48 protein-coding genes and 1 pseudogene (1 of these 49 only partly in view) are annotated in these 57,296 nt (G+C 41.2%); 1 reads left to right on the top strand and 48 read right to left on the bottom strand.

What is annotated here, in order from left to right; genetic code table 11:
* The 16 genes from HMPREF9189_RS04795 to miaA form a co-directional block, all read right to left on the bottom strand.
* On the bottom strand, positions 1-1,255 hold a 1,255-nt coding region (locus tag HMPREF9189_RS04795; protein WP_000357896.1), incomplete at its 3' end, for an Ig-like domain-containing protein.
* A gap of 526 nt (positions 1,256-1,781) precedes the next feature.
* Complete coding sequence (gene bgaA / locus HMPREF9189_RS04790) at positions 1,782-9,020, bottom strand: LPXTG-anchored adhesin/beta-galactosidase BgaA (protein ID WP_000427299.1); 7,239 nt, start codon at positions 9,018-9,020, stop codon at positions 1,782-1,784.
* A gap of 278 nt (positions 9,021-9,298) precedes the next feature.
* Positions 9,299-9,856 carry an SMI1/KNR4 family protein gene (locus tag HMPREF9189_RS04780; RefSeq protein WP_001185405.1) on the bottom strand — a complete coding sequence of 186 codons (558 nt, stop codon included), beginning with the start codon at positions 9,854-9,856 and terminating at the stop codon, positions 9,299-9,301.
* 14 nt (positions 9,857-9,870) lie between these two features.
* Positions 9,871-11,619: a glycoside hydrolase family 13 protein gene (locus HMPREF9189_RS04775; protein WP_000423961.1), complete on the bottom strand. Its 1,749-nt coding sequence runs from the start codon at positions 11,617-11,619 to the stop codon at positions 9,871-9,873.
* 196 nt (positions 11,620-11,815) lie between these two features.
* Positions 11,816-12,772, bottom strand: a complete 957-nt coding sequence (locus HMPREF9189_RS04770; RefSeq protein WP_000517235.1) for a hypothetical protein — start codon at positions 12,770-12,772, stop codon at positions 11,816-11,818.
* Positions 12,773-12,790: 18 nt separating this feature from the next.
* The gene (locus tag HMPREF9189_RS04765) at positions 12,791-13,540 is read right to left on the bottom strand and encodes a hypothetical protein (RefSeq protein WP_001014341.1); all 750 of its coding nucleotides are present in this window, start codon (positions 13,538-13,540) and stop codon (positions 12,791-12,793) included.
* On the bottom strand, positions 13,537-14,124 hold the full coding sequence (locus tag HMPREF9189_RS04760; RefSeq protein WP_001175980.1) for an SMI1/KNR4 family protein: 588 nt from the start codon (positions 14,122-14,124) through the stop codon (positions 13,537-13,539). The genes HMPREF9189_RS04765 and HMPREF9189_RS04760 overlap by 4 nt, the downstream gene beginning before the upstream one ends.
* A 44-nt stretch (positions 14,125-14,168) precedes the next feature.
* Positions 14,169-15,233 carry an ankyrin repeat domain-containing protein gene (locus HMPREF9189_RS04755; protein WP_001085623.1) on the bottom strand — a complete coding sequence of 355 codons (1,065 nt, stop codon included), beginning with the start codon at positions 15,231-15,233 and terminating at the stop codon, positions 14,169-14,171.
* Between the two features lie 2 nt (positions 15,234-15,235).
* Complete coding sequence (locus HMPREF9189_RS04750; protein WP_000394427.1) at positions 15,236-15,673, bottom strand: hypothetical protein; 438 nt, start codon at positions 15,671-15,673, stop codon at positions 15,236-15,238.
* Positions 15,674-15,691: 18 nt separating this feature from the next.
* Complete coding sequence (locus tag HMPREF9189_RS12515) at positions 15,692-15,916, bottom strand: hypothetical protein (protein WP_009755280.1); 225 nt, start codon at positions 15,914-15,916, stop codon at positions 15,692-15,694.
* Positions 15,917-15,948: 32 nt separating this feature from the next.
* Positions 15,949-16,266 carry a hypothetical protein gene (locus tag HMPREF9189_RS12510; RefSeq protein ID WP_009755279.1) on the bottom strand — a complete coding sequence of 106 codons (318 nt, stop codon included), beginning with the start codon at positions 16,264-16,266 and terminating at the stop codon, positions 15,949-15,951.
* A gap of 202 nt (positions 16,267-16,468) precedes the next feature.
* Positions 16,469-17,224, bottom strand: a complete 756-nt coding sequence (locus HMPREF9189_RS04740; RefSeq protein ID WP_001259186.1) for an SDR family oxidoreductase — start codon at positions 17,222-17,224, stop codon at positions 16,469-16,471.
* 20 nt (positions 17,225-17,244) lie between these two features.
* Positions 17,245-18,174, bottom strand: coding sequence for a ribonuclease Z (rnz, locus tag HMPREF9189_RS04735; protein WP_000354325.1), 930 nt, complete (start codon positions 18,172-18,174; stop codon positions 17,245-17,247).
* 14 nt (positions 18,175-18,188) lie between these two features.
* Positions 18,189-18,812 carry a hypothetical protein gene (locus HMPREF9189_RS04730; protein ID WP_000129705.1) on the bottom strand — a complete coding sequence of 208 codons (624 nt, stop codon included), beginning with the start codon at positions 18,810-18,812 and terminating at the stop codon, positions 18,189-18,191.
* Positions 18,805-20,043 carry a GTPase HflX gene (gene hflX, locus HMPREF9189_RS04725; protein WP_000573163.1) on the bottom strand — a complete coding sequence of 413 codons (1,239 nt, stop codon included), beginning with the start codon at positions 20,041-20,043 and terminating at the stop codon, positions 18,805-18,807. The genes HMPREF9189_RS04730 and hflX overlap by 8 nt, the downstream gene beginning before the upstream one ends.
* Positions 20,036-20,920: a tRNA (adenosine(37)-N6)-dimethylallyltransferase MiaA gene (gene miaA, locus HMPREF9189_RS04720; protein ID WP_000850168.1), complete on the bottom strand. Its 885-nt coding sequence runs from the start codon at positions 20,918-20,920 to the stop codon at positions 20,036-20,038. Before miaA ends, hflX begins: the two co-directional genes overlap by 8 nt.
* A 120-nt stretch (positions 20,921-21,040) precedes the next feature.
* Between miaA and HMPREF9189_RS04715 the strand changes: the two genes are divergently transcribed.
* On the top strand, positions 21,041-21,211 hold the full coding sequence (locus tag HMPREF9189_RS04715; protein WP_001051782.1) for a DUF3042 family protein: 171 nt from the start codon (positions 21,041-21,043) through the stop codon (positions 21,209-21,211).
* A 41-nt stretch (positions 21,212-21,252) separates the two neighbouring features.
* Here the strand turns inward: HMPREF9189_RS04715 and HMPREF9189_RS04710 are convergent, their stop codons facing one another.
* The 32 genes and pseudogenes from HMPREF9189_RS04710 to HMPREF9189_RS04555 form a co-directional block, all read right to left on the bottom strand.
* Positions 21,253-22,092, bottom strand: coding sequence for a thymidylate synthase (locus HMPREF9189_RS04710; protein WP_000158633.1), 840 nt, complete (start codon positions 22,090-22,092; stop codon positions 21,253-21,255).
* Between the two features lie 51 nt (positions 22,093-22,143).
* Positions 22,144-22,578: an HD domain-containing protein gene (locus HMPREF9189_RS04705; RefSeq protein ID WP_001097948.1), complete on the bottom strand. Its 435-nt coding sequence runs from the start codon at positions 22,576-22,578 to the stop codon at positions 22,144-22,146.
* A gap of 94 nt (positions 22,579-22,672) precedes the next feature.
* The gene (locus HMPREF9189_RS04700; RefSeq protein ID WP_000078554.1) at positions 22,673-23,632 is read right to left on the bottom strand and encodes an ROK family glucokinase; all 960 of its coding nucleotides are present in this window, start codon (positions 23,630-23,632) and stop codon (positions 22,673-22,675) included.
* A 100-nt stretch (positions 23,633-23,732) separates the two neighbouring features.
* Positions 23,733-24,518, bottom strand: a complete 786-nt coding sequence (locus tag HMPREF9189_RS04695) for an excalibur calcium-binding domain-containing protein (protein ID WP_009755276.1) — start codon at positions 24,516-24,518, stop codon at positions 23,733-23,735.
* Positions 24,519-24,578: 60 nt separating this feature from the next.
* The gene (locus HMPREF9189_RS04690) at positions 24,579-25,196 is read right to left on the bottom strand and encodes an alpha/beta fold hydrolase (protein ID WP_000766588.1); all 618 of its coding nucleotides are present in this window, start codon (positions 25,194-25,196) and stop codon (positions 24,579-24,581) included.
* On the bottom strand, positions 25,197-26,918 hold the full coding sequence (pabB, locus tag HMPREF9189_RS04685) for an aminodeoxychorismate synthase component I (protein ID WP_009755275.1): 1,722 nt from the start codon (positions 26,916-26,918) through the stop codon (positions 25,197-25,199).
* 74 nt (positions 26,919-26,992) lie between these two features.
* Positions 26,993-32,926, bottom strand: coding sequence for a ZmpA/ZmpB/ZmpC family metallo-endopeptidase (locus HMPREF9189_RS04680; RefSeq protein ID WP_001232692.1), 5,934 nt, complete (start codon positions 32,924-32,926; stop codon positions 26,993-26,995).
* 2 nt (positions 32,927-32,928) lie between these two features.
* The gene (locus tag HMPREF9189_RS04675) at positions 32,929-33,492 is read right to left on the bottom strand and encodes a TIGR01440 family protein (RefSeq protein ID WP_000659503.1); all 564 of its coding nucleotides are present in this window, start codon (positions 33,490-33,492) and stop codon (positions 32,929-32,931) included.
* A 109-nt stretch (positions 33,493-33,601) separates the two neighbouring features.
* The gene (locus tag HMPREF9189_RS04670; protein WP_000831089.1) at positions 33,602-35,293 is read right to left on the bottom strand and encodes a sensor histidine kinase; all 1,692 of its coding nucleotides are present in this window, start codon (positions 35,291-35,293) and stop codon (positions 33,602-33,604) included.
* Positions 35,290-36,027: a response regulator transcription factor gene (locus HMPREF9189_RS04665; RefSeq protein WP_000222637.1), complete on the bottom strand. Its 738-nt coding sequence runs from the start codon at positions 36,025-36,027 to the stop codon at positions 35,290-35,292. Before HMPREF9189_RS04665 ends, HMPREF9189_RS04670 begins: the two co-directional genes overlap by 4 nt.
* Before the next feature lie 262 nt (positions 36,028-36,289).
* Positions 36,290-37,402: a peptide-methionine (R)-S-oxide reductase MsrB gene (msrB, locus tag HMPREF9189_RS04660; RefSeq protein ID WP_000998577.1), complete on the bottom strand. Its 1,113-nt coding sequence runs from the start codon at positions 37,400-37,402 to the stop codon at positions 36,290-36,292.
* A 9-nt stretch (positions 37,403-37,411) separates the two neighbouring features.
* The gene (locus HMPREF9189_RS04655; RefSeq protein WP_000759258.1) at positions 37,412-37,975 is read right to left on the bottom strand and encodes a redoxin family protein; all 564 of its coding nucleotides are present in this window, start codon (positions 37,973-37,975) and stop codon (positions 37,412-37,414) included.
* A 13-nt stretch (positions 37,976-37,988) separates the two neighbouring features.
* Complete coding sequence (gene ccdA2, locus HMPREF9189_RS04650; RefSeq protein WP_000370909.1) at positions 37,989-38,699, bottom strand: thiol-disulfide oxidoreductase-associated membrane protein CcdA2; 711 nt, start codon at positions 38,697-38,699, stop codon at positions 37,989-37,991.
* 163 nt (positions 38,700-38,862) lie between these two features.
* Positions 38,863-39,414, bottom strand: coding sequence for a GNAT family N-acetyltransferase (locus tag HMPREF9189_RS04645; protein WP_000643826.1), 552 nt, complete (start codon positions 39,412-39,414; stop codon positions 38,863-38,865).
* Positions 39,415-39,569: 155 nt separating this feature from the next.
* Entirely contained in the window at positions 39,570-40,394 is an 825-nt protein-coding gene (gene nadE / locus HMPREF9189_RS04640) for an ammonia-dependent NAD(+) synthetase (RefSeq protein WP_000058068.1), read from the bottom strand.
* A gap of 2 nt (positions 40,395-40,396) precedes the next feature.
* On the bottom strand, positions 40,397-41,851 hold the full coding sequence (locus HMPREF9189_RS04635; RefSeq protein ID WP_000283153.1) for a nicotinate phosphoribosyltransferase: 1,455 nt from the start codon (positions 41,849-41,851) through the stop codon (positions 40,397-40,399).
* Positions 41,852-41,968: 117 nt separating this feature from the next.
* On the bottom strand, positions 41,969-42,457 hold the full coding sequence (locus HMPREF9189_RS04630; RefSeq protein ID WP_000797154.1) for a DUF6773 family protein: 489 nt from the start codon (positions 42,455-42,457) through the stop codon (positions 41,969-41,971).
* Positions 42,447-42,920, bottom strand: a complete 474-nt coding sequence (locus tag HMPREF9189_RS04625) for a DUF6773 family protein (RefSeq protein WP_000797306.1) — start codon at positions 42,918-42,920, stop codon at positions 42,447-42,449. The genes HMPREF9189_RS04630 and HMPREF9189_RS04625 overlap by 11 nt, the downstream gene beginning before the upstream one ends.
* Positions 42,910-43,119: a helix-turn-helix transcriptional regulator gene (locus HMPREF9189_RS04620; RefSeq protein ID WP_001107502.1), complete on the bottom strand. Its 210-nt coding sequence runs from the start codon at positions 43,117-43,119 to the stop codon at positions 42,910-42,912. The genes HMPREF9189_RS04625 and HMPREF9189_RS04620 overlap by 11 nt, the downstream gene beginning before the upstream one ends.
* 146 nt (positions 43,120-43,265) lie before the next feature.
* Positions 43,266-43,862, bottom strand: coding sequence for an HAD family phosphatase (locus tag HMPREF9189_RS04615; protein ID WP_000351391.1), 597 nt, complete (start codon positions 43,860-43,862; stop codon positions 43,266-43,268).
* Positions 43,863-43,921: 59 nt separating this feature from the next.
* Positions 43,922-44,332 (bottom strand): GNAT family N-acetyltransferase, encoded by a 411-nt coding sequence (locus tag HMPREF9189_RS04610; RefSeq protein WP_000545390.1) that lies wholly within the window; start codon positions 44,330-44,332, stop codon positions 43,922-43,924.
* A 100-nt stretch (positions 44,333-44,432) separates the two neighbouring features.
* Positions 44,433-45,797, bottom strand: coding sequence for an amino acid permease (locus HMPREF9189_RS04605; RefSeq protein ID WP_000097712.1), 1,365 nt, complete (start codon positions 45,795-45,797; stop codon positions 44,433-44,435).
* 76 nt (positions 45,798-45,873) lie between these two features.
* On the bottom strand, positions 45,874-46,356 hold the full coding sequence (gene greA / locus HMPREF9189_RS04600; RefSeq protein WP_000818770.1) for a transcription elongation factor GreA: 483 nt from the start codon (positions 46,354-46,356) through the stop codon (positions 45,874-45,876).
* A gap of 61 nt (positions 46,357-46,417) precedes the next feature.
* Entirely contained in the window at positions 46,418-48,169 is a 1,752-nt protein-coding gene (mltG, locus tag HMPREF9189_RS04595) for an endolytic transglycosylase MltG (RefSeq protein WP_000927550.1), read from the bottom strand.
* Between the two features lie 74 nt (positions 48,170-48,243).
* The gene (locus HMPREF9189_RS04590; RefSeq protein WP_000702411.1) at positions 48,244-48,747 is read right to left on the bottom strand and encodes a GNAT family N-acetyltransferase; all 504 of its coding nucleotides are present in this window, start codon (positions 48,745-48,747) and stop codon (positions 48,244-48,246) included.
* Positions 48,744-49,210, bottom strand: a pseudogene (locus HMPREF9189_RS04585) (GNAT family N-acetyltransferase). Before HMPREF9189_RS04585 ends, HMPREF9189_RS04590 begins: the two are co-directional and overlap by 4 nt.
* Before the next feature lie 9 nt (positions 49,211-49,219).
* The gene (murC, locus tag HMPREF9189_RS04580) at positions 49,220-50,554 is read right to left on the bottom strand and encodes a UDP-N-acetylmuramate--L-alanine ligase (protein WP_000048098.1); all 1,335 of its coding nucleotides are present in this window, start codon (positions 50,552-50,554) and stop codon (positions 49,220-49,222) included.
* 11 nt (positions 50,555-50,565) lie between these two features.
* Positions 50,566-51,177, bottom strand: coding sequence for a hypothetical protein (locus tag HMPREF9189_RS04575; RefSeq protein ID WP_000806753.1), 612 nt, complete (start codon positions 51,175-51,177; stop codon positions 50,566-50,568).
* 47 nt (positions 51,178-51,224) lie between these two features.
* Positions 51,225-54,320 (bottom strand): DEAD/DEAH box helicase, encoded by a 3,096-nt coding sequence (locus HMPREF9189_RS04570; RefSeq protein ID WP_001096264.1) that lies wholly within the window; start codon positions 54,318-54,320, stop codon positions 51,225-51,227.
* Positions 54,321-54,412: 92 nt separating this feature from the next.
* On the bottom strand, positions 54,413-55,579 hold the full coding sequence (locus HMPREF9189_RS04565; protein ID WP_000521344.1) for a MalY/PatB family protein: 1,167 nt from the start codon (positions 55,577-55,579) through the stop codon (positions 54,413-54,415).
* A gap of 7 nt (positions 55,580-55,586) precedes the next feature.
* A complete protein-coding gene (locus tag HMPREF9189_RS04560) occupies positions 55,587-56,681 on the bottom strand; it encodes a cystathionine gamma-synthase (protein ID WP_000032483.1) in 1,095 nt (364 codons plus the stop codon).
* A 145-nt stretch (positions 56,682-56,826) separates the two neighbouring features.
* Positions 56,827-57,296 carry the end of a peptide ABC transporter substrate-binding protein gene (locus HMPREF9189_RS04555; RefSeq protein WP_000748549.1) on the bottom strand. Its footprint extends 1,489 nt past the window's final position, so only the last 470 of its 1,959 coding nucleotides appear in the window; its start codon lies beyond the right edge, outside the window; its stop codon occupies positions 56,827-56,829.

Genomic DNA, 57,296 nt, shown 5'->3' with positions numbered 1-57,296 from the left:
TACCATTATTGAGAGCTTTTGAGACAGCTATCCCATCCGCATCTGTTGTAACGGTATCAACCAAATTATTAGTGGTTTTCTCACGGATTTCAAAGACAACGCCTGCCAACTTAACAGTTGCATCCGCTTCATCGTATTTTGTGATTTTGATCTTACCAGCAATATCAGCTGTGACTGATGCACCTACAGATTTGACCGTCTTTAAATTAAACGTTGCTTCTGTTCTGGTTCCAATACTACCTCCGTATTGTTCCCAAATAAGTTGTGGTTGGTTATCAATCAAGTACTGCGCTGAGTTACTTATCGTTGAAGTATCTGCTGGTGAGGACGTATCATACGTTAAGAAAAAGCTCTTTGTTCCCATATTGGTCGGCATGAGCAACTCAAATCCTCGTTTCCCGTTGACAAAGGTCAACAAAGCTTTTTTATCTGAGTTAGCCTTGTATACCTCCGGATCGGTTGTGATTTCGTATTCATCACCTAAACGTTTAAGAGCAGATGAATTCGTATTCGTCGTTTCGAATTCCGCTTCATGCATATAGAAAGTACCTTCCACATAGTTAGCAAAGGCTCCCTTTGAAACGTCATCTGTAATCTTCACCACATGTCCAGTCATATCTTTCTTAGCGCGATTAATCTTCATCTGAAAATGTGCTCTCGCCTTATTGTTATCGTTATAACCGTACTTTGTAATGGTTTCTCCTATCACGTCAGTCTGTTGATATTTATTCACTTTATACGTGATGGTCTGTGTTTTACCATCTGGCAAAACATAAGTAACCGTTTTCCCCTCTTTTTGGAGTGTTTCAGTTGCTTCTGCGACAAAGTCCCCACGGATATTCTGCTTGTCCTTCACCTTGTCATTGAAGGTAAATACCAGCCGATGGTTAGCATTCTCCACTCGGACAGTCCCCATTTTGATATTTGACGTCGAATCAATCAAATCCAGACTACCATCCGTCAAACTCAAGTTATCTGGAGCCTTTACGATGAAGTAATCCCCATCCTTGATTTCATTAGCTGCCACATTGGGAAATGAGAATTTACCTGAATATTTCAATTTCATCGAAGTATCATTTGAACCATGAATTCCTTCAGTCTCGCTTCCTGTAGATGCTATAGTAATCTTCAAGTCATCTATTTTGACTTTACTCGTGATATCAGTTGCCGCATGTGCTTCACCCGCCGGGAAAAACATCATCAAGAATAAAAGAGGGAATACCAGAAAACCGAGATATTTTTTTATCTTATCCATTATGACCAACCTTTCTATTTGTATATCGATAAAAAATTAAGTATTCAATTCTACGTACGCAACACCTCCACAATATAGTGACGTATCCATAATAACACCATGCTCTATTCTTGATAAAATTATATTCACTTACAGCACATGATATAATAGAACTTATCAAGTTTATTATAACATATATATTTTAATTGATTTATTTCATTACTAAAGAATTTATTTACGAAATGTCAACTTTAAAGAATTCATTCCTTTGATATTTCTACTATCCTTCAATAAATAATGTCCCTTTATTCCTAAAACTAAATATAACCAATTTATTAATCTATATACTGTTATAAGATTTAATATAGTAGAAATATATTAAAATAAAAGTTTAGAACATAACAAAAAGTGAACTAAACAGAATTCTGATTGTCCCAGAATAGTTTGGTTCACTTTTTATTTAATCTATTAGATTTTCAAAATTCATAATGAAGAGTTTTTAAAATATAAATCTATTTTGTCCCCATCTCTTCATATCGTAGAAATTCTAATCCTCTTTTTTGCCTTTAGTGGCCACTAGACCTGCACTCAAACCAAGAAGAGCTAGGCCTGCTACTAGGGCTGCTTGACTTTCTGCACTTCCTGTATTTGGTAACTGCTCTTTTTGAACCTGACCAGCTGTACTTGAAGCGATTTCTTTTGTATCTGCTTTTTCTGATACTTGTGGTTTTGTAGACTCTTGCGGTACTGGTTTAGTCGTTTCACCAGCCGTACCTACTTCTACGATGCGATCCTGAGCCACGACTTTATCATAGCTTTCTTTTTCAGTTCGCTTGCCATTTTCAACTTCAATCAAGTGAACACGGATACCTTTTTGTCCTTCTTGGAGAACACGGGTTTGACCTACTGGAAGCTTATCGTTCTTTTGTTCCTGAACCTTGAAATCAATTGTTTCTTCTTCGATTACAAGTTCTGGTCTGTTAAGGACAAGGTTCTTCACTTCATCCTCTGGAAGGGAGGTTCCTGGTTTAGTTCCAACTTCTACGATGCGATCCTGAGCTATAACTTTATCATAGCTTTCTTTTTCAGTCCGCTTACCATTTTCAACCTCGATCAAGTGAATGCGAATACCCTTTTGACCTTCTTGGAGGATACGAGTTTCACCTAGATACAACTTATCAGACTTACGTTCCTGAACCTTGAAGTCGATGGTTTCTTCTTCGATTACAAGTTCTGGTCTGTTAAGGACTAGGTTCTTCACTTCATCTTCTGGAAGGGCGGTTCCTGGTTTTGTTCCAACCAAGACGATGCGGTCTGTCGGAGCCTCTACCACTTCGCGAAGTTTTTCTTCCTTACTTCCACTAGGATTAACCGCTGTGAAGATCCGTTCTTTACCAACTTTTCCTTCTTGTTCTACACGAGTTTCACCTAGATACAGTGTTGAATCTTTTTTCTCAACTGTCTTGTAGGCCAAATCTTTTTCAACAAATTCGAGTTTTGGAAGTTCTTCTTGTACAGCAGCAACTGTCTTCTCAGAAACTGATTTTTCCTTAGTCAAGTGGATACGGTATTCCTTGACTTGTTTTCCACTTTCTGAAACAAGGCGAACAAGTACAGGAAGGCTATCGTCTCCGCTATCTACAACTGTTGAAGCCACTTGATTGCTTTCTTCAACTGAGATTTTTGGACGTTGACCTTTATAGGTGATTTGGTAGTCTTGACGATCTTCAGCGAAGTCTGGAAGTTCTTTTCCATCCACAAGAATCTTCGATTGCGTACTTTCTTGAGGCAATTCACTCGGTGCAAGGAAGGTCATCTCAATCATCGCAACACCACTCTTATCTGCCTTGCGCTCCATACGCCATCTCATGGCTTTGGCTTTGACAGCTTTAAATGTTACGTTGATTTCATCACCAGATACGATGTCTTTATCCGCACGATAAGGCACAGATTCCCAATTTTCTGGATTGTTAAATGGATGAGCTGCATCATAGGCTTGATAGTTAGAATAGTAGGTAGGCACTTCAAAATCTGGGCCAATATAACGTTCCAAAACGAGTTTAGATGGGGCATCCGTACCACTATCTGCAAAGAAATGAAGTTTGGCTTGCGCAACAGTCCGTTCTACAATCTTACCATTTTCACGGAAGATCACACCTGCTGATACTTCTGGATTAGAAGATGGTGTTGGAGACCAGTTTGTCCAACGACGATTTTCTGAATGATCTCCATCATTGATATAGTCTACACGGTCATGTGAACTTGGATCAATATCATTAGTTGCGGAAGCAAAGGCCTGGTTACTGTTTTCATCATAGTCTGGGTTATTTGAGAGAGCTTCGCCTAGTTTGTCTGTCACTCGTACAGTGAACTCAGCAACAAGATCACTACCAAGGATACGACCTCGAACAGTAAATTGACCTGCTTTTGTCAGATTTTCTGCTGGAACTTCTTCCCATTCAACTGCCAAGTCTTTTGTTTCGTAACCGTCTTTACCTGTGAAGTAAACAGGAACCTTAGTTGGCAATTCAAGCGGTTGCCCTACTTGTAGCAAGCGAGCTTGTTTGACCGCGGCAACTGGTTTACGAGAGAGCAAGTCTTTATTGCTTGTGAAGTGCAGACGGTATTCTCCTAAGATGTCGCCATTTTCAGCCTTCGCGATAACACGAACTGGCTCACCTTCACGAACACTTGGAACGACGGTAGCGAGACCATTGTTGCTAACACTTGCTGTTACTGCAGGAACTTTTCCATCTACAGACTTAAGGTAGTAGTCAGTCAAATCAGGGTTAAAGTTTGCTAAATCTTTGCCATCAACTTGGATTCTCGTTTGTCCTTGTTTGGCTGCCGCAACTTGTTTCGCAAAGATTTGTACTTCTGTGATAGATGTTCCTTTCTTGCTATCAAGTCGAACCATACGAATGCGAACCGCATAGGTCTCAACTTTATCAAAGCTGAAATGATTCATTTCTCCAGCCTTGAGTTGAGCTGGGGCTTTTAGATTAGTAACAGGTTTCCAGTTAGCTGGATCGTTAAAGACATGTTCTTCATTGCCTACAAAGCTAGGGTTTTTAGGTGCTGTTGGAACAGTCTTACCAACATAATACTCAATCACATAAGACTTCGGTACACCAACTCCATGGTCTTCGTGGAATCCGACACTTAAATTATCAACCGAACGTTTGCTCAAGATACCTGAATCTCCGAATAGGACACCAACTGAAGCTTCTGGATTACTACGATTCCAGTTTGTCCAACGGTTAGCTGGGCGGTCATTAAAGGAAATCAATTTATCGTTGACGTTTGAAACAGGATCAGTTGGATTTGAGTCTGAAGCAAAGGCAAGTGGCAATTCTGATCCGGTCCATTGGTCAGAAATATTTGCTCCCTTCTCAGTTTGAGCAGATACGCGAACATGAAGTTTAGTTGTTAATTGCGTACCTTCTAGGCGACCATTAACTGTAAAGACACCTTCCTTGGCGTATTGGTCTGGACGAATCGCGTCCCATGTAACCTTAGCTGATGAAACGTGACCATTTGAATCGTAGGTACGAACACTTTCTGGTAATTGCGGTGCTTCTGCAATTGAAGTTGTCACACTGACTTCTTCAACTGAAACGATGCCTTCTACAGAGACTTTTGCACGCGCCTCAAGGTCAAGACCTTCAACTTTACCTAGAACTTCAAAGGTTTGATAGTGGTCGAGTTTTTCTTTTGGAATGGCTTGCCAAGTGACTTTGTGGGCTTTAGGGAAACCTTTGTCGTACTCAACTGTTACTGTTGCTGGAAGACTTGGTTCCTGATGCAAGTCTGTTACTACGTTTACAGGACGGATATATTGCGCAACCTTCTTCTCAGTGTTGGCTTGGATAGTGAGTTCAACTTGGCCTGTAGCCCCCTCATATTCTGCTTTGAGAGTGACTGCTCCTGGCTTATGCAACTCAAGCATTCCTTTACGAACTGCAACTTCCCCTTCACCACTTGTAGAGAAGGTTACTTTATCTGCTGGTAAAACAGCTTGTGTTCCGTCTTGATAGTGTGCAAGGACAGACAATTTCACTGTTTGGTCTTCTTTGAGAGCATCAGCTTTCTCCACTTGTAGGCTCAAATGGTCAATTTTTGGTGCTTCTTCGAGGAATTGAATTGCATACATTTGAAGAGGGCCACCATCATTTGGTTGAACAAAGATGCTTGCACGCATACCGTTTGCTACGCTTGCTTGCACCACTGTAACAGCTGCATTTTCAGCACTTGCTGTGACTTTTGGCAACTCAGCTCCATAAGCAAGTGTGCGGTATTGCATTGGTTTTTGAGTAGTAAGACCTGTGACAGCTTCTCCACCAACCGTTACAGTTGGTACTACAGGTGCTGCAGGATTGCCTTCTTCTACCACAAGGGTAGCGTGAATAGTCTCACCACCCAGTTGGCCAGTCATTTGAATACGTGATCCTGCAACTGACAATTTAGCTTTATCTGCTTCCGCAATCTCCCACTTATCAACTTCGTATTCTTGGACGCTTCCATCCGTTACAGCGATAGAAACATATTTATCAACAGCACTCAAGTCTGTTCCTGGAGCAACACGTTTAACAGTTGGTAGTTCTTTCGCAATTGCTAGAATTTCGACACGGGCCTCAACTTCACGTCCGTCTGCCATACCTTTAACAGTCACAACTCCTGCTTGGCTCACATCAACTGAAGACCAAGTTACTGGACGTTTTTCACGACTGCCATCACTGTAGATAAAACCGACTGTCTTCGGCATTTTCGGTTCTTTCTCAATAACAGTACGTACTTTTGGTACCTCTGTTCCGAGAACTGTCTTTTCTTGGTCTTCTTTTTTACCAGTAAAGACAGTTACTTGACCAGATTTCAAGAGATCTGAATGAGCTGTTAGTGTGAATTTACCTGCTTGTTCAGTTGATTTAACAATGGCAACCCCTTTACCGTTAAAGGCTCTACGGATCCAAGAACCATCTGGTTGCGCCTTGTAGCGTTCACGGCTGGCTTGTTCCCCATTATCGACACCGACCAGTTGACCTTGTCCATGCAGTTGGAAACGAACCAAATTATTGGCAGTTGGTACCACATTTCCTTCACTGTCTACGATTTCGTAGTAGATGTAGGTCAAGTCTTTTCCATCTGCTGCGATTGCATGTTCTTCCTTGACGAGGCGAACACCTACTGGTTGGCCTGCAGTAGTGATCTTATCACGTGCAATTTCTTTTCCAGCTTCATCGCGAGCTACAGCTTCCAAAGTACCTGGTTGATAAGCAACCTTCCACTCAAGATAGAGTTCCTTAGCATTGGCACCTTCTTGGTAGGTACGGCCATCACTGGTTTGTTTTTTGTTGAACTTTTTAACACCGAGAGATTGACCGTTCAAGAACAATTCAACGCTTGCAGCGTTTGAGTAGGCACGAACTGGAATCTTACCTTCTGAATCAGCAACATTTGCTTTTAGACTAGGATCTTCCCAGTTCCAGTGAGGAAGGAGGTGCACCATTGGTTTCTTCTTGGCAGAAACCCATTGGCTTTGGTAGAGATAAAAGTCATTTTTTGGAATACCGGCTGTATCTACGATACCAAAGTAAGAGCTCTTAACGGGAGTTTGGTTTTGGTTGTGCCATGGTGTAGGCTCACCAATATAGTCCGTACCTGTCCAGATAAACTGTCCAGCATAGCCAGCATTGTCACGGTCAAAGGTCCATGAAGCGGTTGCCGTTTTACCCCAACCAACACGATCATTTCCATAATCTGACTGTTCATAGTTACGATAAGCTTGGTTGCTATGTACCAATTCTTGTTCAGGACGATAATAGCTACCGCGTGTACGGGTTGCTGAAGATGTTTCTGAACCATAAATCAACCAGTTTGGATGTTTCGCACGAAGTTTCTTGTAGTTGTCTTCTGAGTAGTTGAAACCAACCGCATCCAGTTCATTAGCAATCTTCTCATGACCACCGCTACCATCACCAAAGCGGAACTTATCTGCTCCCATAGTAACATAACGTGTAGTATCAACATCTTTAATCACTTTTACTAAGCGTTTAACCGTTGCAAGAGAGTGAGCCTTTCCATCTGCTTCACCAATTTCATTCCCGATAGACCACATGAATACAGCTGGGTTATTTTTATCTCTTTCGACCATGGTACGAAGATCGTAGTCAGACCATTTTTCACCTTTTCTAGCTTCTGGGTGAGTAGCATCTTTTTCAAAGAAACGTCCGTAGTCATAAGGTTTCTTGCCACCATACCAAGTATCAAAGGCCTCTTCCTGAACCAGCAAACCAAGTTCTGCTGCGATTTGCAAGGTCTGTGGACTTGCAGGGTTATGAGTTGTACGGATGGCGTTAACGCCCATCTCCTTCATTTGTTTGAGACGACGGTATTCTGCCTTATAATTTTCTTCTGCTCCAAGCGCTCCGTGGTCATGGTGCAAGGAAACACCATGGAATTTAATGCGTTCACCATTCAAAGAGAAACCTTCATTTGGAGTCCAATGATAGTAACGGTAACCAAACAAATCTTTCTTAGCATCCACCAATTGACCGTCACGGTAAACACGCGTAATCAATTCGTACAAGGCAGGTTTATCATTTAAAACTGTCCAGAGTTTTGGTTGTTCAACTTCTAAAATCGCATCAAGACTTGTTGACTCATGTGCTTTCAAGGTACGGTTAGCTGTACGAACCAAGCCTGTTACAGCCTGACCACCACGTTCAACGATTTGATACTCTGCCACCAATTCATGGTCTTTATCATCTGTATTGACGATTTTGCTGGCTACATGAGTTTCAACCTTGCCATGTTGCTGTTCTTCAAGTTTTGGTGTTAAGATAGTTGTCCCATTCTTCTCAACATGAACCTTATCTGTCACTTGCAAGGTCACATCACGGTAAATACCGCTACCTGAGTACCAACGGCTACTTGGTTGTTTGTTGACTGCATGGACAGCAATCACATTCTCACGACCATCTTTGTGAAGATACTTTGTGATATCGTATGAGAACTGGTTATAACCATTTGGATAATGTCCCACTAACTGGCCATTGACATAGACTTGAGAATCCATGTAGACACCATCAAAGGTCAAACGAACATTCTTCTTGAGATCTTTTTCATCAAGTTTAAAGGTCTTACGATACCAAGCCTCACCACCATTGAGCTGTCCACCTTCGTTTTGGGCAGGTGATTGATGGTCAAAATCGTTAAAGATACTCCAGTCATGTGGAAGATCCAATTTTTGCCATGTTGATACATCAGCATCAGGTTTCACAGCTTCTTTAGAGTTCGCATTGAGTTTGAAGTGCCAATTTTGATTAAAATTCACTTTTCTGTCTTCAATCATTTGATTTACTTCTTCATTTGTCGCAGCTTTCAAATCTTCCTTAACAGGCTTTTCTTGACTTGAAGCTTGTGATTCTACCTTTGGATCATTTTCTTCAGGTTTAGAAGATGCTTTTTCCTCTTTCGGAGTTATAGCTTCATCTTCTTTCACCTCTGGTTTACTTGCTTCAATGGCAGCAGCTTGGCTTTGTTCTACACTTGCAGCCTCGTTCTTCTCTGATACTGCTTGATCCTGTTTTTCCTCCACTGCTGGACTTTCCTCTTTTACTTGTTCTACAGTGTGTGTAACAGGAGTTTCATCCGCAAAAACTGGTGATGCTCCAACAACACTTCCTCCAAATAGAACAGCGCAGGTTCCAATCATGACAGAGCAAGCTCCTACAGCAAACTTACGAATACTGTAGACTCTTTTACGATTCCAAAAGCCATTTTCCATAAAATCCTCCTTTAGTAATCGCTTCCATTTCTTTGTAAGCGCATTACTTTTTCATAGCCTTTTATCCTTATTTTATAAAATAATATAGGAAATTTCAATACCCTAAACAAAAAACTCATATTTTTGATTGTTTTTTCTAAAATTTGTAGAAGATTCAAAAAATGTGAATGTAGATTTAGGATTTTTTTACTAAAAAAGATAAAAAGTTTCATGATAAAAAGCTGTCCCCTTTATAGAAACAGCTATTATTAAAAATCAATCCTGAATTTTCCCTTCAATCACTGACTAGTTTTTCCTTTTGCCAGTAGCTTGACCATCTCATTTTTTCGTTCTTCTAGATCGGCAATTTGATGGAGTAAAAGTCCTGAAAAATCACATTCAAGCTCTTCAGTTTCGCCACTATTATACCAATCTAGAGCTACTATATGATTGTCCTTATCAAAGCAAAAAATCACATCTCCATCCCCGATGATAGACAGAAATGGAATATAATCCACAAAGCCCAAAGCGTGTAATTCCTTGGTTTTAAGACGAATGTCTAAGAAGTCTGGGATGCCATTTGCAATTCCCAAGACCTTAATACCTCGACAGAAGGTCCAAAATGGTGCTACATCGTAAGCCTTGGCTCTTGGCCATAGCTCTTCTCTGACTTCCATAAAGAGACCTCCCAGAGATGACATGGTGAATTCCCTGAAATCTTCTGGCAGACGAATGCCGTATTGATTTTCAAAATCCTGAACATCTTCTTCCGATGGTTCATTACCCATGCAGGCGACAACCTGATAAGTTTCCTTATCATAGTGACGAAAATACTCATAAACTTCCTTGAGTGCCATTATTTTAATCCTTTTTACTCAGAAATAATAACTACAAATCCATCTGGTAAGATAACCTCTTGCTCATCTTTAAGATGGCAATGACTCGCTAAATCAACAGAGTCTCTTTCTAAAACAAAATTCTCTTCAGACTGATTAAAGATTGCCTGAACTTCTTTTCCTTGGTAGTTCCAGCTCAAGGCAAGAACATCTGGTTTCACTTCTTGCAAGCAATATGAACCATGCTGAATCATACTTGCCACTTCCTTACGGACCTTGATTAATTTCTTCATGAAATTCAGCATATCATTGTCCTCAGACACACGGTCCCAAGGCATGACACGACGGCAGTCGGGATCTGGTCCACCTATTAATGCAAGCTCTGTTCCGTAATAGATACAAGGAGTCCCTTTTTGAAGGTAGAGGAAGGTTAAAGCAGCCTTGACATGTTGCACATTGCCTTTGGCAGTTGTGAGGATACGCTCTGTATCGTGAGAATCCAGAAGGTTAAACATCACTTCTGAGATTTGTTGCTTGTAGTACATTGACTGGCTATTGATTTCTGAAATAAACTGCTCTGTCTTTTTATGCTGACGCAAGAAATAATCCTTGATACTTTCAGAGAGCGGGTAGTTCATGACAGCATGGAACTCATCCCCTTTTAGCCAAGGTTGAGACGTATGCCAGATTTCACCTAAAATATACAAATCAGGCTTTTTAGCGAGAACTGCCTTTCTAAAATCTTTCCAGAACTGATGGTCAATTTCATTGGCAACGTCCAAACGCCAAGCATCGATATCAAAATTCTCAATCCAGTAGGTCGCAACACTTAAAAGATAGTCTTTGACTTCAGGATTTGCTGTATTTAACTTAGGCATATAGCTAGCAAAGGCAAAGGTATGATAAGGTAGTTCTCTCGCGTTTTTCAGTTTATCCTCTGTAATTGGGAATTCTTGAATATGGAACCAATCTTTATAAGGTGACTTTTCTCCATTTTTTAGAACATCCTGCCATTGGGCAGACTGGTCGCCAATATGATTAAATACCGCATCTAGCATGATCTTGATACCACGTTTGTGAGCTTCCTCGACTAGAGTAGCAAAGACTTCCTTGTCTCCAAAGTGACGGTCGATTTCAAAATAATCCGTCGTATCGTACTTATGATTGGTTGTAGCTTCAAAAATCGGACATAGATAAAGTCCAGTGATTCCCAAATCTTTTAGATAGTCCAGATGGTCGATAATCCCTTGCAAGTCTCCACCAAAAAAATCATCCCTGTTAGGCGCAATGGCAGCATCCCACTCTCGAGCTCCATCAGGAGTTAGATTAGGATTTCCATTAGAAAAGCGTTCTGGGAAAATCTGATACCAAACGGTATTTGAAACCCAGCTAGGAACCTGACATCCGTCTATTTCGTGAATATAGGGAAGCTTAAAGCCATTTCCTTCAGCATCCAAGTTTTCTAGAGTATGTTCTACACAACCCTTATCACCGTAGAAAACACCCTGACTCTCCTCATCAAGGAGTTCAAAGAGATACTGAATCCGTGCAAAATCAACAGAGACCGTAACCTGCCAATAATCAAACAAGGCGTCTGAAGTTACTTTAGTCATTTCTTTCTTGGCTTCATACTTATCCTCGATGAAGATAAAGGGATCTCCATAATGTAAAATGACCTGCTGGACATCATTTTTCTTGGTTCTAATTCGGATATGTAGCTGACCTTCTTTGTACAGATAAGCATACTCTGATTCTGGTCTATGATAAATGGCTGTCAATTCCATATTTTGTCTCCTAAATAATCATCATCAACAAAAACGCAAACGTTTTCATAATTGCTATTTCTAGTATACTATTTTAAGATTCGATTTGCAATACTTGGTCAAATTTGACAAGAAAACACCTCAAAATAAATATTGCAGACTAACCAAGAAATTTCAGCACCTATCTATAAAAAGCTCCTAAACTCAGCCTCACAGCCTAGTCAATCCGACAAAGGGCAAGTTCTTTTAATCCTCTGTCGTAAAGGAAGGTTAAACAAAAGTTGTCTGTCATATTTTGAAGCTTGTGTTTACTCATTCCTCTAGGCAAGGCTATATCGCACCATTCTCTCGTTGCCAGAGAAAATAGCTTTTGCTTACCCTTCCAGTCATCATTCTTAAATAAGGGGCTCAGGATAAGATAAGGCGAATCCGTAAAAATTCCATTGACACCAGCTTTTTTGCCTAAAGCCTTTAAATGTTCAGATTCTAATAACTTTTCGATAATACGACCATCACTAGAGATTTTAACAAGAGCATAATAGTCCATGCCCCATTTATTGACAGAGGTTTGACTTTCTCCAGAGCTAAAGGCATAGAGCTCTTGCTTCCAACATTTCATACTATCAATTTTAGGACAAAAACTTGAGTTCGTGTCGTGGTGATTTAACTCTTTTTTATCAATATGCGAATAAGTGGTCCACTTAGCCTGCTTTTTCTCTCGATCAAATTCTAAAAGGGCAAAGTTTCTTGCCTGATTTGTATAAACTTGATTTTCAAAACACACGGGTATCTGGTCGCTATCTGATACGATTTGAAAATATCTCTCTTGTGCCTTTTTAGGAAGTATACTTTGCGGATCCTTTATGGCAATGATTTCTGGATGAGAAAAATCACCAGTATAATAGACTATTTCCTTGCCAGCCTTGATGATGCCAATATTTTGTCCATCTGTAAAGAGTAGAGGTTCTTCCTCCCAAACATGGTCACAATCCCAAGCATCTATCTCCTTCACACCCAAAGGTGATACTTCAAGCAGACAGTAGAGATTGAAAGCTTCCTTCTCACTGGTCAAGACAAAGGCTCTACCATCATGTAACATGACAGAATTGAAAACACTATTGTAGTCCTTGTCTAGTTCCCATTTATTCAATAGACTTAACTTTAACTTCCCCATTTTCTCTCTCCTAATCCATCACCACTCGTTGATGGCAAATAGAATGGCTGATCTAATATTTCTTAGCAATTGATCTGAAAGTTCATCGTATACTTGACCCAGTCCCTTGTCTTGTGCCAGCCATCCAGGTTCATCATTCCAGGAGCCCATTCCTCCAAAAACATCCGCTGAGCTTGCAGCTCTAAATATGCTTAGATGTTGCGGTGGAATTTGAGGTTCTGCCAGTCCTTTACCAGATTCTGGGTCCAGCAAAAAGTTTCTAGCAGAGTGAAAGACTTTGGCAAAGTTGTCACATTCAATTTTAATTGCTAAATCTTCTATACGAGCCAATATGTCCTTAAATTCTTCTATATTATTTTCATAGTGGGGAATGTCTTGAGAAGACCTTTCCCATTCATACTCGGTGTAGGTAACATCCCAGCCCCTGCCTGCGGAAGCAGATTTCCAATTTGGTAGGAAATAACTTGCCTTCCCATCTTTATAAAAACAGAGAATTGAACTCTGTGTCGTATTGGAGAAACCTAAAATACCTCTGTCATTTACTGAGATAGGGCAAAATAATTTTAAGTCCTTCAAACCTTTTTCCTTAAGATTTTCAAACCAACCAGATACAGATAGTTCTATAACTTCCCCCTTTTCTGACGGCAAAATTTGAAAGCAAATCTTATTGATATATTGGTCAGGATGATACAAGATTGCCTGATCAGTTTTTAAAGCCTTCCTAGCTGCTGCAACGATACAGGCTATTTGGTACATTTGTCCATTCATATGATCTCTTCCATTATCCCTTCAATCAGATTTGTAAGGCTTTCAGCCGCATAGATCACCTGGTCAGGATCATGGATGTAGCAAATAACCTGACCTTCCTGACCCTCCTGGTCTGGATCAAAATCCAGCATAAGATAACAAGAGTCACAATACTGAGCAAAAGGAAGCCATTTTTTATTAAAAAGATAAGGCTTAATTCTACTATCATGCATGCTTTCTAGGTCTTGACTAGAAAAATAGTCGGGAAATTCGGTTAACAGAGCATCTCTATTTTGAAAGTACTTTTTACAACTTTCCATTTCCTGTAGACTCATGAGAGAAAAAGTCAAATCTCTCTGGTCAATTACACAAGGTAAAATAGAGAGGTATTTACTCCCATTTTTATAGCTATAAAGCTCTTTGAAGTCACTAGGTAGACGAATGCCAAATATTTCCTCAAAGGCTTGAAGCTCTTCCTCAGAAGCACCAGAAATGCCCTGATAATCTTCCAGATATCCTTCCTCTACAGGATCATCCAAATCCCAGTCTTCAAAACACTCACAAATATAAGTTTCTATTTTTTTAACTTGGTCAATTAGTTGCATCATTTCACCATGATTTCTTTATTTTATCTGTCTTCCAATGCTTTTTACCGCTTATAACTTGTTTTTTCTAGGAGAAGGGGTTCAGGATTTTGCTTAATCCAAGCAATAGCTAGCTGACACAGGCGGTCTAGGCGAGGCTCGTCATCAAAACCTTTCCCATGAACTTGAGCAATAAGCTCTTTAGTCTCTTCTAATTCTTGATCTGAAAGGGGGATTCCTAGAGACAAGTATTGAGGGAGAGCTTGAAGCATTTTTCTATAGTCCCTGTCCCAGTTGACCCCACCATTGCGATCCAGTTCATCTCGAACTCTGCCTGGTATACGGATAGCTTCTCCCTGAACAGTTTTGGCTGGCCCACTCGAAGGGATTAAGAAGGACCAAAGTTCCTCATATTGTTCCTCCCAGGATCCTTCTACTAGCTTAATCGGTGAAACTCCATCATGAGTTAGGCGTTTTTCTACAGGCTTAACATCAAATATCTCATAGAGCTTCGTTAAGCCTTTATCTGCAGCCTCTATGTAGTCAGGATGGATCCCTTCTCTGTGAAATTCAAAATCCTTACCAATATTTTCAACCTTTTCTTTCATAGCAGAAGTTTTCTTAGCGCCCGCCTCTACCAACATGGTGGCAATTTCAGCTGTTTGGGCAATATAGATTCCCCGGCAGACCATCAAGACTGAAGCTAGAGGAGTTCTACCCATATCATTTTTGGCATTAACATCTGCTCCTTTGTCAATCAGAAGTTTGACTGTCTTAGGATGGAAAAACTCAGCTGCCACATGTAAAGGTGTCTCGCCATAGGTATTGGGTTTCCCAATGTCTGCACCCAATTCGAGCAATAGTTTTACAGTATCTCTTCCCATGGTTGCCTGACGATACAAAGGAGTCGCTCCATAATAATCAGGGATATTGATATCTAGGCCCTTTTCTACCAGCCAGATAACCAATTCATCCGGGACTCCTCCCATATGCAGAGGTGTACATAAGCTAAATCTTCCATCATGGGCGGTTAATTCACAACGATCATAGACTGCTTTAAGGGCTTCAATATTTCCTTCATCCATTAAATCCTTAAACTCTTTTGGTAATGTAACTCTTTTCTTTGCCATCTTTAGTTCCTTTCTTCTGATTCAGCATCTAGGGCAAGCCAATGAAGTTTGTCAACCGTTTTCAAAATCAGGACTTGTCCATCATAATCATTTTTCAACTCAAGACCGTTTTGCTCAATAGATATATGATTGTACCAGTGGTCTAGGCTGGCGTATTCCCCCATATGAATATTGATGAGGATACTCGTTATGGGATTCCAAGTCCCTTTCTTAACTGTTTCTGCTAAGAGGTAGTAAGCATCTAAAAATATGAGATTTCTCCCATAGATCCAAAAGGGCAGATCAAGCCCCAACAAAGGCAACTTGGCAGAAAAAATCTCATCACCGTGTGGTGGAACGGTTTCATAATGAAATTCTATCTCACTGCCATAATAGGCAATCAGGGCTCCCTGACATCCGATATTTTGAGGAATCCCTTCCTCAGCTACAATAAATTCCATGACCTGCTCCTTCTATTTTCAATCATAAAACCCGACCAGACTCTGCCAAAATATCAAACTGGACGCATGACCTATTCTAGTCATCAAGCGGATGAAGTCACTTTCACACCCCTTCCAAACTGCAGATTGGGCCGTTCCCATGGCTCTAACAAATGCTAGAAAATCTGGTGTCAGCCATATTTTTTCATCATAGTTCATCTCTGCATCAAGAGCATAGACCGCCCCAGATTGACAATCCAGCAAAATAGTATAGGGATCTCCATTTGCAATGATGATCAGGCCTCTTTCTTGTAGAGTAGAGTAGAGTAATCGTGGTATTCCAAATTTCGATTCATCAGCCAAGTAAGACTAGTGTCGTCCCCATATCCAAACTGGTAACTTAAAAAACCGATCTGCCCCCAGTTATAGGCCAGAATATACTTCCTAAAAATCGGATCCAAATCTTGGATTTGCAGTTGTTTTTTCAAACGATCCAGTTCAGACACAGGCACTTCAGTATGGCTCAGGACAATTCCTTCTCTTATCTCAGGGTCAAGCCCTTGTATTGCTTCCTCAATAATGGAAATAATTTGGTCAATTGTCAATAATTCCATTGTCAACCTCCGACTATAAATAGTCCATTTTCTAGAGCAAACTAGCTAGTTTAGGTCTTCTTTTTTCTGATGAACATTCTTATCTCTATTATACCGCAAAGCTATCTAATAGGGATAAACCACCAGTATTTTCAGGGATTATTTTTGATGAACAACTTCTCCTAATTAAAACAAAAAGCCCTTCCTCAAGGGAACAGCTTTCTCACTTATAATTAAAGATTTCTCTTGCCAACTTATCAGCTAACTTGGGAAAGAGGCTATAAAATTTGTGGGCTAAATTGAGCGAAAGAGGAAGATTGAGTTCTCGTTTGTTTTTTCCTATGGTCTTGACGATTTTTTTAGCAACCGTATCTGGTTCTAAGAGAAATCGGTCAACCGACTTGAGGTAGCTACCATCTGGGTCTGCCTGGTCAAAAAAGGCAGTACGAATCGGTCCTGGATTAACCGTAGTTACATAGACACTATCGGGCGTCAGTTCAAGGCGCAGAGCATTTGAATATCCAATAGCCGCAAACTTGGTCGCCGAGTAGAGACTGGACTTGCTAGTCGCTATCAAACCTGCCATGCTGACAATATTGATGATATGCCCTTTTCCTCTCTCCTTCATGCGAGCTCCAAGACGACGAGACAGATTCATCAGAGCAAAGGTATTAACCTCAAACATCTGGTGAATGTCTTGAGCAGAAATCTTGTCAAACTCTTCAAAAATACCATAACCAGCATTGTTAATCAAGACATCAATCTTGCCATAACGGAGATAGAGGTCAGCGACCAGAGCTTCTAGGGCTGAGTCATCAGTAATGTCGATTTCAATCCATTCCACATTAGGATGATTCCCGTAGAGTTGTGCCAGTTTTTCCTTGTTTCTACCTAGCAAGATCAGTTGGTCATTTGGCAAGAGTTTGACCATTTCTTGGGCTAATCCACCGCTAGCTCCGGTAATGAGAATAGTACGCATACTTATCCTTTCTCAATCTTCTAGATTTCCACTTCTTCCAAGTCTTTAACCACATGGACATTCTCAAAAATACTAGCTGCATCTTTCTTAAGCTGGCTGATATCTTTTGAGAGGAAGCGAGCACTGATATGATTGAGCAAGAGGCGCTTAGCACTGGCTTCTGCTGCTACTTGTGCTGCCTGCATATTGGTTGAGTGACCGTGATTGCGAGCAATTTTTTCATCTCCCTTGCCATAAGTCGACTCATGGATAAGGACATCGGCATTGACAGCTAAACGCACACTAGCATTGGTTTTTCGGGTGTCACCCAGAATAGTAATAATCTTACCCGGACGGGGAGCTGAGATATAGTCTGCCGCCTTGATTTCAGTCCCATCATCCAAAACAACATCCTGGCCGTTTTTGATTTTTCCAAAAAGCGGACCAAATGGGACACCAGCAGCCTTGAGCTTCTCAGCATCCAAGGTTCCTTCTAAGTCCTTTTGCATGACACGATAGCCAACACAGAAAATAGTGTGATCCAGCTCCTCTGCATACACAGTGAATTTATCGGTTTCAAGGATTTTCCCTAGAGAATCTTGGTCAAACTCATGAAAATAAATGCGGTAAGGCAGACGAGAACCTGACACACGTAAACTAGTTAAGACAAAGGACTTGATCCCTTGCGGTCCATAGATGTCCAAATCTGTCTGCTCTTCATTGGCCTGAAAGGCACGACTAGAAAGGAAGCCTGGCAAGCCAAAGATATGGTCTCCATGCAGGTGAGTGATAAAGATTTTGCTGACCTTACGTGGTCGAATCGTGGTTTCCAGAATGCGATTTTGCGTTCCTTCTCCACAGTCAAAGAGCCAAACTTCGTTAATCTCATCCAAGAGTTTCAGGGCGAGACTTGAGACGTTGCGGGCTTTAGAGGGCTGACCAGCCCCCGTTCCTAAAAATTGAATATCCATTTGATACTTTCTAATTAATCAATATATAACATGGCTGTGCGGTTTTCCGATCGGAAATAGCGCTTGCCAGAAAAAGCAACAGCTTCTTGTAATAAATCCTCTTGGCTATAGCCTTTGAGACGCTTGCGACCATCAGCCAAGCTTTCCAAATCTGTCAAAGCTGTGAGACTCTCCACACTAACAACTTCTTCGTCTCCGGCATCCTTCATGTAAATCTTTCCAGACTCTTCAAAGACGAGCTGATGGGGGAAAATTTGCGCAATCTCAAAAAGCAAGTCATTCGAGATTTCCTCTTCATTTTCAGAGAAAATCCTTCCCAGTCCTTCACTCTCGTAGCAAAATCCAAAAGATTTGCCAGATAAATTAAGACGAATGAAAGGCTTATTTTCAAAGGTGAAACTTGGCTCAGCATTGTAGAGGTTCAATTCCTTGCTTAGTTCTGCAAAATAATCCGTCGCAGCTTGAGGACTCTTTTTCTGGTAGAGTTCTGCAAAGTAAGCATTCACTACACTGGGCGGAGGGGTAATGAGAGCCAACTGCTCTTGTTCTGTTTTGCCAGCTAGAAGTTGATCCAGATAGACCTTATCCAGACTTGTATAGCCCCCATATTTTAGAGCCAAGGTTTTAATATCAGTCATAAAATTCCTCTAACCTCCATTTGTTTTTCTCCGAAATATAGCCTGTAATCGCTTCTCCATCATCTTGGTAGTCACGATCTTCAAGAATCGCTACACTTTCCAAATCATGAATCTTGTAGGACTTAGAAAAAGGCACCCGTAGAGTAAAGGATTCAAAAATATCCTTGATTTTCTCTAAAAATAAAGCCTGCAACTGCTCACGACTATCCTCAGACTTGGCAGAAATGAGGGCATACGGCGTTTGAGTAGGCGTGAAATCCTCCACCAAATCCGCTTTATTATAAAGGGTCAGACGAGGAATATCCTCCATATCCAAGTCTTTCATGATAGACAGAACCGTTTTTTCATGCTCCTCGTGATAAGGATTGCTGGCATCAATGACATGAACCAGAAGGTCTACATGCTTACTTTCTTCCAAGGTTGACTTAAAACTGGACACCAATTCTGTTGGCAAATCTTGGATAAAGCCAACAGTATCAGTCAAGGTAACCTGAAGATTGCCTCCCAGATGGATACTCTTAGTCGTCGCGTCCAGAGTCGCAAAGAGTTCGTCCGCTTCATACTGGGTCTTACTGGTCAAGGTGTTCATGATGGTTGACTTCCCAGCATTGGTATAACCAATCAAACCAATCTTAAAGGTACTTGACTCCAAGCGTTTTTCTCTGACTGTCGCTCGATTCTTCTCAACTACCTTAAGCTGACGCTCAATATCTGTGATTTGATTGCGAACACTACGTCGGTTCAGTTCCAACTGACTCTCACCTGGACCACGGGAACCAATTCCCCCTGCCTGACGGCTGAGCATAATTCCCTGACCAACCAAGCGAGGTAAGAGGTACTTAAGCTGGGCCAAATGCACTTGAAGTTTTCCTTCATGGCTTCGAGCTCGCATAGCAAAGATATCCAGAATCAACTGCATACGGTCAATCACCTTGACACCCAGAACTTCCTCTAGATTGACATTTTGCCGTGGTGTCAGACGATTATTGACGATGACAGTGCTAATTTCTTCCGCATCTACCATCAGTGCAATCTCTTCCAACTTACCAGAGCCAACAAAGGTCTTGGAATCATATTTTTCACGTTTTTGTCTGTAGCTATCGACTACGACTGCCCCAGCTGTCTTAGCCAGACTGGCCAACTCTTCCATGGACAGGTCAAAATTATCCATGCCCTGCAGTTCAACACCAATTAGCAGGACCCGTTCTTCTTTTTTCTCCGTTTCAATCATTTAAAAACTCCTCAATCTGGCTTAGAATACGCTCCTTCACGCCAGACTCTCCTATCTGATAAAAGGTCACCTGCATGCGATTACGGAACCAGGTCAACTGACGCTTGGCAAAACGACGGGTAACCTGTTTGAGACTCTCACTAGCTTCCTCTAAAGTCTGCTCCCCACGGAAATATGGAAATAGTTCCTTGTAGCCAATTCCTTTGGCTGCCTGCGCATCAGGGTAATGGTCAAAAAGCCACTTGGCCTCATCCAAAAGCCCAGCCTCAAACATCAGATCCACTCGGTTGTTGATACGTTCATAAAGCTGACTACGCTCATCATCTAAGCAGATAATCAGAGGTTCATACAAAGTCTCTTGATTTTCCAAATCCTGACCAAAATGGGCAATCTCCAAGGCGCGCATGGCACGACGACGGTTAAACTGGGGAATTTCAAGACCTGCTTGCTTCACGAGATGGGCTAATTCCTCATCTGAATAAGGCTCCAAGCTAGCCCGATAAGCTAAAATCTCCTCATGAGGTGTTTCTCCACCTAGATGGTATCCTTCCAGCAAGCTCTGGATATAAAGCCCTGTACCACCCGCGATAATAGCAAGCTTACCACGGTTATGAATATCCTCAATAGCCTTCTTAGCTTCTGAAACAAAATCAAAAGCCGAGTAAGACTCGGTCACCTCTCTGACATCAATCAAATGATGAGGAACAGATGCTTGCTCCTCTGGGCTGGCCTTGGCCGTCCCAATATCCAACCCTCTGTATACTTGCTGACTGTCACCGCTGACCACCTCTCCACCAAAGCGCTTGGCTACTTCAATAGCAAGGGCTGTCTTACCAACAGCAGTCGGTCCAACAATCACAATTATTTTTGTTTTCATCTTTTTTCCTTGAAAAATTCCCATTTTTTCGTTACTATTATTATATCATAAAAAGGTCAGTCAGAAAAATGCTACCTCTTGAGGAGTCTGTCTGATCAGGAAGATAAAGGAGGAAGACTCATGGCTAAAGGATTCGCTAAAGGTCTTGTAACAGGTGTCGCAGGAACTGTCGCTGCCGTTGCAGGTGCAGTATACGCAATTAAAAAGAAAGTGATTGAGCCAGAAGAGCAAAAAGCAGCTTTCATCGAAGAAAACCGTAAAAAAGCAGCTCGCCGTCGCGTATCACATTAATATACAAAAGAAGTTGAGAAATCTCAACTTCTTTTTATTTTTTAAATAGCCAAATCAAACTTCAGTTGCGGCTTGACTGGATCGTAGTCGACCAACTCAAAGTCTTCGGCTTTGATATCAAAGAAATTAGTCTTATCTGGCACATTCAAAACCAAACGAGGTTGGCAGTTTGACGGCTCACGGCGGAGCAATTCCTCTGCTTGTTCAAACTGATTATCATAGATATGAAGGTTGTTGATAAAGTAAAAGAACTTCCCAACCTTCCAGCCGAAATGCTTGGCAATCATCATCTGCAAAGCTACGTACTGCATAGCGTTAATGTGGTGGGCCACTAGCATGTCATTAGAACGCTGAGTCAAGGTCGCATCTAGATAGATTTCCCCATCAACGCGACGGACATCAAACATGGTCTGAAAGGCGCATGGAAGAAGACCATCTGTCTCCTCAAAAGCTTGGTAATCCCAGAGAGAGATGATATTGCGACGATTCCAAGGGTTGGCTTCCAACTGTTTGAGAATCTTATTGATGATGTCGTGTTTCTTAACGACTGCCCCATAGCGCTCACCAATGGTTCCCGTATCTCCCACTTCCCAGTCATTCCAGTAGTGAACATTGTACTTGCTATTCAGCACTTCTAGGCTATTAGACTGATCTTGGTAGATCCAGAGTACTTCCTTGATAGCAGATTTGATTGCAATGGGACGCAAGGTTGTGATGGGAAATTCCCCTTTGGCCAAATCATACTCCGCAAAGGCACCCGTTACGTACTTAGAATTGGCAACTGTACCATCCTTATACTTAGGACGTGCCTGCTCAGAAAAGACACCTTCCTTAAGAATTCGTTCTATATTTTCTTTAAAAATCGTATCTGCTTTTGTCATTTACTCTCACCTCATTTATTGTCCTAACTAGTATAGCATAAAAAATCTTTTCTACATACTCAGATAATCAATGGCCTTTTTATATTTTTCTAATCGTTCCAAATCCTTGTCAGTAATGGTCTCAAGTCTCGATAAATCTGAATTATGTTTTAGGTCAGCTAATTTTACGGCTCTCGCAAGAGGATTGGATTTCACAGTTTTCAGATAGGTTTGATAGTCTTGTCCCTTTTTCTTTGACAAAATCTGAACGGCTGTAACTACTGTCTCTGGTAAACCCGCATTTAGTAACTCTTCAGCAGTAACAGAACTATCCTCAATAACATCATGTAGTAGAGCCACTGCTTTCTCTTCTTCAGAATCAACTTGGCTCGCAACAAAAATTGGATGTTCTATATAATCTATCCCTGCCTTATCAAATTGTCCTCTATGAGCTTCCGTCGCGATAGACAATGCTAATTCAAGCATAGGTTGTTTTGATGTGTTCATCTAGCGATTCCTTCCCAAAATTAAAACCTATTTCGTTTTATTCGACTTTCAAAAAAGAGCTTGATGGATAACCAAGCTCTATTATCAATCTATCTTATTGCAATACAAGTGATGCTGCTCCGATAACTCCAGCGTCATTTCCTAGAGTCGCAAGAGCCAATTTAGTGGATGTGCGTACTTGTGGGAAGGTATTTTCGTCGTAGATTTTTTGAACACCTTGGAGAAGAAATTCTCCAGCTGCTGACACCCCACCACCGATAACGATTGTTGATGGGTTTAGGATTGAACCGATATTAGCACACGCAATACCCAAGTAACGTGAGAAGTTACGGTAAACGATCAAGGCAAGGTCGTCCCCTTCTTTTGCAAGGTCAAAGACAGTTTTAGCAGTTACTTCTTCTCCGTCATCAATCAAGCGTTTCAAAGCTGCATCGCCTTCGTATTCATCTGCATAACGACGAGTCAAGTTGACAATCCCTGTTGCTGAAGCAACTGTCTCAAGACAGCCTTTTTTACCACAGGTACATGCGATTGGTTGGTCAAAGTCAACAGTGATGTGACCAAGCTCACCAGCAGCACCAGCAACACCGTGAAGCAATTTGCCTTCTGCCACGATACCGCCACCAACACCTGTACCAAGTGTCATAAAGACAACGTCTGGTTGGTTGTCACCAGCGCCCATCCAGCGCTCACCAAGAGCAGCTACGTTGGCATCATTGTCGATGAAGAATGGAATACCCAAGGCTTTTTCAATCTTTTCTTTAACTGGTTGAAGGGTTTTCCAGTTTAGGTTGTAGGCACCGATAACAGTCCCTTTTTCACGGTCAACCACACCAGGTGATCCCATTCCAATACCTCGGAAATCCGTAGCTGACAATCCAAGCAAGTCCAAACGATGTTGAATAGACTCGATCATATCATCTACGATATGGCTTCCTTCGTCCAAAATATTAGTCTTGATAGACCATTTTTCTTGGATTTCTCCCTCTTGAGTTAAAATTGCGAACTTGATAGATGTTCCACCAAGGTCAATCCCAATAATCTTTTGACTCATCGTCTTCTCCTTTTTAATTGAAAATGCTTACAGATATAGTATAACAGAATCGTCTGTTTTGTGCAAAGGTTTGCATTAACTTCCTAGAAATTATTCTGATTTATGGTTTCCAAAGGCCAGAACCATCTACGTAGTATCTGCCACCATCAACTCGCTCATTCTTTGCCATTTTACCATCTGATTTGAGGTAATAGTTCCCTTGCCAAGTGTTTCTAGCATAAACACCATTGGATTTTAGGTAGTACCATGCTTGATAACTGGTGTCATAAACCCATTCACTTGCTGCCATCTTACCATTCGACTTGAGATAATAGCTTCCTTGCCAAGCGTTACGGGCGTAAGCTCCGTCCTCTTTTAGATAATACCACGATTGATAATAGGAATCATATAGCCATTCACCTGCTGCCATCTTACCATTTGATTTAAGGTAGTAGCTTCCCTGCCAAGTATTTCTCGCATAAGAACCGTCGGATTTTAGATAGTACCAAGATTGATAGCTAGCATCATAAATCCACTCGCTGGCTGCCATCTTGCCATCTGACTTAAGGTAATAGCTACCTTGCCAAGTATTCCTAACTGCATGCCCATTTTCAGCAAAATAATACCAATAACCGTCCTGTTTGACCCATCCGCTAGCTGTGACATTGGATTGCGAACCCGACTGGCGTGGTTTAAAGACTCCCCGAGGTGCATTTGCACGTTCACAAGCTATCCCATCACCATCACGATCTAGTTTAGAAGAGTAACCTGGTTCTCCTCTATGAATATCAGAGTAACCATTTTCCCATGCTTCTCTACAACTAGAAAAATGAATATTTTCCTCTGCAGTAACTGGTTCGGTAAATAGTCCCCAAACTAGAAGGGCAGCAAAAGCCACTTTTAGCAAAACTTTTTTTTCATTATTCTCTCCTTTTTTGATACCGTTTTCGCTTTTATTTTACCAGACTTATTCCAGCAATTCAAGAAAACTTCTAGTCTTTTCTGCAAACTCCTTCGGTTTGTCAGTGTTCAGTGTGTGAGGACCGTCAGGAATAATCTGCAACTTAGAATCTGACATCAATTGATGAAGGCCTCTCATAGAACTGAGATTAGGCTTGTCTTGGCTACCACAAATTAGCAAGGTTGGATAGTAACAATTCTGTGCTACTTGGGTTAAATCAAGTGTTTTCAATTCCTCAGAAACACCAACCATGAGAGCTTTGTCTGCTCCCTGCTTTTCAAAAAAACTTTTTGGAAGTAGTTTAAAAATCATCAACTGGATTCTAAACAAGATATTACCTGCTAGTTTCACTGGACAGCCTGACAAGACTAAACCTTGAAGATTTGGCAAATCGTAACTTGAAAGCTCTAGTGCAAGAGTAGCACCGAGGGATAAACCGATTAAAACAAAAGGTTTCTTCTCCTCTGATAGGTATTTAGCTATCCGTTTTTTGGCTTCCTTATAAGACCCAACCCCCGTAGGAAACAATTCAAGGGCCTCAGAAGGATGATTGGCAAGTAGATCCTGAACTTCCTTCCAGCTTGCGGCCGTCTGACCTAAGCCATGTAAAAATATCAATTTCATTTATTTCTCCTTCAATAACAACTCATACAAGCCTCTGACTGCATTACAGCCATAGACAGCTTCTGCTTGGTTCAAGTCTGCCAAAGTCAGAATTTTCTCTTCTACCTGTCCTTTTCCTAGCAAATGCTGACGATAGATTCCTGACAAGATGCCAAGATTGATAGGCGGTGTGTAGAGCTTCCCGTCAATTTTCAGAACCAAATTCCCGATAGACGTTTCCAAAAGCTCCCCTGCTACATTATGGTAAATGATTTCCTGTTTACCTAGACTTAAGTGTGGTCTATGAGTTGTTTTAAAGTAGGTAAACGCCTGATTCAAATCTGCTTCTTGCAGGCAGAGTTTAGCTTTGCAGAAGCTTGGACTAAGAGGTGTTAAGATTTGGCGACTGAGTTCTATCTCTCCAGACTTGCTGAGGCTTATTCGCAAACGGTAGTCTTGGTGGGAAGCACAAGCTCGACACTCTTCCTCTATCTTTTGTCTCAGTTCTTCTGGATCAAAAGGATAGGCAAAATAACGACTCGCCTTTGTCAGTCTTTCCAGATGTTGATCTTCAAACAACAGTTGTTTTTGGCTGATTCTCCCAGTTGTAATCAATTTGAAACGAGCTTGTTTACGATAGAGAACAGCCGCCTTTTGATGAACCTCTCGGTATTCAGATTCCCAAGTACTATCCCAAGTAATGCCACCACCCACTCCATAGATGGCTTTCCCTTGATGCAGTTGGATAGTCCGAATGGCGACATTAAAAATCCGTCGCCCATTTGGAAGCAAGAGACCAATAGTTCCACAGTAAACCCCTCTAGGTTGAGGCTCCAAGTCCTTGATGATTTTCATGGTAGCAATTTTCGGAGCTCCCGTTATGGATCCACAAGGAAAGAGAGAGCGAAAAATGGCAACCAAGTCCACATCCAATCGTAACTGACTCTCGATGGTCGACGTCATCTGCCAAACAGTTGAATACTGCTCCACTTGGCACAGACGTTCTACATGCTCACTGCCCACTTCAGAAATACGGTTCATATCGTTGCGCAAGAGGTCCACAATCATCATGTTTTCAGAGCGATTTTTAGGATCCTGTTCTAGCCAGCTAGCTTGGGCAAAATCTTCTTGGTCAGTCACTCCACGCTGGGTTGTTCCCTTCATTGGTCGCGTTGTCAACTCACGGTCATTTTGCTCAAAAAAGAGCTCTGGACTCATGGAAATCACTGCCATCTCGTCATGTTCAATATAAGCATTGTAGCCCGCCTCCTGCTCTACCACCATACGATTGTAGATGGCAAAAGGATTGGCACTTAAGTCTTGATTGAGTTGGACGGTGTAGTTGACCTGGTAGGTGTCCCCCTGACGCAAATGATGGTGAATCTGGGCAATAGCCTTTTCATAGTCTGCTTCAGACGTTACTTCCTGCCAATTTGAAGGCAAATCAATATCATCATAAGTCAGAGGAATAGGCGATGTTTCTACCCTATCATGAACTGTAAAGTAAAGCAAGTACTCGCCCAGTAAAGGAGCTTTATGAACTGCTAATTTCTCCTCAAATGCAGGTGCAGCCTCGTAACTGACGTAGCCTACCACATAATAGCCTTGTTCTTGGTAGCTTTCCACCTGTGCCAGCAGGTCCGCGACTTCTGCTAAATCTCTCGTTTTTAACTCTTTGATCGGCTGGGTAAAGGTGTATCTCTCGCCCAAATCTCTAAAATCAATCACTGTTTTTCTATGCATACCTTAAGTATAGCATAAAAAGGCAGATACAGACAAAGCTGATCTACCTTTTTTCATTTTACTAGTCCTATCTACTATTTAGTGAATAAATCTCCAGTAAATCCGTCTGATTTCTGCAAGAGTTGTTTGTAAACTTTCCATTTAAGATTCACTGTATTATCAAATTTATTACCTTGAAGGTCTTTTTCAACTGCAGCATCGAATAGCTCTTGAAGTTTTTCATATGTTGAAATCTTTTGACCATCAATTTCAATTTCTACAAAACCTTTCTCAGCTTTAGCTCTGACTTCTTTATACCATTCTTTCTTCCACTCTTCTAATGTATTAAATCTACCTTTAGAAACTTTTTGGATGATAAAGTCATCACCTAGACCTACGTTACCGGCTACTTTAGATTCTTGTTTATACTTGTTAGATGCATACCCTAAGAATCCATCAAGGTAACCGTAGTAGCCCCACATACGGAATGTATTGTGTTTGAATGAGATTGAGCCAGCCGTACTCTTACTTGTGTTACCACCGTAAATACCAGTCATCATATTCACAACAGTATAAGCAGAATCGAATCCTTCAGTACGGTAATGACCATTACCTGGTAGCCCGTGTTTAGTAGCGAAGTTGTTATCTACAAGTTGATCAATAACTGTCAGTTTCATATTCTTCTCATCATCATTTAAATCACGAACTAAATCCCATTGGTGTGGTGCACCTTCTAACTTATTATAGCTCGCTTTTTCGCGATATTTCTTATCGATTTTCTTGAACCACTTATCGTTAGTTCCAGTATTTTTCTTGATGACAGATTCTGCTTCTAAGTAATCAAGCATCATCATTGATTCGTTATAGTTCTTCATGTAGTGATCAATCTTCTCACGACTACTTAACATATTAGGATCATAGTTATAAATTTGTGTACCATCATTTTTACGTTCGTACGCCATATTTAATCCAAGTGAACCATATTCACCATTATAGTTTGTAAGAGATGGTGATTGTAGCATACCTTGAGCAAATGATTCAATATCTGTCCCTTCACGGTGACGCCATGTTCCTAAGTAGGCCATACGGTCATTGATATGAGTTGTTTCGTGAGTGAATGCAGATGTACCATAATCACTAATCATACTAGAGATGATGTAGTATACAGCTTCTGAATTTTGTGGGTTAGAAAAGATATAAGCATACGCACCCATACCGTTATATCCGTGCCATTTACCTGTAGGTCCATAGAACTCACTAACTGGAGCATAGTCACCATTCTTATTATGACCCATTCGGTCAGCCCATCCATTACCTGGAACATCTTGGTTATCCCAAATTGCTGATGGAACCATATTTTCAGATTTCAACAATTGATTACGTACATTATCAGCAGCAAGTCTTGACCAGAAGTCTAAGTAATTAATTTGCTCTTGTGCACGTAAGTCGATTTCTTTCTTAAACGCTTCACGTTCAGCTTCTGTATTCTTACCATATTTCTCAAATGCACTAAACGCTAGCGTATTGTACGTTGAAATTAAGAACATGTGAGCCTTCTTCGTATTAAGAAGTGGTAAAATGTATCGACCATGTTCACCGTTATTTAAGTTTTCATATAAGTGATATTTCTTATTAGCAAAATCAGGGTTAGATGATTGTTTCTCAACTACATAGTTAGTATGAGAAATAGCTTTCTTATACCATACATTCATATCAGTATCTTCTGTAAAGAGTTTCATGTTATATGTTAAGAAGTCATTTAAATTACCTTTACCTGTTGCTCCCGCAATCACATCACGATAAGCATCTTGAGTTCGATCCCCTTTCAAGAAATGTTCACGTGAACCAATTTGAATCAATCTATCGATAACGCTAACGTTCTTACCATAAAAATCAGGCTTTAACATCATGAGGTCTTTAATGCTCATATCATTGTATTTAAATCCATAATAACGATTTAAATAAGTAAGACCCATCATAATCTTAGCTTTATTGTCTTCCACTTTTTTAAGAAGAGCTTTCATGGCAGCTTCATCACTATTCAATTGATGGTCTTCGTTTTCAACTAAAGCTTTGACTAATTTATCTAAATTAGCTTTCGTTTCTTCAAAGCTTTCTTCAAGGAACAAGTTACGAATGTAATTGTTCTTATGATTGTCACTATTCTCAGCTGGTTTGTTACGTTTGTCCATTAACGCACGCACTTCAGGTGAAATCAATTCAACACCTGCTAATTTTGCTTTAATATCGTTGATTAATTGTGTTCTATCTTTAACAACCATATTCGGTGTATAAACGACGTCACCAAGACCTTCGATACTATATTCACGAACTTGTTGGACTTGAGAATCAGCTTTACGTGTGACAACTTTTTCTTCCTTAGTACCATCAGCATAATGAATCATAATATGATCAACATCTGACAAGTCAGTTACAAATTGCCCATCTTTCATACCTGTCACAGATAATACTTCTGTAGTTAATAATTTAGATCCTTCAGGAGTCTTATTACCTTGATTCACAATCCACTCTTTATTGTAGAACGGTTGAAGTTTTTCAACATTTCGGTAAGCAAGTTCACGTTCTGCATTATAATCTTGAGTAGTTTTGTACGTGTCTTCTTTATACGCTACGTGATTTAATTTATCAGTCAAATATGGTGTGATTTCATATTTATCGGCTGTGATATTGAACGAAGCAATCCGTTTATCCGCTTCTGCTTGGTCGACACCCTTAATCTGTTTTGAACGGTTATAAGAAACGTTACCTGATGCAACATCGTTCACATACACATTGTTCTTGAAGTAATCAAATCCGAAGTATGGATCACCTGAGTCAACTGACCCTGAACCATACATCATTTCACCATTTGTCACTTTCATCATGCTGACGTTATTTTCAACCCAACCCCAGTCATAGTTTTCGTGAATTAAACCACCGCTTTGATTGTTGGTTTTGAGTGTCAATGTCCCTTTGACCACAGATTTAGTTAAACGACCTTTTTGTTTAACATCATTTGGATTTCCACCATGGTTGACTTTGGCAATCAATCCACCAAATTTAGCATTGTTGGCTTTAATGTCAGCTTCAACATAAGAACTATCTACATTGCTTCTCCAGCTTTCACTTACAAGTCCACCAGACCACCAACCTTTGTTACCCACGCTTTCGATTTTACCGATAAAGGCTACATTACGCATATTGGATTCATCTAGTTTGTTGACCATACCTGTAACGTCGTTATTACCAACCACATTACCCGTAACCTTAATATTCTCAATCGTTGAGTTCTTAAACATATCTCCAAGTGGAGCTGTTTTATCAGCCCACGGCATATTGATATTCACATTACCAAAGTTGATGTCATGAATATAAGCATTTTCAACACGGTTGAACAATGGTCGAGCTAGATTGTGAATGGTATAACGTTTATCACCTTCACTATACAACTTACCTTTAAAAATGTTCGTCACGTATTGTTTATTCGGAGTCGGAACATTTGCTGCATTAAGATCCGCACCAAGTTTAAACTCACCCGTTGGGTTAGCTTGCATATCTTTTACAAGCTCATTGAAGTTGTAATATACATTACCTTCTTTTAATTTTTGTTTTTCAAAGTAATGAACATACTCTTCACTGAAAGTATCATCTGCTCTACGTTGAACTAAGTTTGGAGCTTTTGCTACCACTTTGTACAATATTTTTCCATCGACAACCACTTCTTCAACAGAACTTACCGTAAGTCTTGTTGTCTTATTATCATGAGTTGTCACTCGTAAGTAAAGTGGAGCAACGTCTGTCGGTTTTTCAGTAAGTAAGCTCTTATCTGTTTCAACACCAGCATCATCCACACTCATCAAGCTTGTTTCTTTGATATTTTTGATTTCAACTTTTTTAAGGTCAAGTCTTAGCGGTTCTTCTTTCAGAACTTCTTCCTCATCACCCTCACCACGGTCATAAACCATCTTCGTTTCAAGTTTATAATCCTTGTAGTACTGTAAATCTGTCAGGGTAGTTGTCAAGTCGTCTGGTGAAACATTCAAGGTTTTGACAATCTCATCACCTTTTTTCAGAGTTAAGGTAATAGATTTAATGGCTGCCTTACTTGGATTTTCTAGACTATACTTAACATCTGAAGTACGCTTCAAATCCTTAGGCTCAACTGCTGTGATGGTCAATACTGGTTTTTCAAAGGTCTTGGTACCACGTTTCAAAATTTTGTCTTGAGGTGCCTCAAGGATTTCCTCTGTAACTTTTGGAGCGTCCTCTGTTTTAACTCCCTTAATGGTATTAAAGGTCTTGGTGATTTTTTTCTGGCCTTCTTTTCCTTCTTGAGCTACAACTTCTAAGCCTTTTTTCAGTTGGTCATCTTCTTTAACAACTTCCTTAAATGGAATCTTTTCAAGACTTTCTTCTACAAGAGTTCCTTCAATTGGTTTTGTCCCACGACTTACCTGTTGGTTTACAGGCTCCTTGGTAACTTCTGTGCTAGTTGAAAGAACTTGGTCAGTTTTAACACCTTCTACTGTTTTATAAGTTGTTTTAGTAACTTGACTACCTTTTTCACCATTTCTTACGACAGTTTCTTCGTCCGTATACTTGGTTGGATCCTCAGTCGTCTCAGTTTTGTAGTCTAGGTCTGTAGTCGATGTTTCAACAAGAGTTCCCTCAGTTACTTTGTACTCAGGTAACTGTTCTTGTACAAGAGCTTGACCTACTTTACCTTCCTCTTGTGTACCTTTTACTTCTACTGGAGCATCTGGTAATGTTGGTTGCGTCAAAGCTTGATCTTCTTTGCCTTCTTCTTGGGTTCCTTTTGCTTCAACTGGAGTCTCTGGCAATTCAGGTTGCGTTAAGGATTGTCCTGCCTTACCTTCTTCTTGAGTTCCTTTTACTTCAACTGGGGCTTCTGGTAATTCAGCTTGTGTTAAGGCTTGTCCTGTCTTACCTTCTTCTTGTGTACCTTTAGCTACTTGGTGAGTTGGTTCAGCTTGTGGTACTGGAGTTGGAGCAGGTTGCACCTCTTTCTTAGTTCCGACTGCAATGACTTGCGACACAGGATTTTGGACTACTTGGTCTTCGATGACTTCTCTAACTTCTTGACCGTTAACCATCGATACCTTGGTTACAAGGCGACGCTGACCATTTACTCCGGCTGCGACGATACGAGTCTCTCCTTCTGCTAGATTCGCATCTGGGCTTGTGACTGTTTCAAAAGGAATCTCTACCAAGCTCTCTTCCTGTCTAGTCTGAGGATTCTCAAAAACTGGTTTTTCTTCAACAGCAGGAGAAACCGGAGTTTGTGCCACAGGTTTTTCAACGACGGTTTCTGGCGCAACAGTCGGTGTTTCTTGAACTACTTCTGTTTTCTCGATTTCATTTGCACTTTGCTTTTCTACTGGCAACTGAGGCTTCTCAGCTGAAGCTGGTCTTGATGGGTGGAGTTCTGCTTCCTTGAAGTAACCAATGTATTCATAGCCATCAATATGGATAATCCCTTCAGCCAAACCTTCATGTGTAGAGGCCGAAATAGTTTGGTTATAAGAAAGCAATTCTTTATTTTCAAATGCAAATGTCCCATAAGGTACAAAAGTGCTAGCTCCCAAAGAACCAATCAAGAGAACACCTAGGACCTCTTTGCGACCTTTTTTGGATACCAAAAAGACTGCTAGTGAGGCTGTTGCCAAGCCAAGACCAGCCAAGGCTAGTTCTTTACTTCCTGTGTAAGGAAGTTGTTGACTGTTAGTTGCTTTCTTGCGATAAACTACATAGAGAATATCTTCATCTTGAAATTCTGTAGGAACTTCATGGTGAATCAGGGCTTTTTCAGACTCGGTCAATTCCTGCTCCGCCAAATAACGGTAATGAACACTATGAGCACCGCCAGCTTCATTGGCATGCACTTTATCTACTGAAAGAGTACTGGCACCAAAAAGAAAGGCCCCGATGGCTACAGGACCTACTCCAACAGTGAGCTTACGAATCGAATATTTGGTGATTTTTTCTAGTTGTTGTTTTGTTTTTCTCATTCTCACGACTTTCTGATAGAATCTTGTGGATACTGCGCACGCGCACCTCCAATTAATTTTGGACGGCTAGCTAGAGCCGTAACATGGGCATGCCCAATCTCACGCAAAACTGGTCGAATCGGAACCTGAACATGCTTGACATGCATGCCAATTGCAGTGTCTCCGATATCCAATCCAGCATGAGCCTTGATAAATTCAACCTCAACTGGATCCTGCATAAATTTGAAGGCTGCCAACTGACCCGAACCTCCTGCATGAAGTGTAGGAAGGACACTGACGATTTCAAGACCAAACTGCTCTGCCACCTGACGTTCAACGACGAGGGCTCGATTGACATGTTCACAACCTTGAACAGCTAGATGAATCCCATTTTCTTCTAGGATATCTAGGATAGTCTTCACAATAATTTCCCCAATTTCTTGACTGGATTCCTTGCCAATCTGACCACCTATCACCTCACTAGAAGAAAGGCCCAAAACAAAGATAGCTCCTTGCTTCAAATCAGCCTTTTCTAATACATCTTCTACAATCTGGCTTGTTGCTCTTTGAATGTCTTTTTCCTTCATACTTGATACCTCTTTTATCACTATCTATCATATCTTTTTTTACTGATTTTATCAAGGCCAACTAATCATTCTGATTTTTAATAGCAAAACTCCCAGAATTGACTGGGAGTTAGCTAGTTGCTATTTTATTGATGTATATTTCAACTGTCGTCCCTTTTTCGGGTGCAGAATTAATCTTCATCTGGTAATTGTCTCCAAAATGGAGTTTGAGTCGTTGGTCGACATTTTGTAGGCCAACTCCCCCACGTTTGAGCTGACTTTGACTACTATCGTCAGGATTTTGGAAACCAACGCCATCATCCTCAATGCGGATGATTAGTCCTGAATCCTTTTTCTGGACGGAAACTTTAATATGTCCCTGTCCATCTTTCTCCTTGATGCCGTGATAAAGGGCATTTTCTACAAGGGGTTGTAGCACCAGTTTAGGCAAGACTAAATTATCAAAGTCAGGATCTTCAGCAATTTCATACTCCAGCTTATCCCCATAACGTTGTTTCTGGATAAAGAGATACTGGCGGACATGATTGATTTCATCAGAAAGAGAAATCAAATCCTTTCCTTGATTGAGCGCCAAGCGGAAATAGGTTGCCAAGGACTTGGTCACCTGAACCACTCGCTGACTATCCTGAAATTCAGCCATCCAGATGATAGTGTCCAAAGTGTTGTAGAGGAAATGAGGGTTAATCTGGCTTGACAAGGCTTGAAGTTCATACTGCCGGGTCGCTTCTTCCTGCCTGCGCACATCTGCCATCAGCTGATCAATCTGATCCAACATGGCATTAAACTGGCGAGTCACTTCTCTCAGTTCATAGGCACCAGTTTCTTTGGCACGCAGATTTTGAGCACCAGAAGCAATTTCCAGCATGGTTTCTCTCAGGTCCTTCAAGGGGGCGATCCAGCGCTTGAGACTGAACCACACCAAGCAGAGACAGGCAAGAAGAGATGTGACACTGGCCCCAAGCAAGGTCCACAAGAGCTGACTCCGAAACTGGTCTAACTTCTCCAGCGAAGACACTCCTATAACCGTCCAATCAGTCCCTGCAATCTGTTCCTGACTAACGTAGGATTGATGGTCCAGCGTATAGCCCTGTCCCGTCTCAATGTAGGGTTTCATAGCCTCCATTTCACTCGCTGAGCTATAGACAGTACGTTTAGGATGGTAGACAAATTCATGATTTTCATTGATGATAAAGGCAAAACCCTGCTGGCCCAACTGGAGTTGGTTGAGATAGGCTTCCAGAGTTTCATAGGAAATATCCAAGCGAAGCACACCAAGATTGGCTCCCTTTGCATCAACAAGTTCCTGAGTAACAGAAATGACCCATTGACTATCTGATTTACGAGCTGGTGTCAAAACTGGCTTAGCTCCCTGATGGATAGCCTTTTGGTACCAATCCTCAGCCATCATATCTGAGGAAGTTTTCATCTGCACACTGTCATCTGTGGAAATAACCTGACCAGATTTGGTGACCAGTACCACCATTTTCAAGTCCTGGTCTGCCTTTAAGATGGTCAAAAACAGATCTCGGATTTCCTTGACCTTATCTTGACTAGGATTCTCAGCATAGGCTAACACATCCTTCTGCTGGGTCAAACTGGTCGAGGTGGTTTCTAATTTTTTGATATAAGACTGAATAAAGTGGCTAGTCTGGCTAATGGTCGTTTGGCTATTGCCTTCAATGGTAGCTTCAATGGCTGATGAACTAGATTGATAGTAGAAAGTCCCAACCAGAGCTAGGAGAATGAGAAAGACCAGAAAGATGGAAATAACCATTCTGACTAGGAGAGAAGAACGCTTCATTGACCTTCCCCCTTCTTAAACTGACGAGGCGTCACACCTGCAATCTGTTTAAAGCGTTGGGTAAAGTAGTTCATATCTTCAAAACCAACCTTTTCGGCTATCTCATAAATCTTTAAATCCGTTGTCAAGAGCAAGAGCTTGGCTTGTTTGACACGCTCTCTCACCAAATAATCCTGAAAAGGTAGGCCCAACTCTTTCTTAATCAAGGAGCTCAGATAAGTCGGACTAAAGCCCAAGTCACTGGCCAAAGACTTTAAACTAAACTGGCTATCAGCCAGATGGGACTGGATCTTCTGAGCCAGATTTCCCTCAAACTTATCGGTTAATAAATCTTGTAACTGCTCTTCCTTCTCTTCCTTATCTAGTTTTTGCTTGATTTTCCCCAACATTTCCTCAATATCCTGACGAGAAAAGGGCTTAAGCAGATAGTCATCTACACCTAGTTTGACAGCAGACAAGGCATAATCAAAATCATCGTAACCCGTTAAAAATACCAAATGCACTTGTGGATAGGTTTCTCGTACCAGACTGGCCAACTGGATGCCATTTAGCTGAGGCATGTTGATATCGGTTAAAATGATATCCGGCACTTGTTGTTGAATCAATTCCCAAGCCTGTCTTCCATTTTCAGCCTGACCGATGATTTTCATATCGTAGGCTGCTACATTGACCAGTTTGGTCAAGCCTTGTCTTACCAGATATTCATCTTCTACGATTAAGATTGTGTAGGTCATGCTCTGCTCCTTTGTCACTTACTAGTATCAGTATAGCAAAATTCTCCTCTAACCGCTTAGGAAAGCCCTCTTATACTCAATGAAAATCAAATAGCAAACTAGGAAGCTAACCGCAGGTTGTGCAAAGTTCAGCTTTGAGGTTGTAGATAAAACTGACAAAGTCAGCTCAAAAACACTGTTTTGAGGTTGTAGATGAAACTGACGAAGTCAGTAACTATACGTATGGGGACGGTAAGGCGACGCTGAAGTAGTTTGAAGAGTCTTAATCGACATAATCTAGTAAATAAGCATAGCCTTTTTCTTCCATTTGGTCTTTGGGAATAAAGCGGATAGAAAGACTATTGATACAGTAGCGCAAGCCTCCCTTGTCCTTTGGTCCATCCGTAAAGACATGACCAAGGTGAGAATCTCCAACTCGGCTTCTTACTTCCATGCGCGTCATATTGTAAGACTTATCTTCCTTGTAAGTGGCAACATCCGGGCTGATAGGTTGTGTGAAACTAGGCCATCCGCAACCAGACTCAAACTTATCCTTTGATGAAAAGAGGGGTTCACCAGTTGCCACATCCACATAGATACCGGATTCAAATTTATCCCAGTAGCGATTGGAAAAAGCTCGTTCCGTTTGATTTTTCTGGGTGACGGCATACTCCTCAGTTGACAAGGTCTTTTTCAATTCCTCATCACTTGGTTTAGGATATTTGCTGGCATCGATGACGGGATATGCAGCCTGATTGACATTGATATGACAGTAGCCATTTGGATTTTTCTTGAGGTAGTCTTGATGATAGTCCTCAGCCACCACAAAATTTTTCAAGGGTTCCTTTTCAACTGCCAGAGGTTGGTCATATTTTTTAGCAACTTCATCAAAGACTTGATTGATTACTTCCAAATCCTTGTCATCTGTGTAATAAACGCCGGTACGATACTGAGTCCCCACATCATTTCCTTGTTTATTTTTGCTGGTTGGATTGATAATGCGGAAGTAATGAAGCAGGATTTCTTTGAGGGAAATTTGGTTGGCGTCATAGGTGACATGGACAGTCTCTGCATGTCCTGTTTGGTTAATCAATTCGTACTTGGTTGTTTCCCCTCTACCATTTGCATAGCCTGAAACGGCATCTGTCACTCCAGGCACGCGTGAGAAGTATTCCTCCACTCCCCAGAAACATCCCCCAGCTAGATAAATTTCGTGCAAGTCTGCGTCTTTGCTAATCTCTGTTTTTTTCACTGTTTTTCCTCCTTGGCTAACTGACGCTTTCTCAATTTGCGAGCTATCTGTCTGGCCTGCATTTCGCATCAATAGAAAATAGAAACCGCTTATGGCTAGGAGAATGACCCCTGCCAAGACAAACAATTTTACTTTATCATTCATGATCTTTCTCTACCCCATTTCTTTCAATGTCTTTAAAATCATATCCTTATCCATAAAACCTGGTTGCGTTTTGACCAGCTTGCCTCCCTTGTCTATAAAGGCTTGAGTCGGGTAAGAACGAATACCATAACTTTCCAAAAGTTTGCCTGACGGATCAATTAGAACTGGAAAATTTTTATAATCCAAGCCCTTGTACCAGTTCTTAAAGTCCGCTTCTGCTTGCTCCCCCTTGTGGCCAGGAGATACCACTGTCAAAACTACGTAGTCATCACCAGCATCCTTAGCAATTTCGTCCGTATCTGGAAGGCTGGCTAGACAGATGGAACACCAAGAAGCCCAGAATTTAAGATAGACTTTCTTGCCTTTGTAGTCAGATAAACGATAGGTCTTACCATCTACTCCTGTTAGTTCAAAATCAGCGACTGCCTGACCTTTAGTCGCAGTTTGCGCACCGACTTGTTCTGTTTTGGTTTGCTCCTTCATAGTTGATTCGTCTGACATGTTTTTAGCCGAACAAGCTGCCAAGCAACAGATTGAGCCTACTCCAAGTAGACATGTTTGCCATTTCTTCATTTCTTCTTCCTCTCTATTCAAATAATCTTGTCAAAATAGAAGCATTTCCCAAAAGCACCAAGATTCCCATCAGGATAATGAGGAAACCACCCACTTTTTTGAGGGTTCCGAGGTAAGGATGGAGTTTTCGAAAATGTTTCAAAACATAGCTGGAGGCGAGAGCTAGAACCAAAAATGGTAGCGCCAAACCTAGCGTGTAAACCAACATGAGACCAGCTCCCTGCCAAGCACCTGAGCCACCTGAAGCCGCTAAGGCCAAAACAGACCCCAGAACTGGCCCCACACATGGCGTCCAAGCAAAACTAAAGGTCAACCCCAGTAAAAATGCCTGACTATAGCCGTTAGCGTTTTGACCCTGTCTCTTTAATTGTAGCCTTTTTTCCTTGTAGAGCCCCTTCAAATGTAAGACTTCCATCTGGTGTAAGCCCAAGAGAATGATAACTGCACCTGTCACATACTGAAACCAAGAAGCATACAGCAAATTGCCTAAAAAACCAGCTCCATAGCCCAGTAAGATAAAGATAAAAGAAATCCCCGCTATAAAGGCCAGAGTTCGCACTAAACTAACAAGTGAGATTGAAAATTTTCCGCTAGAAGCCTGAGCATCATTCTTATCATCCAATAAGACTCCTGCATAGACTGGCAACAAGGGTAAAATACAAGGAGAAAAGAAGGAAAGAATTCCAGCAAGAAAAACACTGATAAAAAAGATTACATTGTCCATATCTTTTCACTCTTCTTTCTTTTGATAAGTCTATTATAATTCCCAACTCTAAGAAAAAACAGGGACAATGATAGGGAAAAATAGGAATTTAATCAGTTTATTTAGAAATCTGGTACAAAAAAAGCCAGACAAGGTCTGACTTTGGTAGAAACAGAAAAGAGAATCACCTGTCTTCCCTACTTATCTGGTAATAAATAAGGTCCGCAACGTAGTCTTTTCTCTCCACACCATTGGCAATAGTTTTTAGATAAGACATTCCCGCTTTTTCCATGACACGGCCTGAAGCTAGGTTGAGACTAGCGTAACGAGCTCTGACTTTTTGAAAGCCTGCTTGAGTAAAACAAAAGTCTAACACAGCTTTCAAGGCCTCCGTCATCATACCACGACCCCAATAATTTTTTCCTAAAATATAGCCAATTTCACAACTTGAATCTTTCTCATTCATCTCAACGATGCTGATATCTCCTATCACTTGCCCAGGATTTTCTTTGAGACAAATCGCCCATTTGTAATAGTTGGGATTAGTATAGGATGCAACCCAATTTCGAATCGAGTTCCGAGTCACTTCAACATCAGGATGAGGATCCCAGGTGACATAGGTCAGGTTCTCAGGAGACGAAGCCCAATTTTGAAACATGGCTTCCGCATCACTCTCCACAAATCTTCTCAAGATTAAACGTTCTGTCTGTAACATTTGTGTACCGATTGCTTTCATAATGTTACCTCGCTTTCTAAGCTTAAGGCTCAAGCTAAAAAGGTCCACTGGACCTTCTTCGCTTTCTCATTTCTAGGCTCAGGGTAAAAACCTCCACTGGAGGTTCCTCGTTTTCCCGTTTCTAGACTCGGGCTGAAAACCTCCACTGGAGGTTTTCACTCCCAAAAGTCATCAAATACGGTGATGGGTAGGTGGCGTTTATGTTGGCCTTTGTGCCACCAGTTTTCAATAGTCGCTTGGGCTTCTGGGCTGATTGTTTTTCCTTCGAGGTAGTCATCAATTTCATTGTAAGTGACTCCAAGTGCGACTTCGTCTGCAATACCTGGTTTTTCTTCTTCCAAATCTGCTGTTGGGATTTTTTCATAAAGGGCTGGGTCTGCACCAAGTTCCTTCAAAAGTTGTTTTCCTTGGCGTTTATTGAGGCGGTAAAGAGGGAGAATGTCTGCACCACCATCACCAAACTTAGTAAAGAAACCTGTGATATTTTCCGCAGCATGGTCTGTACCAATGACCGCTCCGCTATGGGCACCCGCAAGGGCATATTGGGCAATCATACGACTACGAGCTTTAATATTGCCCTTGTTAAAGTCTGAAACAGGACTTCCTGTCGCTTCAACTGCAGCTGCCATGGCATCAGCTGATTCCTTGATATTCACAACCAAGCTGACATCTGGTTGGATGAAAGCAAGAGCTTTTTGAGCATCTGCTTCATCAGCTTGCACGCCATAGGGCAGGCGGACAGCGATAAATTGGTAGCTGTCATCTCCTGTCTCTGCTCGCATTTCTTCCATAGCTAATTGCGCCAAGCGCCCTGCTAAGGTTGAGTCCTGACCTCCAGAAATCCCTAGTACAAAAGTTTTAAGGAAGGGGTGTTTTTTCAAGTATCTCTTTAAGAAATCAATCGAACGACGGATTTCTTCCTGAGCGTCAATCACTGTCTTGACACCCAGTTGCTGGATAATGGTCTCTTGCAAACTCATTCTTATTCTCCTTCACCAAGGGCTTCTTTGCGCATCTTGTCAATCAAGTCCATCTTATCTTGCCAAATATCATGCGCCAAATCTACTGGATAGTGCTGTGGATTGAGTACCCGTTTATACTCATCCCAAAGCTTGTCAAATTCTTTGCGAGCATAGGACTGAATCTCGGTCAAACTAGGCAAATTGTAAACCAATTCCCCTTCTTTAAAGATGTCTACCAAGAGAGGAACAGCATCAAAGTTTCGAACGGTCTTCTTGATGTAAGTATAGGTCGGATGGAACATTTTGATTTCTGTCATGCTGGCAACATCCACACCGTCATAGGTGATGTAGTCACCTTCTGACTTGCCTTTTTCACGACTGGTAATGCGCCACACCTGTTTCTTACCTGGCGTTGATACTTTTTCAGCATTATTAGACAGTTTGATGGTATTGCGCATACGACCATTCTCATCTTCGATAGCTACAATCTTATAAACTGCCCCAAGAGCTGGCTGATCATAGGCTGTAATCAGCTTGGTTCCCACACCCCAGACATCAATCTTGGCCTTTTGCATCTTGAGGTTGAGAATAGTATTTTCATCCAAATCATTAGAAGCATAGATCTTAGCCTCTGTAAAGCCAGCCTCGTCCAGTTGCTGACGGACTTTCTTGGAAATGTAGGCAATGTCCCCAGAGTCGATCCGCACACCCATAAAGTTAATCTGATCACCCAGCTCACGCGCCACCTGAATGGCAGCTGGCACACCGATTCGCAACGTGTCATAAGTATCTACTAGAAAGACACAGTCACGATGGGTCGCCGCATAAGCCTTGAACGCTTCATAGTCGTTTCCATAAACTTGTACCAAGGCATGGGCATGAGTCCCCAAGACAGGAATATCAAAGAGTTTACCAGCACGCACGTTGCTGGTTCCATCGGCGCCACCAATCACGGCTGCGCGTGTTCCCCAGATAGCTGCATCCATTTCTTGCGCACGACGTGTCCCAAACTCCATCAAGGGTTCATCTTCAATAACCGAACGAATACGTGCCGCCTTAGTCGCTATCAAGGTTTGAAAGTTAACGATGTTTAAAAGAGCAGTTTCAACCAATTGACATTGGGCTAGAGGGCCTTCCACCTGCACAATTGGCTCATTAGCAAAAACCAAGTCCCCTTCCTGGGCAGAACGAACCGTCAACTCCAACTTGAGATTGCGGAGGTAGTCTAAGAATGCCCCGTGATAGCCAAGCGACTCCAAGTAGGCAATATCGCTATCTGAAAAGTGCAAGTCTTTAAGATAGTTCACAATTCTTTCCAAACCAGCAAAAACCGCATAGCCGTTCTGAAAAGGTTGCTGGCGGAAATAAACTTCAAAAACCGCCTTTTTATTGTGAATCCCTTGGTCAAAGTAAACCTGCATCATGTTGATCTGGTACAAGTCCGTGTGTAATGTCAAACTATCATCTGGATACATCTGTTTTCCTTCTTCCTTCTTTATAAAGGTATGAACGTATTCTACCACTTTCACACCATCCGATAAATTTAGTACTATTATAACACATTTTACCGAGATTGATAAAAAGCTAACAAGCTATTCTCCATTCTCCAGTTCATCCATATCTTGCTCAAACTTTTTTTGAGCCCATTCGCCATAACTTTTAAGGCCGAGATTGCCGATAAAAACCCAAGGAAGGTAAATCAGATAAGTAATGACCCAAGCAGACAAGTATTTAACGTTCAAAGGATTGTGCTGATAAATTTCTATGTTAAATTGATAATTCTCCAACATCAAGAGAGTCGTAATAGCGAGAGTTACCAGCAAACACCCTAAAATTGTAAAATGAAAACGACTATAGTAGTTCACACCCAAATCTCGAGAACGGCCGAAAAAGTAAGAAGTTCCAATAATGATAATGATGAGAATCATTCTCGGATTAAAAAGACTTGGTGCTAATACTGCAATCATATAAGATAAAATCAAGAAAGCTATAGAGATATAGAAACTTTCAGCCCCCGCTTTATTCATCAGTTGTTCTTCTCTTTCGTCTAATAATTGATAATAAAAAAATCTATTTTTCATCTTCTTCCTCCCAAACTTGCTGATTTCTGCGATTCAAGTATAGAATAACTCGGTCCATAGAATAACTCCCAACGAGATAGATGATAACTGCTAGAACCACTTTTAGGGAGTACTTCCAAGTCAATAGACTGACCAGTTCCTCGCGATTGCCTACGATATCAATCAATAAAACCACTATAGAAAATCCCAAAGCAGATAAAATTCTTTCTTTTCCAGTATTCTCAACAATATCTCGAATATCAATTCCTACATACATGCGGCGAATAATGGCATACAAACCTACTCCAATCAATAAAAGTAATTCTGGTGAATAGGATAGAAGCGTTAAATTAAAAATATAAACTTTGGCAAAAATTTCCAGTGCCAAAAATAGGCACATTCCCAAAAGAATTTCTCCTGAAATCTTTCCATCCAATTTTTCCGTACGTTCATCTTTGATCACAAGTTTTTTTCTATTTTTCATCTTCTTCCTCCCAAAATAGTTGGTCTAATGTTTTTCCTAAGCATCTGCAAATGGACTGGCAGAGGGAGAGACTAGGATTGTATTTCCCAGCTTCAATCAAGCCTATAGTCTGCCTAGTAACGCCCACAGCTTCTGCCAAATCCCCTTGTGTTAAATCACGCTCCACCCGAGCTAATTTTAATTTTAAATTTTTAGCCACTAGCGTCCTCCTTCACATTTTTAAAAGTTGCGCTTCTTTTAAAAACATTATACCATATATCTAACTTAATGCAATATATAAATGTCATTTTGTGAGATTTTATTAACAAAAAAACTCTCTACTACAAAAAATAGAGAGCGTTGCCTTTAAATATAGGATTTCAAAATATCAACGACATCACTTCTTTTCTTGACCTGATGGGCCTTGATGCCCAATTTCTGAGCTGCGTTTGTATTGTCCTCAATATCGTCTAGAAAGACACAATTTGTAGGATCTAGCTGGTATTTATCGAGAATCTCCTTAAACATTACCAAATCAGGCTTTATAGCTTTTATATCACAGGATAAGACAAAGCCATCTAAAAGTTCTTTTAAGGGAGATAGTTGCTCTTCCAGCAAGTCATAAAATACCTTTGAGGTATTGGACAAGACAAAGATGCGATGCCCCTTTTTCTTTAGTTCTGACAAGACAGGAAAAACTTCCGTATAAATGTCAATGTAGCTAGACCAGTTCCAGATAACTTCTTCGACCTTCTTTTGATAGGTCCTGCCAATCATTGACACAACTTTAAGCACCAACTCTTCTCTCGTCATGGTTCCAAGATCTAATCTTTCCCAAAGTCCCGACTGAAAAATGGCCTTATCTAAAATCAAATATTCTTCCTTCGTATCCGAAACACCTTGCAAAATCTTATCTTTGTTCCATTCTAATAAAACGTTGCCCATATCTAGTATGATATCCATTAGCCCACCTCCATAGCGATGTGAAGATTTCCTCTTTGATTTATACTTTCATATTTAGCTTACAAATCCTTTTGGTAATAGTATCTTTGTCCTGTATAGGGATAGTCTTGCAAGGTAAAGACTTCCTTGTAGCCATGCCTTTTATAAAAATCTGGCGCCTGAAACTGGTAAGTATTGACAAAAGCAAAACGACAGTTTCGATTCTTGGCTTCATTTTCTGCTCGCTGCAATAGTTTTGAACCGATTCCTTGTCCTCGCAATTCCTCTTTCACAAACAAATACTCGATTTCCAACCAATTTCCGAAAGTCTCTGCTACTAAGCCTGCCAAGAGATTACCCTTTTCGTCTTCAACATAAAGATTCAGTGGCTCGCTTTCAGCCTCTTCTCTTTTGGAACGATTATAAGAACGAATCAGATTTCCTATTTCTTGTGCTTTATGCGATTCCTTATTTTCCAATCCAAAGTGCATCCAAACCTCCTTCGAACTGTTACAGCTTGATTATAATCTTATTTCAATAGACTGTCAAACTAGAAAAAAACTCACCAAGCAGAGTTGATGAGTTCATGAGTTATTTTCTAAATTTCCACTGGCTATAAATTCCGAAACCGATAATCCAGATAGCTGAACCAATTGCTCCCATAAAAGTAGATTCTTGTAAAAAGAGGGTTACAAAGACAAAGATAAAGAAGAGAATGGTTAAAGGATTTAGAAAACGGTAATGGGGCATGAGGTAGCCATCCGCCATGAAGTCTTGTGACTTGCGGTATTTGAGATGAGCCACCATGATCAAGATATAAATCGCGATGTAAACACCTGATGAAGACGCCGTAATCAAAGCAAAGGCATCGGAAACACCTGGCAAAACATTGATAAAGGCAGCCAGAGCAATCAAGATTGCTGAAGCAATAATAGCATTTTGTGGAACATTATGGCGAGAGAGAGTATCTGCCTTGATCGCTTTTAGGAAGCGATTGGGTGAATCATGAGCAATCTGGTAGAGGTGTCGCCCTGTTGAATAGAGGGTTGAATTAAGAGCAGATGCTGCCGACGTCAAAACAACGAAGTTAATCAGAGCTGCCGCCCACTTGATACCTGCCAGCTCAAAAACCGTTACAAATGGTGAATCTGAAGAAGCAAGTTCTCTCCAGGGAATAATAGACATAATGGCTAATAGAGCACCACCATAGAAGAAGACAATTCGGAGAGGAATTTCCTTAACAGCTTTGGGCAAAACTTGACGAGGATTCTTCGTTTCAGAGGTTGTCACTCCGATAAATTCAATCATCAGATAGGCAAAAAATACCATTTGAAAGGCCATGACAAAGTTCATGACTCCATTTGGGAAAAGAGAGAATTGATTGCTGATATTTGCCAGACTTGCAGCACCATATGGTGTTTCAAATCCTGTCAAGACCATAAAGACCCCTGTTGCAATCATAGCTAAAATAGCCACAATCTTAACCATAGCAAACCAAAACTCGACTTCTCCAAAGAGCTTAACCGCAATCAGATTAACCAAGGCCAAAATCGTTAAAAAAACAATCTGAATCAACCAACTAGGCCAAGAAGGAAACCAAAACTGAACATAATGCGAAATCGCAGTGATTTCTGCCATACCGATAAATACAACAGACAACCAATAAGACCAAACAGAGAAATACCCCCAGCCTTTCCCCAAATGACGGGTGATAAAGTTGATAAAAGTATGTTGTTCTGGATCCTGATATAGCATCTCCCCAACAGCCCTCATCATCAAAAACATAAAGGCTCCTGTAATCATGTAAATCAGGATGATAGAAGGTCCAGTAAGGCTGATAGAACGACCAGCACCTAGGAAAAGTCCTGTTCCGATTGTCCCCGCAATGGCCATCACCTGAACATGGCGATTGGTTAAACCACGCTCCATTTTATTTTTTTTCTTATTTGAACTCATATAGTCTCCTATTTATTCAAAAAATCAAAAAGGAGTTGAGCAAGTCAAGACCTCCACTACTCCGTTTTCATTCTATTTAGGCTGTTTTTTCAACCTTTAAAATTTTGACATCGTAACTACCAACAGGTGTCTCAATCGTAACAATATCGCCTGTTTTTTTGCCGATCAAAGCTTGTCCAATCGGACTTTCATTTGATACCTTCCCAGCGAAAGCATCCGCACCTGCAGAACCGACGATGATGTAAACTTCCTCTTCCTCTTCACCGATTTCTTGGATGGTTACGGTCTTACCGATAGCTACCTCATCTTGGGCAACTGCATCGCTATTAACAATTTCAGCATAGCGAATTTTGGTTTCTAGACTTGAAATTTGTCCTTCAACAAAAGCTTGTTCATCCTTAGCTGCTTCGTACTCGCTGTTTTCTGAAAGATCCCCGTACGAACGAGCAATTTTGATACGCTCTACTACTTCAGGACGACGAACGAGTTTCAATTCTTCTAATTCTTTTTCTAACTTTTTCTTTTCTTCAAGGGTCATTGGGTAAGTTTTTTCTGCCATTTTTTCAACTTTCTTTTCTATTACTTTTTTAAAACAAAATTATGTGGAAAACCACATAATTTTAGTTTGAACTACTTGATTGTGTTAATTTACTATTGATATGTTCTGCAACGTTTTGGTCATGCTCTTCTTTTGTCGTTGCAAAGTATACTTTACCGTCTTCAACATTAGCTACAAAGTATAAGTACTCACTCTTTGTCTGATTTACACTTGCTTCAATCGCATCGAGGCTTGGACTATCAACTGGTCCGGGCATGAGGCCAAGATGTGTATAAACATTATAAGGTGAATCAATCGTAGTATCAATTGCAGTATCATCAGCCAAGCTAATCTTTTGGCCAAGTTTTCCTTCAGCATACAAGATAGCAATGTTGCTTTGAAGTGGCATACCAAGATTCAAGCGGTTATAGAAGACTCCCGCAATCAATTTACGATCTTCGGTCTTAGCACCTTCTTTTTCGACAAGAGAAGCAATACTGAGCAATTCATTAACTGTCAGATTCTTTTCTTTTATCGTAGTGTAGTACGGTGACATGGCCTTGTCCATAGCTGCTAACATATCATCAATCAAGCTTTCAACTGTGGTGCTGTCTTTGATAGTATAGGTTGCTGGGAAAAGGTAACCTTCAAGGCGATAACGAACACCACTGTCTTTTGTTGGAAGACTTCCAAGAAGGTTTGGATACTTGGCTACTAGTTGGGAGATGAAGGTTTCATCTTGAGCTTTTGCCAGGAAAGCATCCGCTGTAAGAGGTTCTTTAAAATCACCTTGGAGTTGACCTACTGTCTGAGCAATTTGCTCTAAGGTATAACCTTCCGGAATAGTTAAGTTCGCAAGCACTGGTTCTTGAGGTTCAGGAGTTCCACCTTTTTGCAATTCTTGAATTAAGTCATCCGTACTCATGCTTTTCTTCAAATTGTAATAACCTGACTTCAAGTCTGAACCCTTATACTTAGCATAAATACTAAAGATAAGTCCATGTTTGACCAAACCAGATTTTTCCAAAGTGCTCCCAATTTGTTGCACATTTGATCCTTCTGGAATTTGAACTGTCATATACTCCTTAGAGCTCGCATCAACAGGTTTCAAAGAGTCTTGAACATAACCGTACCCAAAGTATCCACCAGCAGCCACAAGTACCAAGAGAACTAAAAAGGTTACTAGGAAACCTTTGGCTTTTGATTTTTTCTTTTTCTTGGTTGGCTTTTTACCTTTACGGCGACGGTTACGACGTGATTCCTCCGTTAATCTGTCTGAGGATCCAGTTGAAGCTAGCGCTTCAGCTTTATTCTCAGAAGAAGCAACTGATGTATTGGCCTCTTCTGTCTTATAAGTCACATCTATCTTGGTCGGAGTATCGTTAAATTCTTTTTCTTCAGGTTCAAGTTCAACTGGTTCCACCTTAGGTTGAACGGACTCCACTACAGGTTCTTCAGCTGGATGAATCGGTTCTACTAGAGGTTCTTCAGATTCTACAACTTCAATCTTGTCAATGACAGGCTGTCTAATCTCTTTCTCTTCTTTTTCATCCGTTTTATCAGCTTCAGCACTCGAAAGTGGAGGAACACTCGGCGCATTCTTTAGAATTTTATCGACAACAGATAGGGAATCAGCTATCAACTCTTCTGTTGAAGCATCCGATTCAGGATTTACAGGAGTTACTGAACTAGCTTGAGATGATGAAGCTGTCAGATTTGGAATGTCTACTTCTTTCTCTCTTCTATCTTGTTCTTTTACTCTCTCTAAATCACGTAGAATCTGATCTTTAAAGCTTAATTTTTCTTCTTCTCTTGATTTTTCAGTCAAAAGCATTACCTCCTTGTTGACAATCCATAATATTATATCTTAAAAGTCGCAGAAAAGCAACCAACTAGGCCATTCCCTAGCTAGTTTTCTTTATTTTCCGGATGCCAAACCATATCATACCAACTTTCACCCGCAAAGCTTGACTGGGATACCCCTTCATTCACAAATCCATGTTTTTCATAATAAGGGATGAGATAGTCATGGCAGGTCAAGTTGATACCTTCTCGTTCATGTTCTAAAGCGACTTCTTTCAGAGCCCTTAACAATCTTTTCCCCACGCCCAAGGCTTGTGCCTCCTTAGCTATGGAGAGACAGGTCACAGAGATATAGCCTCCAGGTCGATGGCTATAGTCTTTTATCTCTTCTGTAAAGGACTGATCTTGTAGATGACGATGTGGGACGACTGGACCTTCAATATACCCAAGTATACGTCCCTCCTTTTCAGCTACGAGAAAACTGGTCTGAATTTCACGTAAGTGCGCCTCAAAGACCAAACGAGGAATCGCTTCTTCAAGGGAGAAATTCTCCAGCTCTATCTCTAAAATTTGATCTAAATCCGAAAATCTTGCTTGTCTGATTTTCATACTTCCTCCTGATAAAAAGGATTGACCCAAATCAGATTCCATCCCGAAAATCTTGCGTACGGAGCCTCTAGCAATTCTCCCGTAGCAAAGTCATTCATCTCAAAATAAGAGAGCAAGTCATCAGGACAAGTCAAGCGAAGATACTCATACCCTCCTTCCACCGCCACTTGTTTCAAGTTAGCAAGAAGAAGGGTCCCCAAGCCTTGCCCGAGATGGTCAGGATGAATAGCAAATGATTTTATTTCTATCCATGTGGGATGAAGAGACTGAGATTCTCCTAAAACATAGCCTAGGAGCTGGTTTTCATCTCTAGCTACAAGAAGGGTAGCCGCAATCTTACGGATACTCTCTTCTAAAAACTCGTAGTTCACCATTTCTTCTGAGGATAAACAAGATTCTTCAATTGCTACAATTCTTCTAAATCCGATAAAGTAGCCCGTCCTATGGTGATTGGAATTTCCATTCTTTTTTCTTATTGGACGTTACTTGTCAAATTAGACAAAAGACGTTCAAATGAGTACTCATAGGTTTGGATATCTCCTGCTCCCATAAAGACATAGACTGCATTATCATGCTCAAGGAGTGGTGATACATTTTCAACTGTGATGACTTGGCTTTTCTTCTTAATTTTATCTGCTAGGTCTTCTACCTTGACGTCACCATGGTCCACCTCACGGGCTGATCCATAGATTTTCGCCAAGTAAACAGCATCTGCCTGGCTCAAAGCTTTAGCAAAATCGTCCAATAGGGCAATGGTTCTAGTAAAAGTGTGTGGTTGGAAGATTGCAACAATTTCCTTGCTTGGGTATTTCTGACGAGCCGCATCTAAGGTCGCAATGATTTCCGTTGGATGGTGGGCGAAATCATCAATAATAATGGTGCCATTGACAACCTTTTCAGTGAAACGACGCTTGACACCAGCAAATGTTTTCAAGTGTTCACGTACCAAGTTCAAGTCAAATCCCGCTGTATAAAGTAAACCAATAACGGCTGTCGCATTCATAATATTGTGACGACCAAAGGTTGGAATGTGGAATTGACCCAACTCTTGTCCGCGGAAATGAACTGTGAAGGTCGAACCAGTCGTAGAACGTAGAAGGTCGCTAGCTACAAAGTCATTGTCCTCAGCTTCAAACCCATAGTAATAGATTGGCGCATTGGCTGTGATCTTACGCAACTCAGCATCCTCACCGTAGACGAATAAACCTTTGGTAATTTGTTTAGCATAGTCATTAAAGGCATTGAAAACATCCTCTAGACTAGTAAAGTAGTCTGGATGGTCAAAGTCAATATTGGTGATAATAGAGTATTCTGGGTGGTAAGGCATGAAATGACGCTCATATTCGTCAGATTCAAAAACAAAATACTTAGCATTTTCAGAACCTCGACCCGTTCCATCCCCAATCAAGAAGCTAGTGTCTGTGATGTGAGACAAAACATGAGACAGCATCCCAGTCGTTGATGTCTTACCATGCGCTCCTGCAACCCCCATGCTGACAAAGTCACGCATAAAGCTGCCTAGGAATTCATGGTAACGTTTGTAGCTGATACCATTTTTGTCGGCATAGGCGATTTCAACATTGTTATCTGGACGAAAGGCATTTCCAGCAATAATTTCAAGATCCCCTTGCAGGTTCTTTTCATCAAAAGGAAGAATCGTAATTCCTGCCTGCTCTAGTCCACGTTGAGTAAAGTAGTATTTTTCAACGTCTGAACCTTGAACCTTGTGTCCCATTTGGTGCAGCATCAAGGCCAAGGCACTCATCCCTGATCCCTTGATTCCAATAAAATGATATGTTTTTGACATGTTTTTCTCCCTTACTCAGTAATTCTTGTCAGATTCAACTCTTGGGCAACCTGACGTTCCTGTTCCGTTTGCTTATTCTTTTTATTATAGATTTGACTCTTCTTTAGAAAATCATAGTTGTTCTTTTTAGCCTTTCCTGTTTGGGCTTTCGGAGTTGGAGTTACTACCTGGCCAGCTTCCTCGGCTAGAATATAGTGGGACTGGCTCAAGTTTTTACTAAACTTGGCAAACTCACCTGGATTTTCCTTTTGAAATGGTGCTGTTGGTTGGTTTCCTTGACGAACAAGTGTTGAACCATTGTGTCGTCTAGTATGACTAACATCCTGAGTCAAATACTTGGCCGAACGTTTCTTCTTCAGATCCGCACGCGCCACTTCTCGAGCCAATTCAGCATACGTTTTTTCAACTTTTTTAGGTTCTGGGCCTGGTTTTGGCTCCTTGCTAGCTACCGAAGGAGTTACAGCCTGTTCCTCATTGATAGGAGACCATTCCAAATAGTTTTTATCGCGGTAATCACCCTTGATATTGCTAATAAAGTCTGACTCATCGTACAAGTCCATGACTGGCATTTTAGTCAGCATGATCTCATCATCTGACACCAGTGGAAATCGATCTTGTTTCATTTTGTATTTCCTTTCAACACTTCATTATAGCGTATTGTCTTGATTTTTCAAGTGCTGGCTTCAGAAATCCCTAAAATTTCTCGAATTTCTGCCAGACTAAGACTCGCACGCGATTCCGTTCCATCCAAAACTTGGGAAATCAGGTGTTTCTTCTGTTCTTGGAGTTCTTGAATCTTTTCTTCAATGGTTCCTCTAGTAATCAAACGGTAAACCTCTACCTTCCGCTCCTGTCCCATTCGATGAGCTCGTCCGATAGCCTGAGCCTCGACAGCAGGATTCCACCAGAGGTCCACTAGGATGACGGTGTCAGCTCCTGTCAGATTGAGACCGACACCCCCCGCCTTAAGAGAGATGAGAAAGATATCCCTTTCCCCTTGATTAAATATTTTGGTCATCTCTTGTCGGTCTTGAGCAGGAGTTGAGCCCGTAATTTTGAAGGAAGTCAATCCCAAATTTGGGAGCTCTTGCTCGATTTTTTCCAACATTCCTTTAAATTGAGAGAAAATCAAGACCCGATGCCCACCATCTGCCACTTGTAGCAATAAATCTCGGAGACTATCCAATTTACCACTGGCTCCTTGGTAATTGTCCATAAAAAGAGCTGGCGTATCGCAGATCTGGCGCAAACGCATGAGACCAGATAAGATTTCTACCCGACTTCTCTGGAATTCTTGATCTGTCACTTGTGCTAGGCGGTCTCGCATCTGTTGCAACTGGGCAAGATAGATGGCCTTCTGCTGGTCTTCCAGTTCATTTTTATAGACAACTTCGATCAGATCAGGTAGTTCTGTTAGGACTTCTTCTTTCTTACGCCTCATGACGAAGGGCTTGATAAATTGCGCTACTCGGTCAGCCGGTAATTTCATAAACTCCTTTTTACTTGGTAAGAGCCCCGGAAGCACAATTTGAAAGATAGACCACAACTCTCCTAAATGATTTTCGATGGGCGTACCTGACAAAGCAAAAACTGCCGGCACCACGAACTGGCGCAAACTCTGAGCAATCTTAGTCTGGGCATTTTTCATGACCTGGGCTTCATCTAAAAAGAGAAAATCAAAAGCCATCTCTTGATAAAGCTCGCTGTCTTGACGAAAGGTGGCATAGCTAGTCACATAGATTTGGTGATTTTCAGAAAGAATTGCTTCTCGATTCGCTTTCAAACCATGAACGACAGCCAAATCCAACTGTGGGGCAAATTTCCTAAATTCATCTGCCCAATTGTAGATCAAACCTGACGGCGCTAAAATCAAGACCCGACTATTTTCTGTCACCTGACTAGTCAAAAAAGCGATAGTTTGCAATGTTTTTCCCAGTCCCATATCATCTGCCAGAATGCCACCAAAACCATAGTGATGAAGCATCTGGAGCCAACGAACACCCTTTTCCTGGTAGTCTCTCAAACTCGCCTGCACCCGTATATCTCCCAAAGGAAAATCCTCTGGATGGGTCAAATCATGAGCTAAATGCTGAAATTCCTCTGTGAAGGAGATCCTATCTCGACCTTCAAAAAGCTGAGAAAGGCTATAAGCCAGAGATTTTCGAGCTTGAAAAGAACCATCTTTTAGCTCAACCCCCAGTTCCTGCAAATTTTGACGAATCTGCTTGGTTTCCTCATCAAAAAAGTACACTTGGTCAGAAGAACTGATATAGAAATCCTTATTGCTGGTCAAAGCTTTAAGAGCTTGATCAATCTCTTCTTGGGCAATTCCTTGGAAATCAAACTGGATTTCCAACAGTCCTCCCTTGGACTCAATCTGAACCTGAGGAGCTTGGACGCTGTAGAGCTGATTCATCTCATCAGACAAGAAAACCTGACCCAATTTCTCAAAAGCTGGAATCGTATGGTGAAAGAAAGAATAAACTGCCTCTGGCTTCAAGGCCTGTCTCCAAGACTGAAAATCAGCCTCAAAACCAGCCCCTAAACAGACTTGAAATAATTGGTTTTCCAAGACAGCATCACTTGAAAATGGTAATTGTTCCAGCTGTTTATGACTAGTCACCTTAACATCTCCATAGTCAAACTGGATATCCAAGCGGATGCGGCCGTCATCCTCTCTATCAAAGTAAAAGATTGGTGAAAAGGGTCTGATTTGCAAGCGCTCGGGGGCAGACACTATTCCTAGCTGTCCAAACAAAGGCAGACAAGCGGCCAGACGGTCACGATCACTGTTGTCAAACTGGAGGCATTTTCTCCCTCTCTCCTCCTGAGGAAGCTCCTTAATTTCCTTTAGTAGGCTGATTTGTTTAGGGTTTAAGAGATAAAAATTCCCCTTACGAAAGAGAACCGCTCCCCCATAGAATACGTTGACTCGCTCAGTTTCAGAGATTTCCATCTCAAAATAATCGGGATGCTCCCTCACAGAAAAAGTGAAAAGTCCCGCATCGGGATCTAAATCATGAAAGAGAAGATTTTCATAACTATCGATCTGGTGTTCAAAATGAAAATCTTCCAAGTTCATCAGCAACTCCACACCCCGCTCAAAAAAGGTCAGAGGGAAAAAGAGGTGACGACCTTGATTGGGGAAAAAGAGGTCTTGACTCAGTCCCTCCTCAATCAAGCCACATAAAAAAGTAAGAACTTCTTGACTAGCTGTATCAAAAGCATCCCAAGACAAGTCATTTTCATAGTGTTTCCCAATCATATATGGCTTTCGATGGACCAAGACCTTCAAAAAGAGAGGGATGTCACGAATGACATAATATTTTTGACTATCAACTAAACCGATTCGGAGAGTCCAAAGGAGGCGATTGGTCCCAGCTTCCACCTGGCCTTGAGCCGACAAAGTGTAGATTTGCTCTCTCTTCTGAGGTTGGATACGCTCCAAAAAACTACCGCCAAAACTAACCTTGGTTTCGACCTCTTCTTGCTCTTCATGTCCTTTTTCTAAGGCTTGTAAAATTACCTGACCTTCTTCGTCGTTCTTCAGATAATGCTCGAGCGCCGCTAGGTGAACACAGTAACCTCTTTTTTGGAAAAAATCACAAGCACAAAAAACAAGATCATCCTCTAAACTGTAGCGCAAGTCTTCTCCCGCCACACGAGTATAGAGGCGATTCCCTTTTTCCTTGATAATCTCAATGTTGCCCGTTTCATAGAGAGTAACACCCTCCATGCGCAACTTTCCTGGAATCAATTTAGCCATAGTTACCCCTTTATCTTATCTTTTCATTATACCACATTTTCCACTACGAAAATAGCCTTCTAGGAAGACTTTTCTCCTAGAAGGCTCGTTTTTTAAAGTGTAGCAAAAGTGGTCACGATGCGTTGACAAACCTCTTCCAATACTGACTTCGGCATGGCTACATTGAGGCGAGCATGAAGATTTCCTTCCTCTCCATAATCCAAACCTCGGTTGAGGATAACCTTGGCTTCATTCTTCAAAAGCTCTTGCAAGCGGTCATCCGTTAGGTCATAGGCTGAAAAATCAAGCCAGATCAAGTAGGTACCTTGTGGTTTCATGACCTTAATCTTGGTTTCGTTGCCCAAAACATCCACTACATAGTTAATGTGGTCCTCGATGACTTCTTTTAACTCTCCTAACCAGTCCTTGCCATAACGGTAGGCAGCTTCTGTCGCCAAATAGCCCAAGCCTGAGATTTCATGCTGGTTATTGGCCAACTGGCGTTTCTGGAAAGCAACTCGAAGCTTTGGATTTTCAATAACTGCATAGGAATTCTTGGTCCCAGCAATATTAAAGGTTTTAGTGGCACTACTCAAGATAAGGGCAAAGTCTTTAAAAGCAGGATCAATGGTATTGAAAGACTGGTGCTTGTGACCAAAGAGGGCCAAATCTTGGTGAATCTCATCTGAAACCAACAAGACACCGTGTTTTTGGCAGAGATGACCAATCTTTTCTAACACTTCCTTTTCCCAAATACGTCCACCAGGATTGTGAGGATTGCAAAGGATATAAAGCTTCACATCCTCTTCCACCATATCCTTCTCCAACTGGTCAAAGTCAATCTCAAACAGACCATTCTTTTCCACCAAAGAATTGGTAATCAATCGGCGATTGTTCAGTTTGACACTGCGGGCAAACGGTGGATAGACTGGTGTGTTAATCAGAACAGCTTCTCCTTCTTTTGTAAAGGCTTGAATGGCTGTTGAAATAGCTGGTACCACTCCCTCGATAAAGACGAGAGCATCTTTGTCAAAGTGATAACCGTGTTGGCTGGCTTCCCATTCTTGAACCGACTCAATCAAAGCGTCGCTTGCATAAGTATAGCCATAGACCAACTGATCTGCGTAGGCTTGTACAGCTTGTCGAACTTCAGGCAAGACTACAAAGTCCATATCCGCTATCCAGGCTGGTAGAACTTCTCGATCAGTTTCCGCTTCTTTCCATTTATAGGTATGATGCCCAAAACGATTGGGCAGGCTTGTAAAATCATATTTTCCCATATCTGTCTTATCCTTCCAAGGCTTGGCGCAAGTCCGCAATCAAATCTCTAGCATCTTCAATCCCAATTGACAAGCGTAAGAGGTCATCTGTTAAGCCATAGGAATGGCGCACTTCTGCTGGAATATCCGCATGAGTCTGAGTTGTCGGATAGGTGATCAGACTCTCCACTCCACCCAAACTTTCTGCAAATGAGAAGACCTTTAAGCTATTTAAAATATGAGGAATACGCTTTTCATCCACTACTTTAAAGGAAATCATCCCCCCGCGACCAGTATAGAGAACTTCCTTAACTGCTGCAGAATCCTTCAAAAAGTCAACCACTTCTTGGGCATTGGCTGTTGAGCGTTCCATACGAAGAGACAAGGTCTTGAGACCACGAATCAATTGATAACTGTCAAATGGTGACAAGACTGCTCCTGTCGTATTGAGATTGTAGAAAAGCTTCTCGTATAGTTCTAAACTATTGGTCACAACCACTCCAGCCAAGACATCATTGTGGCCTGCTAGATACTTAGTTGCTGAATGCAGAACGATATCCGCTCCATCTTCAATTGGACGTTGGTAAATCGGACTATAGAAGGTATTGTCCACCACCACTTTGGCACCCTTAGCATGAGCCAATTTTGCTAGTTTTTCAATATCAAATTCCAACATCAAAGGGTTGGTTGGGGTTTCGATATAGAGAACATCCACATCTTTCTCTAACTCGGCAATCAATTCTTCTTCTGTATTGGCATAGGTAAAATGAAAACGACCTTCCTGCTCGACTTGGTTGAACCAACGGAAAGAACCACCATAAAGGTCACGCACTGCTAGGATCTTACTTCCTACCGGAAAGACACTAAAGGCCAGTACAATCGCGGCCATACCTGAGCTCGTGGCTAGGGCATAGTCCGCTGACTCAATCGCCGCCAAGACTTCCTCCGCCTTACTGCGAGTTGGGTTTTTAGTGCGTGTGTAGTCAAATCCAGTAGACTGACCAAACTCTGGATGCTGATAAGTTGTTGAAAAATGAAGCGGTGTCACCAAGGCACCTGTAGCCTCATCTGATTTGATACCCGCCTGGGCCAGAATTGTGTTAATGTGTCGTTCTTTACTCATACAATACCTCCAAATCTATAGTAACTATTGTATCATTTATTTTCGCCAACTCATTTTCTTGTTTTCAAGAGCTAGTTATAGTTTCAAACTATATAAAAACGATAGTTTCCTAAGAAACTATCGTTTATCCTGTTGAATAGACTGGTTATTTAACGTGTTTTGCCAGTTCTTCTTGGGCTTTCTTATTTGATTCTTCTTTTTCTTTTAGCCATTTTTCTTTAGCTTTTTCATACTCATCAGCCGTTACAGTCTTATCTTGTAACTTGAGATACTTGTATGATTCGACACCCTTATTTCCAGCTTGTGAGAATGGCGCTGAGAATGGAACTGTCTTTCTCAAGCCAGGTGTTCCACCTTGGGAAACGTTTGGAATTGCAAGGGCGCTATCAACGAGCCAAGCTTGAATTTCAGCATATTTTTCATAACGTTTTGCTGGGTCTTGCTCCTTGTTCGCTTCTTCTAACATTTGAGTGTAAGTATCCAGACCAACTGCCTTAGCCTTGTCATTGACCTCACCTGGTTCTAGACCAAGGTTTTGCAACATACCACCGTTATTGACATTTAGGATATCTAGATAGCTTGATGGATCCAAGTAGTCAGCACTCCAACCGCCAT

The organism is Streptococcus sp. oral taxon 071 str. 73H25AP (genome assembly GCF_000146755.1).
GTDB lineage: Bacteria > Bacillota > Bacilli > Lactobacillales > Streptococcaceae > Streptococcus > Streptococcus oralis_T.
The sequence above is the reverse complement of the archived record's forward strand: the minus strand, read 5'-3'. Positions and strand labels throughout refer to the sequence as shown.

Bases quoted from the DNA above. Each gene is read 5' to 3' on its own strand.
- bgaA (WP_000427299.1), bottom strand. From the start codon at position 9,020: ATGGAAAATGGCTTTTGGAATCGTAAAAGAGTCTACAGTATTCGTAAG.
- HMPREF9189_RS04780 (WP_001185405.1), bottom strand. From the start codon at position 9,856: ATGGCACTCAAGGAAGTTTATGAGTATTTTCGTCACTATGATAAGGAA.
- HMPREF9189_RS04775 (WP_000423961.1), bottom strand. From the start codon at position 11,619: ATGGAATTGACAGCCATTTATCATAGACCAGAATCAGAGTATGCTTAT.
- HMPREF9189_RS04770 (WP_000517235.1), bottom strand. From the start codon at position 12,772: ATGGGGAAGTTAAAGTTAAGTCTATTGAATAAATGGGAACTAGACAAG.
- HMPREF9189_RS04765 (WP_001014341.1), bottom strand. From the start codon at position 13,540: ATGAATGGACAAATGTACCAAATAGCCTGTATCGTTGCAGCAGCTAGG.
- HMPREF9189_RS04760 (WP_001175980.1), bottom strand. From the start codon at position 14,124: ATGCAACTAATTGACCAAGTTAAAAAAATAGAAACTTATATTTGTGAG.
- HMPREF9189_RS04755 (WP_001085623.1), bottom strand. From the start codon at position 15,233: ATGGCAAAGAAAAGAGTTACATTACCAAAAGAGTTTAAGGATTTAATG.
- HMPREF9189_RS04750 (WP_000394427.1), bottom strand. From the start codon at position 15,673: ATGGAATTTATTGTAGCTGAGGAAGGGATTCCTCAAAATATCGGATGT.
- HMPREF9189_RS12510 (WP_009755279.1), bottom strand. From the start codon at position 16,266: ATGGAATTATTGACAATTGACCAAATTATTTCCATTATTGAGGAAGCA.
- HMPREF9189_RS04740 (WP_001259186.1), bottom strand. From the start codon at position 17,224: ATGCGTACTATTCTCATTACCGGAGCTAGCGGTGGATTAGCCCAAGAA.
- rnz (WP_000354325.1), bottom strand. From the start codon at position 18,174: ATGGATATTCAATTTTTAGGAACGGGGGCTGGTCAGCCCTCTAAAGCC.
- HMPREF9189_RS04730 (WP_000129705.1), bottom strand. From the start codon at position 18,812: ATGACTGATATTAAAACCTTGGCTCTAAAATATGGGGGCTATACAAGT.
- hflX (WP_000573163.1), bottom strand. From the start codon at position 20,043: ATGATTGAAACGGAGAAAAAAGAAGAACGGGTCCTGCTAATTGGTGTT.
- miaA (WP_000850168.1), bottom strand. From the start codon at position 20,920: ATGAAAACAAAAATAATTGTGATTGTTGGACCGACTGCTGTTGGTAAG.
- HMPREF9189_RS04715 (WP_001051782.1), top strand. From the start codon at position 21,041: ATGGCTAAAGGATTCGCTAAAGGTCTTGTAACAGGTGTCGCAGGAACT.
- HMPREF9189_RS04710 (WP_000158633.1), bottom strand. From the start codon at position 22,092: ATGACAAAAGCAGATACGATTTTTAAAGAAAATATAGAACGAATTCTT.
- HMPREF9189_RS04705 (WP_001097948.1), bottom strand. From the start codon at position 22,578: ATGAACACATCAAAACAACCTATGCTTGAATTAGCATTGTCTATCGCG.
- HMPREF9189_RS04700 (WP_000078554.1), bottom strand. From the start codon at position 23,632: ATGAGTCAAAAGATTATTGGGATTGACCTTGGTGGAACATCTATCAAG.
- HMPREF9189_RS04690 (WP_000766588.1), bottom strand. From the start codon at position 25,196: ATGAAATTGATATTTTTACATGGCTTAGGTCAGACGGCCGCAAGCTGG.
- pabB (WP_009755275.1), bottom strand. From the start codon at position 26,918: ATGCATAGAAAAACAGTGATTGATTTTAGAGATTTGGGCGAGAGATAC.
- HMPREF9189_RS04680 (WP_001232692.1), bottom strand. From the start codon at position 32,926: ATGAGAAAAACAAAACAACAACTAGAAAAAATCACCAAATATTCGATT.
- HMPREF9189_RS04675 (WP_000659503.1), bottom strand. From the start codon at position 33,492: ATGAAGGAAAAAGACATTCAAAGAGCAACAAGCCAGATTGTAGAAGAT.
- HMPREF9189_RS04670 (WP_000831089.1), bottom strand. From the start codon at position 35,293: ATGAAGCGTTCTTCTCTCCTAGTCAGAATGGTTATTTCCATCTTTCTG.
- HMPREF9189_RS04665 (WP_000222637.1), bottom strand. From the start codon at position 36,027: ATGACCTACACAATCTTAATCGTAGAAGATGAATATCTGGTAAGACAA.
- msrB (WP_000998577.1), bottom strand. From the start codon at position 37,402: ATGAATGATAAAGTAAAATTGTTTGTCTTGGCAGGGGTCATTCTCCTA.
- HMPREF9189_RS04655 (WP_000759258.1), bottom strand. From the start codon at position 37,975: ATGAAGAAATGGCAAACATGTCTACTTGGAGTAGGCTCAATCTGTTGC.
- ccdA2 (WP_000370909.1), bottom strand. From the start codon at position 38,699: ATGGACAATGTAATCTTTTTTATCAGTGTTTTTCTTGCTGGAATTCTT.
- HMPREF9189_RS04645 (WP_000643826.1), bottom strand. From the start codon at position 39,414: ATGAAAGCAATCGGTACACAAATGTTACAGACAGAACGTTTAATCTTG.
- nadE (WP_000058068.1), bottom strand. From the start codon at position 40,394: ATGAGTTTGCAAGAGACCATTATCCAGCAACTGGGTGTCAAGACAGTG.
- HMPREF9189_RS04635 (WP_000283153.1), bottom strand. From the start codon at position 41,851: ATGTATCCAGATGATAGTTTGACATTACACACGGACTTGTACCAGATC.
- HMPREF9189_RS04630 (WP_000797154.1), bottom strand. From the start codon at position 42,457: ATGAAAAATAGATTTTTTTATTATCAATTATTAGACGAAAGAGAAGAA.
- HMPREF9189_RS04625 (WP_000797306.1), bottom strand. From the start codon at position 42,920: ATGAAAAATAGAAAAAAACTTGTGATCAAAGATGAACGTACGGAAAAA.
- HMPREF9189_RS04615 (WP_000351391.1), bottom strand. From the start codon at position 43,862: ATGGATATCATACTAGATATGGGCAACGTTTTATTAGAATGGAACAAA.
- HMPREF9189_RS04610 (WP_000545390.1), bottom strand. From the start codon at position 44,332: ATGCACTTTGGATTGGAAAATAAGGAATCGCATAAAGCACAAGAAATA.
- HMPREF9189_RS04605 (WP_000097712.1), bottom strand. From the start codon at position 45,797: ATGAGTTCAAATAAGAAAAAAAATAAAATGGAGCGTGGTTTAACCAAT.
- greA (WP_000818770.1), bottom strand. From the start codon at position 46,356: ATGGCAGAAAAAACTTACCCAATGACCCTTGAAGAAAAGAAAAAGTTA.
- mltG (WP_000927550.1), bottom strand. From the start codon at position 48,169: ATGCTTTTGACTGAAAAATCAAGAGAAGAAGAAAAATTAAGCTTTAAA.
- HMPREF9189_RS04590 (WP_000702411.1), bottom strand. From the start codon at position 48,747: ATGAAAATCAGACAAGCAAGATTTTCGGATTTAGATCAAATTTTAGAG.
- murC (WP_000048098.1), bottom strand. From the start codon at position 50,554: ATGTCAAAAACATATCATTTTATTGGAATCAAGGGATCAGGGATGAGT.
- HMPREF9189_RS04575 (WP_000806753.1), bottom strand. From the start codon at position 51,177: ATGAAACAAGATCGATTTCCACTGGTGTCAGATGATGAGATCATGCTG.
- HMPREF9189_RS04570 (WP_001096264.1), bottom strand. From the start codon at position 54,320: ATGGCTAAATTGATTCCAGGAAAGTTGCGCATGGAGGGTGTTACTCTC.
- HMPREF9189_RS04565 (WP_000521344.1), bottom strand. From the start codon at position 55,579: ATGGGAAAATATGATTTTACAAGCCTGCCCAATCGTTTTGGGCATCAT.
- HMPREF9189_RS04560 (WP_000032483.1), bottom strand. From the start codon at position 56,681: ATGAGTAAAGAACGACACATTAACACAATTCTGGCCCAGGCGGGTATC.